Annotated in this window: 41 protein-coding genes and 1 pseudogene (1 of these 42 only partly in view); 33 read left to right on the top strand and 9 right to left on the bottom strand. The window is 44.3% G+C overall.

The features are described from left to right. From MHH52_RS17375 to MHH52_RS17335, 9 genes are all read left to right on the top strand, one after another. Positions 1-554, top strand: partial view of a carbohydrate-binding family 9-like protein gene (locus tag MHH52_RS17375; RefSeq protein WP_340009712.1) — the 3' portion only. The gene continues 472 nt to the left of window position 1, outside the view; the window shows 554 of its 1026 coding nt (coding positions 473-1026); its start codon lies off the left edge, out of view; it ends in the stop codon at positions 552-554. Positions 555-560: 6 nt separating this feature from the next. Continuing rightward, positions 561-3176: a transglutaminase domain-containing protein gene (locus tag MHH52_RS17370; protein ID WP_340003792.1), complete on the top strand. Its 2616-nt coding sequence runs from the start codon at positions 561-563 to the stop codon at positions 3174-3176. Positions 3177-3180: 4 nt separating this feature from the next. Then, entirely contained in the window at positions 3181-4218 is a 1038-nt protein-coding gene (locus MHH52_RS17365; RefSeq protein ID WP_340003791.1) for a glycoside hydrolase family 18 protein, read from the top strand. Between the two features lie 179 nt (positions 4219-4397). Further along, positions 4398-5384 carry a glycoside hydrolase family 130 protein gene (locus MHH52_RS17360; RefSeq protein WP_340003790.1) on the top strand — a complete coding sequence of 329 codons (987 nt, stop codon included), beginning with the start codon at positions 4398-4400 and terminating at the stop codon, positions 5382-5384. 50 nt (positions 5385-5434) lie between these two features. Beyond that, positions 5435-6754, top strand: coding sequence for a glycoside hydrolase family 125 protein (locus tag MHH52_RS17355; RefSeq protein WP_340003789.1), 1320 nt, complete (start codon positions 5435-5437; stop codon positions 6752-6754). Positions 6755-6773: 19 nt separating this feature from the next. Further along, the gene (locus MHH52_RS17350; protein ID WP_340003788.1) at positions 6774-9512 is read left to right on the top strand and encodes an alpha-mannosidase; all 2739 of its coding nucleotides are present in this window, start codon (positions 6774-6776) and stop codon (positions 9510-9512) included. A gap of 24 nt (positions 9513-9536) precedes the next feature. Next, positions 9537-11981: a glycoside hydrolase gene (locus tag MHH52_RS17345; protein WP_340003787.1), complete on the top strand. Its 2445-nt coding sequence runs from the start codon at positions 9537-9539 to the stop codon at positions 11979-11981. Positions 11982-12008: 27 nt separating this feature from the next. Continuing rightward, on the top strand, positions 12009-14303 hold the full coding sequence (locus tag MHH52_RS17340) for a glycoside hydrolase family 3 N-terminal domain-containing protein (RefSeq protein ID WP_340003786.1): 2295 nt from the start codon (positions 12009-12011) through the stop codon (positions 14301-14303). Between the two features lie 37 nt (positions 14304-14340). Then, positions 14341-17490 (top strand): alpha-mannosidase, encoded by a 3150-nt coding sequence (locus MHH52_RS17335; RefSeq protein ID WP_340003785.1) that lies wholly within the window; start codon positions 14341-14343, stop codon positions 17488-17490. A 49-nt stretch (positions 17491-17539) separates the two neighbouring features. Here the strand turns inward: MHH52_RS17335 and MHH52_RS17330 are convergent, their stop codons facing one another. From MHH52_RS17330 to MHH52_RS17320, 3 genes are all read right to left on the bottom strand, one after another. Continuing rightward, positions 17540-17725: a hypothetical protein gene (locus MHH52_RS17330; RefSeq protein ID WP_340003784.1), complete on the bottom strand. Its 186-nt coding sequence runs from the start codon at positions 17723-17725 to the stop codon at positions 17540-17542. Further along, on the bottom strand, positions 17726-18040 hold the full coding sequence (locus MHH52_RS17325; protein WP_340003783.1) for a hypothetical protein: 315 nt from the start codon (positions 18038-18040) through the stop codon (positions 17726-17728). It lies immediately after the preceding gene. 94 nt (positions 18041-18134) lie between these two features. Further along, complete coding sequence (locus MHH52_RS17320) at positions 18135-19004, bottom strand: LysR family transcriptional regulator (protein WP_340003782.1); 870 nt, start codon at positions 19002-19004, stop codon at positions 18135-18137. Positions 19005-19154: 150 nt separating this feature from the next. Between MHH52_RS17320 and MHH52_RS17315 the strand changes: the two genes are divergently transcribed. The 7 genes from MHH52_RS17315 (at position 19155) to MHH52_RS17285 (ending at position 29567) form a co-directional block, all read left to right on the top strand. Beyond that, positions 19155-20891, top strand: coding sequence for an ABC transporter ATP-binding protein (locus MHH52_RS17315; protein WP_340009711.1), 1737 nt, complete (start codon positions 19155-19157; stop codon positions 20889-20891). Next, positions 20888-22627, top strand: coding sequence for an ABC transporter ATP-binding protein (locus MHH52_RS17310; protein WP_340003781.1), 1740 nt, complete (start codon positions 20888-20890; stop codon positions 22625-22627). The genes MHH52_RS17315 and MHH52_RS17310 overlap by 4 nt, the downstream gene beginning before the upstream one ends. A 257-nt stretch (positions 22628-22884) precedes the next feature. Further along, entirely contained in the window at positions 22885-23664 is a 780-nt protein-coding gene (locus tag MHH52_RS17305; protein ID WP_340003780.1) for a sporulation protein, read from the top strand. Positions 23665-23822: 158 nt separating this feature from the next. Further along, positions 23823-25183 (top strand): IS1182 family transposase gene (locus MHH52_RS17300; RefSeq protein ID WP_340003511.1). Its coding sequence is split into 2 segments (ribosomal slippage): positions 23823-24393 and positions 24393-25183, totalling 1362 coding nucleotides; the frame shifts between segments, so codons are not numbered across the junction. Between the two features lie 259 nt (positions 25184-25442). Next, positions 25443-26156, top strand: coding sequence for an ABC transporter ATP-binding protein (locus MHH52_RS17295; protein ID WP_340003779.1), 714 nt, complete (start codon positions 25443-25445; stop codon positions 26154-26156). Beyond that, positions 26149-27750, top strand: coding sequence for a hypothetical protein (locus MHH52_RS17290; RefSeq protein WP_340003778.1), 1602 nt, complete (start codon positions 26149-26151; stop codon positions 27748-27750). The genes MHH52_RS17295 and MHH52_RS17290 overlap by 8 nt, the downstream gene beginning before the upstream one ends. 209 nt (positions 27751-27959) lie before the next feature. Then, positions 27960-29567 carry an S-layer homology domain-containing protein gene (locus MHH52_RS17285; protein ID WP_340003777.1) on the top strand — a complete coding sequence of 536 codons (1608 nt, stop codon included), beginning with the start codon at positions 27960-27962 and terminating at the stop codon, positions 29565-29567. Positions 29568-29654: 87 nt separating this feature from the next. Here the strand turns inward: MHH52_RS17285 and MHH52_RS17280 are convergent, their stop codons facing one another. Both MHH52_RS17280 and MHH52_RS17275 read right to left on the bottom strand, forming a co-directional pair. Next, the gene (locus MHH52_RS17280) at positions 29655-30371 is read right to left on the bottom strand and encodes a glycosyltransferase family A protein (protein ID WP_340003776.1); all 717 of its coding nucleotides are present in this window, start codon (positions 30369-30371) and stop codon (positions 29655-29657) included. Next, positions 30368-31075 carry a glycosyltransferase gene (locus MHH52_RS17275; RefSeq protein ID WP_340003775.1) on the bottom strand — a complete coding sequence of 236 codons (708 nt, stop codon included), beginning with the start codon at positions 31073-31075 and terminating at the stop codon, positions 30368-30370. The genes MHH52_RS17280 and MHH52_RS17275 overlap by 4 nt, the downstream gene beginning before the upstream one ends. 562 nt (positions 31076-31637) lie before the next feature. On the opposite strand from MHH52_RS17275, the gene MHH52_RS17270 reads away from it, so the two are divergent. The 3 genes from MHH52_RS17270 (at position 31638) to MHH52_RS17260 (ending at position 33790) form a co-directional block, all read left to right on the top strand. Further along, on the top strand, positions 31638-32027 hold the full coding sequence (locus MHH52_RS17270; RefSeq protein ID WP_340003774.1) for a collagen-like protein: 390 nt from the start codon (positions 31638-31640) through the stop codon (positions 32025-32027). A 430-nt stretch (positions 32028-32457) separates the two neighbouring features. Next, a complete protein-coding gene (locus MHH52_RS17265; protein WP_340003773.1) occupies positions 32458-33030 on the top strand; it encodes a hypothetical protein in 573 nt (190 codons plus the stop codon). 199 nt (positions 33031-33229) lie between these two features. After that, a complete protein-coding gene (locus tag MHH52_RS17260; protein ID WP_340003772.1) occupies positions 33230-33790 on the top strand; it encodes a DUF4303 domain-containing protein in 561 nt (186 codons plus the stop codon). A 65-nt stretch (positions 33791-33855) separates the two neighbouring features. Here the strand turns inward: MHH52_RS17260 and MHH52_RS17255 are convergent, their stop codons facing one another. From MHH52_RS17255 to MHH52_RS17245, 3 genes are all read right to left on the bottom strand, one after another. Then, a complete protein-coding gene (locus tag MHH52_RS17255; protein ID WP_340003771.1) occupies positions 33856-34686 on the bottom strand; it encodes a carbohydrate ABC transporter permease in 831 nt (276 codons plus the stop codon). 2 nt (positions 34687-34688) lie between these two features. Next, positions 34689-35576 (bottom strand): sugar ABC transporter permease, encoded by an 888-nt coding sequence (locus tag MHH52_RS17250; RefSeq protein ID WP_340003770.1) that lies wholly within the window; start codon positions 35574-35576, stop codon positions 34689-34691. A 68-nt stretch (positions 35577-35644) separates the two neighbouring features. Beyond that, positions 35645-36964 (bottom strand): extracellular solute-binding protein, encoded by a 1320-nt coding sequence (locus tag MHH52_RS17245; protein WP_340003769.1) that lies wholly within the window; start codon positions 36962-36964, stop codon positions 35645-35647. Positions 36965-37210: 246 nt separating this feature from the next. Here MHH52_RS17245 and MHH52_RS17240 point away from each other — a divergent pair, with 246 nt between their 5' ends. The 9 genes from MHH52_RS17240 (at position 37211) to MHH52_RS17200 (ending at position 52171) form a co-directional block, all read left to right on the top strand. Next, positions 37211-38782 carry a response regulator gene (locus tag MHH52_RS17240; protein ID WP_340003768.1) on the top strand — a complete coding sequence of 524 codons (1572 nt, stop codon included), beginning with the start codon at positions 37211-37213 and terminating at the stop codon, positions 38780-38782. Next, positions 38779-40494, top strand: a complete 1716-nt coding sequence (locus tag MHH52_RS17235; protein ID WP_340003767.1) for a histidine kinase — start codon at positions 38779-38781, stop codon at positions 40492-40494. Before MHH52_RS17240 ends, MHH52_RS17235 begins: the two co-directional genes overlap by 4 nt. A gap of 286 nt (positions 40495-40780) precedes the next feature. Beyond that, on the top strand, positions 40781-46468 hold the full coding sequence (locus MHH52_RS17230) for a glycoside hydrolase domain-containing protein (RefSeq protein WP_340003766.1): 5688 nt from the start codon (positions 40781-40783) through the stop codon (positions 46466-46468). A gap of 87 nt (positions 46469-46555) precedes the next feature. Beyond that, a complete protein-coding gene (locus tag MHH52_RS17225; RefSeq protein WP_340003765.1) occupies positions 46556-47971 on the top strand; it encodes an alpha-L-fucosidase in 1416 nt (471 codons plus the stop codon). Between the two features lie 542 nt (positions 47972-48513). Then, the gene (pnuC, locus tag MHH52_RS17220; protein ID WP_340003764.1) at positions 48514-49191 is read left to right on the top strand and encodes a nicotinamide riboside transporter PnuC; all 678 of its coding nucleotides are present in this window, start codon (positions 48514-48516) and stop codon (positions 49189-49191) included. Further along, entirely contained in the window at positions 49188-50198 is a 1011-nt protein-coding gene (locus MHH52_RS17215; RefSeq protein ID WP_340003763.1) for an AAA family ATPase, read from the top strand. Before pnuC ends, MHH52_RS17215 begins: the two co-directional genes overlap by 4 nt. A gap of 27 nt (positions 50199-50225) precedes the next feature. Next, on the top strand, positions 50226-51119 hold the full coding sequence (locus MHH52_RS17210) for an NUDIX domain-containing protein (RefSeq protein ID WP_340003762.1): 894 nt from the start codon (positions 50226-50228) through the stop codon (positions 51117-51119). Then, positions 51116-51667 carry an NADAR family protein gene (locus MHH52_RS17205; protein WP_313641948.1) on the top strand — a complete coding sequence of 184 codons (552 nt, stop codon included), beginning with the start codon at positions 51116-51118 and terminating at the stop codon, positions 51665-51667. Before MHH52_RS17210 ends, MHH52_RS17205 begins: the two co-directional genes overlap by 4 nt. A gap of 45 nt (positions 51668-51712) precedes the next feature. Further along, positions 51713-52171 carry an NUDIX hydrolase gene (locus MHH52_RS17200; protein ID WP_340003761.1) on the top strand — a complete coding sequence of 153 codons (459 nt, stop codon included), beginning with the start codon at positions 51713-51715 and terminating at the stop codon, positions 52169-52171. Positions 52172-52548: 377 nt separating this feature from the next. On the opposite strand, the pseudogene MHH52_RS17195 reads toward MHH52_RS17200, so the two are convergent. After that, positions 52549-53811 (bottom strand): annotated as a pseudogene (locus MHH52_RS17195) (IS110 family transposase). Between the two features lie 204 nt (positions 53812-54015). Between MHH52_RS17195 and MHH52_RS17190 the strand changes: the two are divergent. The 5 genes from MHH52_RS17190 to MHH52_RS17170 all read left to right on the top strand — a co-directional run bounded on the left by MHH52_RS17190 (position 54016) and on the right by MHH52_RS17170 (position 57319). Beyond that, positions 54016-54735, top strand: a complete 720-nt coding sequence (locus tag MHH52_RS17190) for a nucleotidyltransferase domain-containing protein (protein ID WP_340003760.1) — start codon at positions 54016-54018, stop codon at positions 54733-54735. A 415-nt stretch (positions 54736-55150) separates the two neighbouring features. Next, positions 55151-55345 carry a hypothetical protein gene (locus MHH52_RS17185; protein ID WP_340003759.1) on the top strand — a complete coding sequence of 65 codons (195 nt, stop codon included), beginning with the start codon at positions 55151-55153 and terminating at the stop codon, positions 55343-55345. Positions 55346-55490: 145 nt separating this feature from the next. After that, complete coding sequence (locus MHH52_RS17180; protein ID WP_340003758.1) at positions 55491-55745, top strand: hypothetical protein; 255 nt, start codon at positions 55491-55493, stop codon at positions 55743-55745. Between the two features lie 144 nt (positions 55746-55889). Continuing rightward, on the top strand, positions 55890-56372 hold the full coding sequence (locus MHH52_RS17175; RefSeq protein WP_340003757.1) for an NUDIX domain-containing protein: 483 nt from the start codon (positions 55890-55892) through the stop codon (positions 56370-56372). A 104-nt stretch (positions 56373-56476) separates the two neighbouring features. Further along, complete coding sequence (locus MHH52_RS17170; protein WP_340003756.1) at positions 56477-57319, top strand: tyrosine-type recombinase/integrase; 843 nt, start codon at positions 56477-56479, stop codon at positions 57317-57319. The last annotated feature ends 352 nt before the right edge of the window (positions 57320-57671 follow it).

The following is a 57671-nucleotide window of genomic DNA, read 5'->3' as shown; positions in this document are numbered from 1 at the left end:
GGGAGTTAAATAACCCGCATGCTGATAATCGGAAATGGACGATTGAAGTTGCCATGCCATGGCGTAGCTTGAAAGAATGTGCTGCGAATGGACAACCACCTGTTGCAGGTGAATTCTGGCGTGTTAATTTCTCTCGTGTTGAATGGCGGACTGAGGTTGTGGACGATCAGTACCGCAAGGTTATGAACCCGGATACCGCAAAGCCTTATCCGGAAGACAACTGGGTATGGTCACCTCAGGGAATTATCAATATGCATTATCCAGAGCTATGGGGTTATGTGATGTTCGTAGATGTTGATGGCCCGCAGTCATTCGACATGCCTGCGGATGAACTGGTGAAATGGCAGCTCCGTAAGCTGTATTATCGTGAACGTAATTATTTTGAAGCACATGGACACTATGCAGCAACATTCGAATTGCTGCGGGGTGAAGATGATTGGAGCATTGAGCCTCACATGGAGATAACGAGTAAATCATTCCATATCTCAGCCTTAACAACCGATGGAACCGCTCGCCTATATATTCGCGAAGACGGCTTACTGTGGAAGGAGTAATGATTCATGACCATGTCGACCCCTACCTCTGTATTTTCATTGTCGCAGGAAACCTTAGCGTTCATTGAGCAGAAGTTTCAGGCTAAGAAGCAGCTCGCCAGATCACGTGAACAGCAGCTATTCCATGTATTCGAGCTCGAGCTAACGGTAGAAGAGGCTTGGGCATTAAAGCTTCTCTTCGCGTATATGCCAGCCAATGACTTGGCGGATTATAACGGGGAGCTTTTCTTCAATCATGTAAGAACGATGCTGCAGATTCGCCGCGATATGCCATGGCAAGTACCTGATCATTTATTTTTACATTTCGTGCTACCGTATCGTGTGAATACCGAGAACATTGAAGAGCATCGCCATATTATTCATGAACAGATAGCGGAACGAACACGTAATCTTCCCATGAAAGAAGCGATTCTGGAGGCGAATTACTGGTGCCACGAAGCGGCAACGTACATTGGGAGCGATCTGCGGACGATTTCTCCATTAACGATGATGCGAAATGCACGTGGGCGTTGTGGGGAAGAATCTACGCTAGCCGTGGCAGCGCTTCGCAGTATTGGGATCCCTGCACGTCAAGTGTATACGCCGCGTTGGGCGCATTGTGACGATAACCACGCATGGGTGGAGGCGTGGGCCGACGGAGAATGGTATTTTATTGGGGCTTGTGAGCCGGAAGCGCGTCATAATCAAGGATGGTTTGGTCCACCAGCGCGCCGAGCTATGCTCATTAACACACGTATTTTCGCAAATTATGAAGGACCCGAAGATATTACACTCGCCGATGAATGGTTCACTGAAATTAATGTACTAGAAAATTATGCGCCTACGAAGACAATTACGGTACATGTCCAAGATGCATGTGGACAGCCTGTGCACGATGTTGAGGTGCAGTTCCAGTTATATAACATGGCGGAATTTTTCCCGATTGCCGTCATTCCGACAAATATCCAGGGGGAAGCTTCGTTCAAGACAGGTCTTGGTGACCTTATCATTCGTGCAGCGAAGGACGGCATGTGGGGAGAAATGAAAATATCAGTGACTGATTGTGAATGCATTGAGCTTGTGTTGAATCAAGATCATCAGCCACAGGTGGGAACGATTGTTGACTATGATATGGTTCCTCCACCAGCGCGTGACGGCGAGGTTATGGAGGACTTGTCTGAGGTACGGATAGAGCAACACAATGAGCGTTTGGAGGAAGGAATCGCAATTCGTGCACAGTATGAAGCGACGTTCGTGAATGAAGAAGCTGCGAGGAAGCTCGGAGAATCTCTTGGTCTACCAGCGGATCGAGTATGGAACGTACTTCAGACAGCGCGTGGCAATAGTGCTGAGATCGCAGCTTTTCTAAGCGAAGCAGCACCTGAGTATGGAGAATGGGCATTATGGTTATTGGAGTGTGTTCATGATAAGGATCTAATCGATACATTCCTTCCAACCCTTATAGATCATGTGGCTGGTGCGCTTGCTGTACGTGGTGACTTCACGGAGGACGTGTTCGTTCCTTACCTTTTGTGTCCTCGTGTTCATTACGAGCTGATTACACCGTATCGGACATATTTCCAACAAGCTTTCACTTCAGAAGAGGTGGTATTGTTCCGTCAAGATCCAACGATGCTTGTTCAATTCATCGATGAAGCGTGGGATATATGGAATGATCTACCGAATTTGCAAGGGAAGGGTACGGCTGTTGGAACTTTCGAACTGCGCGTAGGAGATCGTAGCTCTCTCGATATTATGTTCGTATCTATATGTCGTAGCCTAGGTATTCCTGCGCGACTGCATCCCATTGAAGCTAAGCCGCAATTTATGGTGGATGGCCACTTCGTGGATGCCCCGTTTACGAAAGGTATCGTTGGAGGCGGGGCAGCAGTAGCGAGCGGAACGCTGATTCTTCTTCGTGAGCAGGATGCAGCGACAGAGCAACCAGCGGCGTCATACTATGAGAATTTTACGATCGCTCGTCTGGAGAACGGTTTTTATAAAACGTTAAGCTACCCGCACGGCGCAAATAATCTGTATGATACGCCCCTTGAGATGGAGCAGGGAGCATATCGTCTGACGACGGGGATTCGCTTGAAGGATGGAACCGTGCTGACCAAGCTCACCTATTTTGAAATGACAGAAGTCGAAGAGACGAAGCTGATTATGAAGTATCGTCAAGCTACGCAGGACATTCCCGTGTATGGCAAGGTAGATCGATTCGAGAAGCTAGCTACATGGGATGGTTCGGAGCAGATCTTCGCTGAGTTTCTAGGCAGTCAAGGCGCCTATGTCGCATGGCTGGAACCGGAACGGGAGCCTTCGAAGCATCTGCTGCGCGAGCTGTCGGAGTTGAAGCATGAGTTCGATACGCTAGATGCTCCTATCATTCTTGTGGTGGGTGACAAGCAATGGACGACTTCGTTTCAACCAGCGGATTATCAGGATCTTCCAACGAGGACAGTGTTCGTACGTGATTCAACGTATCGTCTATTACCTGATTTGTTTACAGCGGCCCAAGCGAGTGAAGCGGGCTTCCCGCATCTGATGATTCTAGATCGTGATGATCAGATTCGGTATATGTCTTCGGGATATAAGATTGCAGCCAGTAAGGAAGCGATGCAAATTTTATCGAGGGTGTGAAAGGATGGATCAACAAATGATTATAGCTGGCTACGTGAGTGATTCCAAATTACCTGAGCTAACACGCGATAACGTGATGAAGCTGACGCATATGAACGTAGCCTTCGGTTATGTGTTGGATGATCAGATTACAACGGCACATTTGCAATATACGAACCAGTTGCAAGAGATTAAAGCGATGAATCCGAACATACAGCTGCTGCTCTCGGTTGGCGGATGGGGAAATGGGGGCTTCTCCGAGGCGGCATCTACCGAAGAAGGACGTCAGAAATTCGCAGCTTCGGCTGTACGAGTAGTAACAGAATATCCATTCGATGGTGTCGATCTGGACTGGGAATATCCCTGCTACAGTGAAGCCAATATTGCATCGTCACCGGATGATAAACGTCATTTTACGTTGCTGTTGAAGACCATTCGAGAAGCGTTAGATGTGAAAGGTGCAGCAGAGGGCAGACATTACTTGCTTACGATCGCTGCAGGAGCAGATCAATATTACATCGATGGTACAGAGATGGATCAAGTACAGCAATATTTAGATTTCATTCAACTGATGACCTACGATATGCGTGGCGGATTCCAGATTCTAACGGGACATCACACGAATCTGTACAATTCAACGGGAGATTTGTTCCGAATTAGTACAGAAGCATCCGTCAATATGTTCATGCAGGCCGGTGTACCTCGGGAGAAGATCGTCATTGGTGTGGCATTCTATTCCCGGATGTGGAAGCAGGTGCCGAACAAGAATGATGGCTTTCTACAAATGGCGGGTACAACAGGAGGTTATGGTCCGGAATATACAGAGCTTCTAGCCCATTATATCGACAAGAATGGGTTCACACGTCATTGGGATGATGAGGCCAAAGCGCCATATTTATTTAATGGAGATACGTTTATTTCCTATGATGACGTGGAATCGATCACACATAAATGTGCATATGTCCAACGTGAACAGCTTGCGGGTGTGATGTTCTGGGAGTACAGCTGCGACAAGACACATACACTGCTCGAAGTTATGTATACCGGCCTATCGAGAGACTGAATGGATGCGACCTATTCAATTAGTTAACAAACATGATTTCCTAGTCAACAAACGTTAGATTACGGATAAATTGACTTTTAATGCGCTTTATTATCATTTACAGTATGGGGGAAAGGTTGGACTCGATAGTTGAGGACAGGCCGTAGACTACATTCAAAGACGTGGGAGGAGTTTAGGAAATGAGCAAAATTATTGGTGAGGCACTATCAAATATGCCGTGGCAGGATAAGCCGAGTGGCTATAATGCCCCAGTGTGGCGGTATACTCAAAATCCGATTATTCAGCGTAATGCACAGGTGAACTCGAACAGTATTTTTAATTCTGCGGTGATTCCGTTCGAAGGTGGATTTGCAGGGGTATTTCGCTGTGACTCTAGATCCGTAAGTATGGATATATTCGCTGGCTTCAGTCAGGACGGGCTACATTGGGAAATTAATGAGCAACCGCTCCAATTCGAAGGTGACGAATATGTAACGAAGCGGGAATATCGCTACGATCCGCGCGTGTGCAAAATCGAGGATAAATATTATATTTCATGGTGTAACGGGTATCATGGACCAACGATCGGTCTTGCTTATACGTATGATTTCAAAACATTTCACCAATTAGAAAACGCTTTCTTGCCGTATAACCGCAATGGCGTTCTCTTCCCACGCAAAATTAATGGTAAGTACGCCATGATAAGCCGTCCAAGTGATACAGGGCATACGCCATTTGGGGATATCTTCTTTAGTGAGAGTCCAGATTTAACGTATTGGGGTAAACATCGTTATGTAATGGGGACGATTAATTCAGATGCATCCGCATGGCAATCGAAGAAAATTGGTCCAGGGCCGGTTCCGATTGAAACCGATCGTGGTTGGTTGTTGATTTATCATGGCGTCATTAATACATGTAACGGGTTCGTATATCGTATGGGCGCGGCGTTATTAGATCTACATGAGCCATGGAAGGTGCTCGCACGATCACGGAATTACATTCTTGGACCAGAAACATTGTATGAGTGTGTAGGAGATGTACCGAATGTTACCTTCCCTTGTGCAGCATTGTCAGATAGTGAGACAGGTCGCATCGCCATTTACTATGGCTGTGCCGATACCGTAACGGGTGTGGCTTTCACAACGGTGGATGAGCTGTTGGACTATATGGATAAGTATCCGCTGTAACGACATCATCAGATGCAATGACAGAATTTCAATTGTAGAGGAGCTTACCAATGGAACAGTTTAGATTACCCAAAATTACGATGCCATCCTTAACATTGCCACAATCGATTCAAGAAGTTCTACAAGAAGCAGAGCACAAGCTTGCGCATCGACCGAAGCTTCTTCAGCTATTTAAGAACTGCTTCCCGAACACTTTGGAAACGACGACGAAATTAAAAGAGGATGGAACGACTTTTGTCATTACAGGAGACATTCCAGCTTGTTGGTTACGGGATTCGGTAGAACAGGTCATTCATTATGTACCGTTTGCCAAAGAAGACGAAGATCTTCAACGCATTCTTAAAGGTTTAGTAAAGCGTCATATTCAGTACATTCATATTGATCCTTACGCGAATGCATTTAATGAATCTGCGAATGATTGGCATTGGAATACGACGGATATAACAGACATGTCCCCTTGGGTATGGGAGCGTAAATTCGAAATTGACTCCTTATGTTTCTCGATGCGGCTTGCATATGCGCTATGGAAGGAAACGGGTACTACAGATATGTTCGATGCTGGGTTTAAATCGGCTATGCGTATCATGTATAACTTGTTCATCACAGAACAGCGTCATTTTGAAGAATCGCCGTATCGCTTCACTCGAAATAACGGTATTCCAGAGGATTCCTTACGGAATAAAGGCCTTGGAATGCCTGTCAATTATACAGGAATGGTGTGGTCAGGATTCCGCTCAAGCGATGATGTATGCGAATTCCATTACAACATTCCAGGGAATATGTTCGCAGTTGTTGCACTTCGCCAGATGCAGGAATTTGCGGAGTGGGTATTCCGTGATATGGAGTTTTTGCAAGAGCTGAAGGATTTAGAAGCAGATATCGATCATGGGATCAAAACATACGGTATTTATCGTCATCCGGAATTCGGACCGATTTATGCCTTCGAGACGGATGGCTATGGTAACCACTGTCTCATGGATGATGCGGGAACACCGGGATTGATTTCGATTCCTTACTTGGGCTATTGCACAACGGAGGATGAAATCTATCAGAACACGAGAAGATTTGTGTTATCCAAGGAAAACCCTTATTACTTTGAAGGTAAAGTAGCAAAAGGCATTGGTAGTCCACATACACCGGCAGGATATGTCTGGCATTTGTCATTATCTATGCAAGGGCTCACAGCAACGACAGCGGATGAGAAGCTAGCGATGATCGAGTTACTGGAGAAGACCGATGCGGATACAGGCTTTATGCATGAAGGATTCCATTCCGACGATCCAACGATTTTTACTAGAAAATGGTTTGCTTGGTCGAACAGCCTGTTCTCTCAGCTCGTGTACAAGGCGATGAAGGAAGGCATCTTGTAGTGAAAGGGGGAGCAATGGCATGACGAAGAAAAGAACAGCACATATCGTTTCCCATACGCACTGGGATCGTGAATGGTATTTACCCTATGAGAAGCATCATGTTCGTCTCGTTCAATTGGTAGATTGTTTGCTAGATCGGTTGGACGAGGAGTCAGAATTTCGTAGTTTTTTCATGGATGGGCAGACGATCATTCTCGAGGATTATCTTCAAGTTAGACCGGATCAGAAGGAGCGACTGTTGCGTCATATTCAAAATGGTCGAATCCTTATTGGTCCATGGTATATTTTGCAGGATGCGTTCCTCACCAGTAGTGAAGCCAATGTAAGAAACATGCAGATCGGTCATCAAGATGCGCTGAAGTATGGGGAAGTATCCAAAATTGGATACTTTCCTGATACCTTCGGGTTGTGTGGACAGACACCACAGCTCATGCAGCAGTCAGGTATTCAGAACGCCTTCTTCGGTCGTGGTGTGAAGCCGACGGGATTCAACAATGAGGTATCGGATGGAGATTATGAATCGTCCTACTCCGAATTGATCTGGGAAGGTCCTGATAGCTCGAAGGTTCTCGGTATTCTATTTGCGAATTGGTACTCGAATGGAAATGAAGTCCCAGTAGATCCCGTAGAAGCTAAGGCATTCTGGGATCGGAAGCTAGCGGATGCGGAGAAATATGCATCGACGAGCGAGCTACTGTATATGAACGGTTGTGATCATCAGCCAGCTCAGCTGGACTTGCCGGAAGCCATTCGGACAGCTAGTGAACTCTATCCAGACACGGAGTTTATTCACTCCAATTTTAATGATTATTTGAATGCACTTCATCGTTCACTTGATTGTGAATTATCAACCGTCCAAGGTGAGCTTCGAAGTCAGCGTACAGATGGATGGGGAACGTTAGTGAATACGGCCTCCTCCCGTGTGTATTTGAAGCAAATGAACCAGCAGGGTCAGACATTGCTCGAGAAGGTTGCTGAGCCGTTATCTGCTTATGCTCATCAGTTGGGACATGCGTATCCACATCACTTATTCACCTATGCATGGAAGACGCTCATGCAGAATCATCCGCATGATAGTATTTGTGGCTGTAGTGTGGATGAGGTACATCGTGAGATGGTAACGCGATTCGACAAGAGCCGTCACGTTACAGAATCTATTGTGCAGAACAGTATGGAGTGGATCGCAAGCCATGTGGATACATCGTGCTTCGCCGAATACGGTGATCACGCATGTCCATTCATTGTGTTTAATACGACAGGACATGACCGCAGTGGGGTAGTTACTGTGGAGCTGGATATTGCTCGTATCTATTTCCGCGAAGGCGTAACGATAGAGAAGATGCGTAATCAGATGACATCGCTCGAGATTCATCATCATCAAGTGATAGATCATGATGGGCGTCAGATGGATTATCAGCTAACCGATCTGGGGCTTCACTTCGATTATGACTTGCCGGATGATAAATTTCGTCAGCCGTATTTCTCACGCCGTGTTCGATTAGAGCTTCATGTCGAAGCAGTTCCTGCAAATGGTCATCAAGTTTATGCCTGGTTGAAGGATGTAGAGGAGAGACCACATTCTGAAATAAAGGAAAGCTCGCTACTCCATGAACGGACGCTAGAGAATGAGTTTATTTCTGCACGGATTGAAGACAATGGATCGATCACATTATCGGATAAGGCAAATGGTAAAGTGTATAGCGGTCTAGGTATCTATGAGAATAGCGGCGATATCGGAAATGAATACATGTATTGTCAGCCGAAGAACACGACGGTATTGACGACAGAAACACTCAAAGCGGACATTTCCATCGTATCTGATCAGCCGTACGCATGTACGGTACAAATCGTTCATGAATGGGAGATTCCAGCAAGTGCTGATGAATTGCTTGCAGCAGAGCAGCAAGGCATCGTGTGGTTCCCGAGTCGTCAGGCTGGACGTTCAGCTGAAACCAAGAAGCTTCATATAATAACGACAGTGACGCTTGAGAAATATAGCAAAGGTCTTCAAGTGAAGAGCTCCTTCGATAATCAAGCGAAGGATCATCGCATAAGAATGCTGTTCCCAACGGATCTCGTCAGCGATATGCATCATGCCGATTCGATGTTTGAGATCGCAACACGAAGCACACAACCTTCGAGTGAGTGGACGAAGCCAGACAATAGTCAACATCAGCAAGCGTTCGTTAGTGTGCAAGACAATGTGACAGGCTTAACCATTGCCAATAAAGGGTTAAATGAATACGAAGTGTTACGTGATGGACGTAATACGATTGCCGTTACCTTGCTACGCTGCACAGGTGAGCTTGGAGATTGGGGCGTTTTCTACACACCAGAAGCGCAATGTCTAGGTCCTGCACAGGCGGAGCTCATGATTATTCCACATGGTTCTGCGGTAGCTGAAGAAGCGTATGCGCTTGCCTATCAATATCAAGTACCATGGATGACTGTATCGACAGATATTCATAACGGTAGTCTTCAGCCGAAGCATCAATGGTTGCAGGCGCGTGGCAATGACATGCAGCTCTCTTCCGTGAAGGTAGCTGAAGCAACGGGTGATCTTGCTATTCGTTGGTTCAACATGACCACTTCACCAACGACATTAGCCTTCGAACCTCGTATGACCTATAGTCAGGCGTATAAAAGTAATATTCTCGAATCACGTGAGGAAGCGCTTACGGTGGATTCAAGCGCTGTCATCCAGCTTGAAGTAAAGGCGGCCGAGATCGTAACTGTCGTTCTTAACAAATCGATATGAGCATCAAGTAGAGGAGAATAAAAAATGGCTAACACCAAACCTTGGAAAATTTTTGCGATTCATCATTCCCATACCGATATCGGCTACACAGAGCGTCAGGAGAAGATCCAACAATATCATGTAGACTTTATCCGTCAGGTGCTTCACATCTTACGTGAAATTCAATCCGGTCGTCGACCCGAATGGAAGGGATTTAAATGGGTATGTGAAACGTTCTGGCCTATCGAAACCTTCCTGAGCCGGGCAACGGAGCAGGAAAAAGAAGAGTTCGTAGCAGGAGTCAAGCGTGGTGAGATCGGCTTATCCGGTACGTACTTAAATATGACGGAATTAATCGGCAAAGATTTGTTCACGTCGATGATTGCCCGTGTGCGTGATTTTGGACATTCCATTCAAGCTCCAATCACATCAGCGATGACTGCAGATATTAACGGCTTTAGCTGGGGGTATGGTCAAGCATTGTTAGATGCCGGTATTCATAATTTATCTACCTGCATTCATACCCATCACGGAATGTTTCCTTGCTGGAAGAAGCAGCAGCCTTTCTGGTGGGAAATGCCTTCCGGTGATCGATTGCTGACCTGGAGCGGGGAGCATTATGTATTCGGTAATGATCTGGGGCTTGTACCTGGTATGGGTGGAAAATATACGATCAAAGATGAATTTGATATGAGTCAAGGCGCCACATTCGAGATTGCTGAACAGCGTATACTTCGCTACATCGAGCGGTTGAAAGAAGATGGATATGCCTTTAACTTCTTCCCGGCTATGTTCTCGGGGCTACCAACAGATAACAATCCACCGAATGCGGAGACGATGGCGTTTATTCGTCAATGGAATGCGAAGCACGGCGAACAGATTGAGATTCAGATGGCAACTTTAGATGATTTCTTCGGTGAAGTTCGTGTTCATGCGGAACAGCATGCGGAAGATATTCCTGTGTATCGTGGAGATTGGCCAGACTGGTGGACGGATGGCGTAGGTTCAACACCGAAGCATGTACAAGTATTCCGTGAAGCACAACGTGTATATCAAAAGGTAAGAAGGCTAGATCCGAATTGTGAAATCGTTACATCGGAGACGATGAAGGAGATGGAATATCAGTTAACGATGTTTGCTGAGCATACATGGGGATATCATTCATCCATTTCCGAGCCTTGGAATCCGTTCGTTCAGGAATTAGGCTTGCGGAAGGAAGCCTTTGCCGCCAATGCAAGTACGATTGCGCATCGTGCGTTGTACGACATCCTTGAAGCGAAGGGTGATGCATTACTTGCTCCTGGGCGTCCTATGAAATTCAAAATTCATAATCCATATCATTATGTGCAAGAAGATTATGCGCATCTCATCCTCGAAGGATGGTATCACGATGAGATCAAGGACGGCTTCGAGGTGCGTGATATTACGACGAATGAGGTCATACCATCACAGCTTCGTCTGGCATCTCGAGGTGTGATCGTAACGATTCCGGTAACATTGCAGCCTAGTGAAGAGAGAGTACTTCAGATCGTCGCCGTGAAACCAGGTATCGGGACCGCTTTTATGAACGATTATTTGGCATCCGATCGCGTTATGGATCTGGATGTTACGCATGATGTGAAGAGTTTCCGCATGACATCTTCCTATGTAGAAACTCCATTTGTACACATCACGTGGAAAAAGGGAGAAGGGATCACCTCGTGGGTAGATAAAACGACGGGACAAGAACTACTTCGTGCCGATCGCCAGCACGCAGCTTTTACGCCAGTCTATGATGTTACACCTGCAACGAAGGTCGTAGAAATGACCGAGGTGCGTCGTCTGATGGGCCGTAATCGGAAGGGACCGGATGCGATCGTTTCAACAGGCGAGTTAATTAGTGCAGAGATCATTACGCAGGGTCCGGTGTATGGCATTATTCAATTAACTTACAAGGTGGATGGTTGTGAGCATTACTCCTTGTTCTTGACGGTATACGCAGATCGCCCACGTGTGGATGTGGCCGTACGCATGCATAAAGAGAGCGTTTGGAAGCCTGAGAACTTATATGTTTCACTTCCTTTTGGTGGATCATTATCAACGGATACGTATGAGCTATGGGTGGATAAGATGGATGCGTTGACTCGGATGCGGAAGGATCAATTACCAGGTAGCTTAGCGGATTATACAGCGGTTGGAGAAGGAGCTGTATATGTTGCCGGATCGCAAGGCGTTGTGATCGCGATGCCAGATACGCCATTAATTCAGCTTGGATCGCTAGAGCATGGGTATCGATTGCTTAACGGTGATGAGAAGCTGGAGCAGGACCCGGCTCATTTGTACGCTTGGGTGATGAATAACTATTGGGAAACCAATTTCTCAGCGACATTGGGCGGTTTCTATGAATTTAGATATTTCATTACTTGGGGCGAGACATATAGCAAGCCAGATGTCTCCATGGATGCATGCCGTGGAATGAATGCTGGTATTCTAGCGTGGCGCCAACACTAGCTCAACAAGACTGGAGGTTTATATCGAATGAAATATAAAAACCCTTCGTTATCAATTGCTGAGCGCGTTGCTGATTTGTTGGCCGAAATGACGCTGGAGGAGAAGATTGGACAACTCCTCCAGCCTTTTGGCTGGAAGACATATACAAAAGTCAACGGAGAAGTACAGCTCACGGATGCATTTAAAGACGCTATTGCGAATGGTGGAGTCGGTTCACTATATGGTGTGCTTCGAGCGGATCCATGGACAGAGGTAACACTCGAAACAGGCTTGTCCCCGCGTGAAGGGGCAGAAGTTACCAATCTTATTCAGCGTTATGCTATGGAACATACACGACTTGGCATTCCCATTCTACTCGGAGAGGAATGCTCCCATGGACATATGGCCATAGGGAACACGGTGTTCCCAGTGCCTCTGACCATCGGAAGTAGCTGGAATACAGAGTTGTTCCAACAGGTATGTCAGGCTGTAGCGGCAGAGACTCGTGCACAAGGGGGAGCAGCTACCTATTCTCCTGTATTGGACGTGACACGTGATCCGCGTTGGGGGCGGACAGAGGAATGCTTTGGCGAAGATCCTCATTTGATTAGTGAAATGGCAATAGCTGCGGTGAAGGGGTTGCAAGGGGATTCGTTAAATACGGATCATACCATTCTTGCAACCTTGAAGCACTTTGTTGCTTATGGTAGTCCAGATGGTGGACGTAATGCGGATACCGTACGTATGGGCATGCGCGAACTGATGGAGAAGGATTTACTTCCTTTCCAGCGTGCGGTTGCAGCAGGTGCCAAATCCATAATGACGGCTTACAACGAAATTGATGGTGTACCTTGTACGTCTAGTAAAGAGCTGTTGACGCATATTTTACGTGACACGTGGGGCTTTGACGGCTTCGTCATCACGGATTGTGGAGCGATGAGCCAGCTCAGACACGGTCATCAAATCTGTGAGACGGAAGAGGAAGCGGCCAGCCTATCGCTGAAAGCGGGCGTAGATATGGAGATGTCCGGTGAAACCTTCGGGCAATATTTACAATCTGCACTGGATCAGCAATTGATCGCGGTGTCAGATCTAGATCTTGCGGTGGAGCGAATCTTGCGATTGAAATTTGAATTAGGATTGTTCGAACGCCCGTATGTGAATCCAGCGTTGGCAGAGCAAGTTATTGGTCAATCGTCTCATCGAGAGTTGGCTCGGCAAGCTGCACGCGAAGGCATTGTGCTACTGAAGAATAAGGAACAGTCATTGCCGTTATCTCCATTCCGTGGCAAGATCGCCGTTATTGGACCGAACGCGAACAATGTGTATAACCAGTTAGGCGATTATACGTCACCGCAGGAGCGGGAGCAGATTGTTACCGTATTGGATGGAGTTCGCGCGAAGTGTTCAGGCTTGAGTGAGGTTGTGTATGCACCAGGCTGTCGAGTGAAGGACCCGTCTCGGGAAGGGTTCGAGGCGGCGATCGCAGCTGCCGCTACAGCGGATACAATTATTGCTGTTGTAGGCGGATCGAGTGCACGTGATTTTGGAGAAGGTACGATTGATTTGAAGACTGGGGCTGCGGTCATTACAGATACGTTTATGCTTAGTGATATGGATTGTGGAGAAGGCTTTGATCGTGCACAGCTGAATTTATGTGGAGTACAGCTCGAGCTGTTGCAGGAGCTTCACAGTTTAGGCAAGAAACTGATTGTTGTGTATATCAATGGTCGCCCAATTGTTGAGCCATGGATTGATGAGCATGCTGATGCGATTGTGGAGGCATGGTATCCAGGGCAAGAGGGAGGTCATGCGATTGCGGATATCCTGTTCGGTGACTACAACCCATCAGGTCGATTAACATTATCCATTCCGAAGCATCTGGGACAATTGCCTGTGTACTATAATAAGAAGCGTTCGCGTGGGCATCGATATTTAGAGACGGATTTCCATCCGCAATATGTATTTGGGTATGGGCTGAGCTACACGAGCTTTCACTACGATAGTATCCAATTGGATCAGTCGAGTATTTCCGTTGGTGGTACTTGTACGGTTTCGGTGGATGTGACGAATACGGGGGATGTGGCTGGACAAGAGGTCGTTCAGCTGTACATCAAGGACTGTGTCAGCACGATATCACGCCCAGAGAAGGAGCTGAAGGGCTTCTGTAAAATAGTTTTGGAGCCTGGGGAGAAGCGTACGGTTCACTTTACAATTAAGTCCCAGGAGCTGCAATTTGTCTCAGCAGATTTAACATGGATCGTCGAGCCTGGTCGATTCGAAATTCACACGGGTTCAAATGTAGAGCAAACATTGTCCATCGATTTACAGGTTGTACAATGAGTGTGATGAAGCCTACGAACGATCAGGAGGATTACTAATGATTAGAATACAACGGTTCATTCGAGAGTTATCTGAACGACAGTGGCTCGAATCGATTCCCATTAAGGACTGGGACGTACAAGCAACGGAATATATATTACCTGGTAAATATACCGAGGAACGTATCTTTGTAGGAAGCGATACCTTTGATTTATTCCCAAGCAAACAAGGTACAACGTATATGCTGCGTACGACGTTATCCATTCCGAATGAATGGGCTGATGACGCTGTAGGCTTATATTTCACCTCCGGATCAGGTGGGGAAGGACTGCTTCGTATCAACGGGCAGTCCTTTCAGGGGTTGGATCGAAATCATCCATTTGTGAAGCTACCAGCACAGGTTGGCAAACAAATCGAAGTGGAGATTGAACTGTTTGATGCTGTACCGGAGCCTGTAGATCCGTTAAACCAGCAAGCGACCATTCATGCTCCCATTCGAATGATTCATAGCACGCTAGTCTATGTGAACACAACAGTGCAGTCGTTGATGTATTCTGTGAGCGTCATTATGAATGCTGCGGAATTGCTACCAGCGTCAGATTTTCGTCATACTCGCGTGATGGAAGCTTTATATACAGCTATGGATGCATTTACTTTGCTATCACAAGAGAAGATTGCAAGCGGTGCCGCAGCGTCTATTGAACAACAGCTTGTTGAGCAAATAAGACAAATCGGTGGCAACAGCGAAGGTGTCATCCATATGGTAGGACAATCTCATATTGATATTGCGTGGTTGTGGCCATGTCGTGAGACGGTGCGTAAGACGAGTCGGACGTTCTCAACTGTAAATGCGTTAATGGATGAATTTCCTGAATATCAGTATGCACAGAGTCAGCCGTTGCTCTTCGAGTATTTGAAGATGAATGATCCAGCGTTATATGAGCGTGTAAAAGAACGAATTCGCGAAGGCCGCTGGGAACTTGTCGGTGGCATGTGGGTGGAGCCGGATCTCAATATACCAAGTGGAGAATCGTTGATACGGCAAATGCTCTACGGTCAAAGATTTTATCAACAGGAATTTGGCAAGAGATCCTTTATAGAATGGTTACCGGATACCTTTGGTTACTGTGCATCATTACCTCAAATTTTGAAGCATGGTGGAATGCGTTACTTCATGACGACGAAGCTGAATTGGAATGATACGAACCAATTTCCGTATGACTTGTTTTATTGGGTGGGCATTGATGGAACGCCAATGCTATCGTATTGCAACCATGGGGTGAACGAGGATACGCAGCCGAAGGATGTTCATGAACATTGGCAATCTTATCGAGAGAAAGCTAAGCATCCGGAACAAATGTTATTGTACGGGCATGGGGATGGCGGTGGCGGTGTCACGCGTGAAATGCTCGAATACATTCATCGCTCGGATCTCATGATCGGTCAGCCCTCATCTCAATTTAGTAGCGCGGAGGCATTCTTCACGGGTATTTCAGAAGCGAATCCAAATTTACCGAGCTGGCACGGTGACCTGTATCTTGAATTACATCGAGGTACTTATACGACACATGGGCGTAACAAACGTAATAATCGGAAGGCTGAGGTTCTGTATCGTGAAGCAGAGCTATGGTCTACGTTGGCTCGATCTTCGCTGAGCTCAGAACAAGCAACGACATTACAGCAGGATTTACATGAAGGATGGAAATTAATTTTATTAAATCAGTTCCATGATATTATTCCTGGTTCTGCCATTACAGAAACGTATGAGACATCGATGAAAGAGTATGAGGAAGTATTCGAGCGCGGGACTTCAAGCTTACAGAGCGGGATGGCAGCCATAGCATCCCATGTTCAGATCGAAGCGACGATGGAAGGAACACCGTTCCTTGTATTTAATAGTTTGGGTTGGAGCCGTGATTGTGTATTAGAGCTGACTACGCAGGATCTTATCGATCAAGGTATTACGAATATCGAATGGAATCGCTTATCGATCGTGACAACAGCGGGAGAATCATTGGATTCTGAAGTTAGTAGCAATGGAACGACCAAGATCCTTCGAATTCGCGTACCGAATGTTCCGGCAATGGGCTACAATACGATCCTAGTACGTGAAAATGGAGCAGCTGAAGCACTAGACAAGCCGAAAGTATTACCAGAGCTTCTTGATGCGTGGGAGACAGCATACTATCGTATACGATTCAATGAACAAGGAGAAATAGTAAGTTTATACGATAAACAAGCGAACCGTGAAATCGTGAAGGCAGGGGAGCGGGCGAATCAGTTTCATTTCTTCCATGATCGTCCGACGCTGTGGGATGCTTGGGACATTGATCCACGCTACGAGCAACAGCCTGCTGGAGAGGCAGTTCTGTTAGAGAAGAAGCTCATCAGCTCAGGAGCTATTGCCGATATCATAGGCTTCCGTTGGCGCTTAGGGCAATCCACGATTGAGCAGGAGATGGTTCTATATCATCAGCATGCTCGCATTGAGTTTAGAACAAAGGTGGATTGGCAGGAAACCCATAAGCTCCTGAAGGTGGGCTTCCCACTCGATGTTGTAACAAGTCGAGCCACCTATGAAATACCGTTCGGTGCATTAGAGCGGAATACACATCGCAATACAAGCTGGGATCAAGCACAATATGAAGTTTGTGGTCATCGCTTCGCTGATGTGTCTGAGCATAGCTATGGTGTCAGTGTGCTGAATGATTGTAAGTATGGTTATGATACCCAAGGGAGCACGATTCGTCTTTCCTTGCTACGTGCGCCAAGATGGCCGGATATAACGGCAGATCAGGGATATCATGAGTTCGCCTATGCACTGTATCCACATGCCGGTGATTGGCGCCAAGGATACGCACTTCGAGCAGCAGCAGAGCTGAATCATCCACCTGCTTATATCGCAGCATCCACAGTAGTTCATACAGCTCCGCCGAGCGCGAACATATGGGATCGTTGTTGTTCGTTGCTTCCATTTACAAGTGAGCATGTTGTCTTGGAGACGGTCAAATGGGCTGAGGATGACGATGGCATCATTCTTCGTATGTATGAATCCGCTGGAGGTCGTGAGACGATCGAGCTGAAGTGGCCGTATCCACATCAAGCGGTGTATGTATCGAATGCCTTGGAAGAAGAAGTTACGTTAATGGACAGCTGGCAACTGACCTTTACGCCTTATGAAATAAAAACGATCAAGATTAAGAAATAGCCCATGAAAAAGGAGGCCTCCCACCATAGGAGCCTCCTTTTCTCATGTTTCAAGCGAATAATTGATCAATACCTTTGAACGTATTCTCTATAACATGTTCAGATGTATAAATAGATAGATGATGTGGTAGTAGCCTCTTTTCGAGCGCAGGCCCAAATACATCAAAACTTTTCGCGATTTGTCCGCCAAGCACGAGTCGTTGTGATCCAAAGCCCATGATATAGGGATCTAGCATCTAAGCTAGACACGAACCGAATTCTTCGAATACTTGTTGATAGGCGAGATTTCCCTGTCTAGCCAGATCAGCAAGCTCCTTCACATCCATGCCTTCTATCAATAATTCACGTTCCTGTGCGGCATGTAGAATACCACGACGTGAGAACACTTCATCGATCATTTTATGGCGATAAGGCTTATCATAGAGCTCTCCATTACGAGGAACTCCCTCACCCTCAATTCGGATTACTCTACGATAGGCTTGGTATTCATAGGTTTCTCCTCCGCAAAAACTGCATGAATATCCCCAGTGAAATTCTTTAGTCGTGCCCAATAGATTACAGATGCATCACATTCATATACTATACCAAAGGTATTGTCATAAGATTTGATCATTCAATGAATATATATAGTAACACGCCTGTTGATTAACCATTCTTGAAGCTCTCAATAAACTTGGAAGCCAATGAAGACAAGTATTTATTCTTGATCCAGACGGCGGCGACCCGCGTGCGTAGCGATTCACTACTGATTTCTTTATAGATCAAATTACTGTTACTCGTTAATTCAAAAGCGGATTTGGGAATGATTCCGATCCCGAGTCCGGCATTAGCCCAGAGTAGTGTTGTTCGAGCATCATCATTCATGCAGAAGATTAGCGGATCAAAACCATTCTCAAGACATGTCTCTCGAATGAGCTGTTCGAAGCGGCGGTAAATAATAAGTGGTTTATCTTTTAACTCGCTGATCTCAAAAGAGATTTCAGCCGTTTTCCAGTCATACTCTGGTGTCATTACGGCAATCATAGGCTCAGCCTGTGTGTAAAGACATTCTAAATTTGTAGCATTAAAGGGTGTCCGGACAATACCGACTTCGACAATGCCCTTGTTTAAGAGGTCGATTATTCTGAAGGTGTTTCCTTCATGGATCTCAAATTTAACGCCTTGATATGTTTTGTGAAACTTGCATAGCCGATCTTGGAGCAAGGTAGCTCCGGAAGAAGAAACTGTGCCGATGGCGAGAGTGCCTTTTAAGCCTTTGACAAAATCATTGAGCTCACGCGCAGTAGAATCTGTCAGCTCCAGAATTTGCTGAGCCCGGTCTCGCAGAATGGCTCCAGCTTCGGTGAGTTGAACGCTGCGAGGACCGCGATCCACTAGCTTTACGCCGAGCTCTTCCTCTAGTAGTTTCAGTTGTTGGCTGAGTGGAGGCTGGGCCATTTGCAGCTTTCGGGCTGCAGAAGTAATCTGTCCTTCCTCAGCAATAGCCATAAAATATTTAAGTTGTCTAATATCCATAAAACAATCCTCCGAACTTGAGATATGTTAATCGTATGGGAGAGATATGAATCCAATATTATTAATATGAGAGTAGATATGCCATAATCATAACTGTTCTTATACATATTTCAAGTGCTTAAATACTTCTTATGTTGGGTGTGGATGATGTTGTTCAAAATTGCAGTATATTTAAAACCGTACAAGAAAGAAGTAATAATTGGACCAATCTTTAAACTGATGGAAGCGATTCTGGAGTTGATTTTGCCTACCATAGTCGCGTTGATCATCAACAACGGGGTTGGAAATCATGATAGTGCCTATATATACCGCATGGGTGGCCTAATGGTGATGATGTCTCTGCTAGGCTTTGGCTGCTCCATGGTATGCCAATACTATGCAGCCCGGGCATCTCAGGGATTCGGTACTACGCTTCGAAATAAGATGTTTAAACATATAACATCTTTATCTTATGCCGAGCTGGATACCTTCGGTACGCCTACGCTGATTAATCGGATTACTAATGACGTAAACCAGCTGCAAATTGCTGTTGCCATGCTGATTCGTCTGGTCATTCGCGCGCCGTTTATCTGCATCGGGGCTATCTTAATGTCCATGATCTTGGATTTTAGGTTATCGCTGATCCTAATAGCGGCAACGCCGGTTTTTGGAATTATTTTATATTTCATTATTACACGAAGTGCTCCTTTGTACCGATTGTATCAACAGAAGCTGGATGCACTTGCGCTCGTTCTTAGTGAGAATTTGTCGGGGATTCGAGTGATTCGTGCTTTTGCCAAAAGACGTACAGAAAAAGAACGTTTTGATGCCTCTTCTGATGATTTGACGTCTACAGCGATCCGGGTCTCTCGGATTTCCGCTTTGCTTGGGCCTATGACGACACTTGTAGTAAACGCTGCGATCATAGCTATTTTGTGGGTAGGTGGAATTCATATTGATAGTGGTCGGTTGTCTCAGGGTGAGATCATTGCCTTCATCAATTACATCACTCAAATCTTGCTGGCGCTTATAGTGGTCTCTAACTTGGTCATTATTTTTACAAAAGCCTCATCCTCTGCTAATCGTGTGAATGAAGTGCTAGGGGTTAAGGTATCCGTGTCCGAGGAAGGAAATACTATGATTGCTGATCCTGATCATACAGTTCCTGCCATATCATTCGATCATGTATCGTTTGGTTATAATACGACAGGTGAATCGGCATTAGAGGATATATCAGTGGTGATTAACCGCGGAGAGACGGTGGGACTGATTGGCAGTACGGGTTCTGGTAAATCTACTTTTGTGAACTTGATCCCACGTTTTTATGATGCGGTGCAAGGTGAAGTTAAGGTGGATGGAGTGAATGTCAGAGATTATAAGCTACATCAGCTACGTGAGAAAATAGGGATCGTACCTCAGAAGGCAGTGCTATTTACAGGAACAATCGCTGAGAATATTCGTTGGGGCAAGGCAGACGCAACCGAGGAAGAAATCATGCAGGCAGCCTCAGTTGCTCAGGCGGAGGAGTTTATACGTAAATTACCAGAGGGCTTGAATACGCAGGTATCTCGTGGAGGACTAAATTTATCCGGTGGACAAAAGCAGCGCTTGACCATAGCTCGTGCAGTAGTTGGTAAGCCATCGATTCTTATTCTGGATGACTCCTCAAGTGCGCTGGATTTCGCCACCGATGCGGCACTGCGCGAGGCACTCAAAGAGAGCAGTCAGGAAATGACCGTACTTGTTGTCTCGCAGAGGGTAAGCACGGTCAGACAAGCGGATAAAATTTTGGTATTTGAGGAAGGGCGGATCGCCGGTGTCGGAACCCATGAGGAGCTGATGCGTGGTTGTGAAGAGTATAAAGAAATCTGCCTGTCCCAGCTATCGAGTGAGGAGTCGGGCCAATGAAGCAAAACAATATTTGGAAGAGACTAATTGTATACACAGGGCATTATAGAAAAATAGCAATAGGCGCGGTAATATGCGCATTACTCAGTGTGATCGCCAGTCTGATCGGACCGCTGCTCATCGGTAAGGCCATCGATTTTATGATCGGACCGGGAGAGGTTGATTTTGACGCCGTACTTAGACTGCTTTTGATTCTGGCAGTGGTATATGTTGTCGGCAGCTTCTTCGGATGGCTCCTTACTTATTTAACTAATCGAATTGCATACCGGACGGTATATGACTTACGGCGGGAGCTTTTTGATAAATTAAATGTTCTGCCGTTAAAATTTCACGATAACCATCCGCAAGGGGACAGCATCAGCCGGTTTGTTAACGATATGGATGCGGTCTCTGATGGACTGCTGCAAGGTTTCTCCACACTGCTCACTGGGATCATCACCATAGTTGGGGCAATTGTACTTATGCTGTACATTAGTCCCCTGATGACCTTAGTAGTTCTTCTGTCAGCGCCAGCTACATTTTTTGTGGCAAGATTTATTACGATACGTTCCCAAAAGATGTTTAAAGAGCAGGCCAAAATTCTGGGCGGTCTCAACGGGTACGTGGAGGAAATGATTGGCGGACAAAAAGTGGTCACAGCTTATCATTATGAAGAACGCGCACTATCTCAGTTTGAAGAACGTAACGAGACCTTGTACCAGACTGGAGTGAAGTCACAATTTTATGGCTCCTTGTCCAATCCGACAACACGGCTGGTAAATAATATTACGTTCTCTGTCATTGCGATGATCGGTAGTGTCATGGTTATTCGAGGTCATTTCACGGTGGGGGACCTGTCCAGTTTCTTAATCTTTTCCAACTTGTTCGCTAAGCCTTTTAATGAAATTACGGGTGTGATTACCCAACTTCAATCGGCGATAGCCTCTGCGCAGCGGATCTTTGCCATTCTCAATCTAACGCCAGAACAACCCGATACTACGGATGCAAAGGTTATGCAAACGAGCCAAGGTACCATCACCTTCGAAAAGATTTCCTTTGCTTATAATCCAGAACGTCCTCTGATTAACGACTTCAGTCTAGAAGTGAAGCCAGGGACACGGGTTGCGATTGTAGGGCAGACCGGTGCCGGTAAGACGACACTGGTAAATCTGCTCATGCGTTTCTATGATGTAGACCGTGGATCCATCAAGATTGATGGTGTGGATATCAAGACGATTACACGTGACAGTCTGCGACGTAATTTTGGGATGGTGCTGCAGGATACTTGGCTTTATGGAGGCACGATTAAGGAAAATATTGCCTACGGTAAACCTGAGGCTACGAAGGAAGAAGTCATCGCTGCCGCTAAGGCTGCTAATGCACATGGGTTTATTAAACGACTGCCTGAGGGGTATGATACGAAAATCAGCGGCTCAGGAGATAATCTGTCTCAAGGCCAGAAGCAGCTACTTACCATAGCACGAGTAATGCTCGTAGATCCACCAATGCTAATTTTAGATGAAGCTACCAGTAGTATTGATACGTTAACTGAAGTACGGATTCAGAAAGCGTTTCTGACTATGATCGCTGGTCGGACCAGCTTTGTGATTGCTCACCGATTGTCAACAATTCGAGAGTCGGATCTCATTCTTTTTATGAAAGATGGAGACATTGTCGAGAGCGGTACGCATGATCAACTCCTGGCCAGCGGTGGTTTTTACGCCAGATTATATAACAGTCAGTTCGCATCAGCGTAGGCTTTGTGATTATAAAAAGAAGCATCGACCCCATTTTGGGTGTGGATGCTTTTTTTAAAATATAAGAAAGTATAAGTTATGCACCTATACTTTATGTCTTATATTTCTCGCTTATACACTTACCGTCCTTATAAGGACGCCGAAGGCGTTTATGTTTGGTTGTCAGTAACATGGCATTTACTGTCCAAAAAATGAAACCTCAGGTGGTTCACTTCGTATCCTTAATTATGCAAATATTAGGGAGGGAATTCAATACAATGTCAATGTTTAAACGGATGCTCGCGAGTGCCGGAATTGGCGCGGCTAAGGTAGATCTCATGCTCCATCAAGATGTTGTGAACGCTGGTGATACGATCAGTGGTGTTGTCCGAATTCAAGGTGGTCGTGTGGATCAGCAGGTCGATGACGTCTATGCATTCGTTAAGACGCGTTACTTGAAAGAGCTAAACGATAAGAAGATGGAAGTGGAAGCAACGGTGTCCAAGATCCTGTTAGCTAGTAAATTTACAGTAGAGGCGGAGCAGGTCTATGAGTTCCCCGTCTCATTCCAGCTTCCGCTAATAACGCCAGTGACGATAGGAAGAACGCCGGTTTGGATTCAAACCGGACTTGATATTAAAGAGGCAATTGATCCAAAGGATCAGGATCATCTTCAAGTAGGCCCTCACCCGAATTCCGCAATTATTCTGGATGCAATGAATCAGCTGGGGTTCCGTATTCGCGAAGTGACTTGTGAATACGCGCCACGTTATGGCAAGATTAATGGCTTAGATTTTGTTCAAGAATTTGAATTCATACCTCCCTCACAGTTCCGGAATCAACTAGATGAATTAGAAATCGTTTTCTTTCCAGATGAGTACGGTATTGAATTGCTACTGCAGATCGATCGTAGGGCACGTGGGTTAGCTGGTTTGTTCGCTGATGCGCTTGACTCGGATGAGAGTTTTGTAAAAATGCGCTTCGACCACAATCAACTTGCTTACGGAGTTAACTATGTTGCTGATCAACTGCTCGAAACGATTCATAAGTACGTATAAACGAATGGAGTAAGAGGACTATATAAGAGAGGGGGGAACCCCTCTTCAGGCTGTCGAGAAAGTCTCGACAGCCTTCTTTATGTCTTAATAATTTTACACGGCACCGCGTTAATGTTGTATAATATAGGTAACTATTTATAGAACGGATGGTGATTTGTATGTTGCGTTCCAACCGAGAAAAACAACAAGCGTACGAGTTTGTCTCTATCGAAGATTTAGTTCCTCAAGATCATTTGCTACGAAAAGTAGATAAGTATATTGATTTTTCCTTTATCGATGAAAAAGTTAGGCCGTTGTACTGCGCAGATAACGGACGTCCTGCTGTTGATCCAGTTATCTTATTTAAGATGATTTTTCTTGGATACTTTTACGGCATTCGTTCCGAACGTCAATTGGAGCGAGAGATCCAAACCAATTTGGCGTACCGCTGGTTTTTAGGACTGGGATTAACCGACAAGGTTCCAGACCATACGACTATTAGTTGGAACCGGCGAACCCGATTTAAAGATACGAACATTTTTCAGGACATTTTCGATGAGATTGTTCTTCAGGCTATTTCGCACCGGATGGTCGGTGGACGGGTTCTCGTGACCGACTCAACCCATGTAAAAGCAAATGCGAATAAACACCAGTACACCAAACAACAAGTACTGCAGAACACCAAAGATTACGTGAATGAACTCAACGCTGCTGTGGCCGAAGACCGGAAAGAGCATGGAAAAAAGCCCTGAAACCAAGAGAGGAAGTGAACGAGGAGAAAGAGATTAAAGTGAGCAAGACCGACCCAGATAGTGGATATATGATCCGGGATGGCAAACCGGAGGGCTTCTTTTATCTAGATCACCGTACCGTAGATACCAAATACAATCTCATTACCGATGTACATGTAACGCCCGGCAATGTTCATGATTCCGTGCCATATTTGTCGCGTTTAGACCGTCAGCAAGAACGTTTTGGATTTAAGATTGAAGCCGTTGCGCTCGATTCAGGTTACTTAACCACACCGATTTGTCGAGGATTACAAAGCCGAAAGATTTTTGCGGTGATTGCACACCGGAGATTTCATCCCAAGCAAGGATTGTTTCCGAAATGGAAGTTCACCTTTGATGCCGAGCGAAATTTGTATGTTTGTCCAGCCAGTCATGAACTGAATTACCGGACCACAGACCGAAAGGGTTACCGGCAGTATGCTTCTGATCCGGACCATTGTAAGAGTTGCCCATTGCTGGACCAATGCACTCAGTCCCGAAATCACCGAAAGGTGGTGACCCGGCACGTCTGGGAGGACAGCAAGGAATGGGTGCGGAATAACCGACTCAGTAAGTCGGGCAAGCAACTGTACCGCAAACGAAAAGAGACGATTGAGCGAAGCTTCGCGGATGCTAAAGAGCTCCATGGGTTTCGCTATTGCCGGTTGCGCGGACTTCCGAATGTCAGAGAACAGGCACTGATGACGGCAGCCGTGCAGAACATGAAGAAGATGGCGATCCACCTGGATCGCCTGGAACAGAGGGGGTAACCCCCTCCCTTTTCCGATTCTACTTATGCCAGAACCTAAAAAGAAACCCGCGGTCGTAAAATGACCTGGGTTTCTCGACACTCTGGAGAGGGGGGAACCCCTCTTTTTTCGTTTTTTTATATAGAGAAATTTATTTAAATGAGGTAATGAACATTATGGACAAGATAAACGTACTATAGTAAAACTATCCTAACAACGTATGAATCGGTATGTTTGTCATGATGAAAGTTTCTAATACGAACGGAAAGGGAGTGGGGAAATGTTGACAATAAAGCATTTTACCAAGAGCTATAAGGGCGGTAAGAAGGCAGTGAATGACTTGAATTTAATAGTCGAGAAAGGCGATATTTATGGCTTTATCGGTCATAACGGCGCGGGGAAAACAACGACAATTCGGGCAGTAGTAGGTGTTCTTGATTTTGAGGAGGGGGACATCGAGATTGGTGGTCATTCCATCAAAAAAGATCCTTTAGCCTGCAAATCGATCACTGCGTATATTCCGGATAATCCAGATCTATACGACCATCTGACTGGCATTCAGTACTTGAATTTTATTGGTGATCTTTTTAGCGTATCGAAAGCGGATCGGGAGTTATTGATTAAGAAATATGGCGAAGAATTTGAGATTACATCTCATTTGGGGGATTTAATCTCCTCGTATTCTCATGGTATGAAACAGAAACTCGCGATCATCTCAGCGCTCATACATAAACCGAAGCTGTTAGTTCTGGATGAGCCTTTTGTGGGACTTGATCCAAAAGCGGCACACACCCTTAAAAGAATCATGACGGAGATTTGCAGTCAGGGCAGTGCGATCTTTTTTTCGACGCATGTACTGGATGTGGCCGAGAAGCTCTGCAATAAGATTGCCATTATCAAAGCGGGAGAATTGATTACTCATGGGAAAACAGAAGAGGTGAAGGGTGACAGTAGCCTTGAAGATGTATTTTTGGAGTTGATTAAGCATGATTAATATCTGGAGATTGACGAAGATTCAGTTGATCTCTTCCTTTGGGTTAAATAAAGCTTTACACACACGAGATGTGAAAGAAAGACGAAAAATGCTTTGGCTGAGCATCGGTATCCTAATTGGAATTGTTATGATGGCTGTGGTTTCATTTGGTTATAGCTTCATGATAGCAGATACCCTTGAACAAATAGGCCGGCCAGAGCTGCTGCTTGCGATAATGATGGCTGTTACTTGCTTAATCGGATTTTTTACAACGATCTATAAGGCAAGTGGTGTATTATTTGGCTCCAAAGACTACGATCTCGTAATGTCACTGCCAATCAAAACGAGTCATATTGTAGCAAGTCGAGTGGCTCAGCTTTATGTGTTAAACCTGTTCTTCTCTTTGATGGTGATGATACCTGCAGGTATTGTTTATGCTATAAAGGTGAATCCTGGCGTATTATATTATTTGTATTTTTTGATTACACTGTTATTTATTCCATTAGTGCCGATCATAGCTGCAACAATTATAGGTGCCCTGATCAGCTGGATTTCCTCAAGATTTAAAGGAAGCCGTATACTGACCCTCATTCTAACTTTTGTTGTAATTATCGCTATCATTGTTGGTTCAGGTCAATTAAATGGAAACAACCCACAGTTACTAGCGGATATGAGCACACAAATCGCTGATCAAATATACAAATTGTATCCTTTGACGCTTATGTATGTAAATGCGGTTTGCTCATTTCAGATGGATGCCTTAATATTGTTTATTGCGATTTCGCTGATTTCTTTTATGCTGTTTACCACGGTGCTTGGTAACAAATATAAAGCGATACACACAGGCCTAACGACCTCTTTTTCAAGTAATAAGTATCAAATGAAGTCGCTTGAAGTATCATCACCCTTGTACACATTGTACAAAAAAGAGCTGCGCCGCTATTTCAGTTCTTCTATATACGTGCTCAATACGAGTATTGGTATGGTGATGTTACTTGTGATGGCTGTCGCCTTAATGTTCGTTAGTACAGAGCAACTAGGACAAACTCTTGAGATCCCAGAACTTTCAAATTATCTAAATCGACTGGCTCCACTGTTTGTTTCCGTTTTTGTAACTTTAAGCTGTACGACTTCCAGTTCTATTTCGCTTGAAGGCAACAATATTTGGATTTTAAAAAGCTCACCTGTGCCGACGTTAACGATATTGCTAAGTAAAATCGCAGTGAATCTTACGATTACCGTACCGATTGTGGTTGTTAGCAGTGTGCTCCTCATGATATCCCTAGGTACTGGATGGATGGAAAGCTTGCTATTACTGGTTATTCCAGTTTTATATGCTTGTCTTACCGCAATGATAGGTGTGATCGTGAACTTGAAGCTACCTAAACTGGAGTGGACAAATGAAGTATCGGTAATCAAACAAAGCGCATCCGTCTTAGTGGTGATGTTGATAGGGTTTATAAGCTTACTGATTCCATTTGGGTTGAGTCTTTTACTATCTGATCTGAATGGTAATCTTGTATTGTTAGGTATTGGATTACTAATATTAGTGGTGTGTGGTGCTATGTATCGATATATTCAGTCCAAAGGGGAGCTTTTATTTCGGGCTCTTTAAATCATAGGGGTATCCGGCGCAGTCAGGAAATGGCTGCTGGGTACCCTATTTTTTGTGGGATTCGCTTTGGCAGGATTCCATGATACGTTTCTAGTTTCATTCGCTTTGGCATTTTGTGGTATGGTATCGCACTCTACCAATATTTTAGCAATGTTTATAGCTTCTATCCTTGGTATAATTCGAAGATTATCTCCGAGGAGGATCATCTCGTGAACAATAGATTTGGTAGATTTGCAGTCATAACAATCGTTATAGTGCTTGCAGCCGGAATATTTATTCAACATATATCGGCTGATGATGAGGCGCCTTTTAAGGAAATAGATACTAGTTATGCTAAAAATGAAATCATAGATTTATATCACCGCAACATATTAACTGGCACAACGGCGACATGCTTTTCACCTACTCAATCGATCACTAGAGCGGAATTCATTACGGTTCTTGACCGTCTGCTAAAGCTTGATCCGGCAGTTAGTCCAGTATCTCCTTATACAGATGTAGCCAAAAAAGCTTGGTATTACGGCTGGATACATGCAGCTGTTCAGCTTGAGCTGGCTAACGGCACGTCGGCAACTACTTTTGCGCCAGCAAAAGCAGTTACTAGGCAGGAAGCGGCTGTATGGATGGCCAAAACTTTAAAGCAAACAAACCATACTTCTGCTCTAACTTCGTTCAATGATCGAAATGAAATTGCTAGCTGGGCAAGATCAGCTGTTGCTACTGTAAATGATCTAGGATTAATGAAGGGGGATAATAGCAAGAATTTCCGACCCTTTGATCCTATAACTAGACAGGAAACAGCCGTCCTCATAGACCGGGTGCTGCAAAATGAGAGTTGGGCAGCTGAGCTTGAAGATGAGCCGGAGGATCATATCATTATTGGCTGGCAATATGGTCAAACGACGGCACAATACGAGAATACTGTTATGAAGTCGAACGTCAATACCATATCACCACGGTGGTACTATGTTGGAAAATCAGGTGCATTAACGGATTCAACGGATGCTTCGCTGATCACATGGGCAAAGAAGAATAATAAGAAAATATGGGCGATGGTAGGTAATCGATCGGATCAAGAAGCGACTCATCAAATGTTGTCGAGTACAACCACAAGGAATAAGGCAGTAGATCAATTAGCAGCTTTAGTGAGCAAATATGGATTAGATGGACTAAATATTGATTTTGAAAATGTAGCGCCTGACGATCGTGAGTATTTGACCTCGTTCATTACACTATTAGCTGAGAAGATGCATGCACTTAACGCTACGCTGTCGATAGACGTATCTCCCGATCTTGGAACAGATTGGACGGAAGCTTTTGACTACGCTGCACTAGGTAAGCAAGTGAATTATATGGTGATGATGGGTTATGATGAGCATTACGATGGGAGTAAGCTTCCAGGGCCAAATGCTTCAATTCCTTTTGATCAACATGCAGTGGATACAGTACTAAAGGTCGTTCCTAGCCATAAGGTTATATTGGCACTGCCTTTATATAATCGTGACTGGACGTTGAACCAGAATGGCACGGTTTCATCTTCAAAGTATATCTCGCTTCCGGAGCAAAATCAGATTATTAGTAACTATGGAATGAAGCCCGTATGGAATGAGTCTTTAGGACAATATGTTGCCAACTATTCGAAGCAGTCCATAAAGCACACGATCTGGATTGAGGATGGTCGTTCATTAATAGCCAAATACGATTTAAGCGTTAAGAACAATCTAGCCGGGATCGCTTATTGGTATATAGGTGGGGAAAGTTCAGATATATGGCCTAGCCTAAGTAATGCAGAGAAATTTTACGATTATACCTTTTAAAAAAAGAAAGACTAGATTCTCATAGCCACCTAGCTATGTTGCTATCTAGTCTTTTTTATTTGGTTATTACCGCGCAAATGGTAGGTATCAGATTCGAGTGACGTATTTTTTGAAATTTTTCACTTTAATAACTTTAACACTTTTGGATAAAAGCTTCTTGTCGCTAACGATCCAGGTATGATCTTTTGAGTTTTTCCTACGAATTGCTGCGAAGTTATACTTATTTCCTGCGTAAATCTTAAAGCCATGTGCAGCACAATCAGAACAGAACTTGACGCATTCCCCCCGGTTCCGATCTGGAAAAGAAATCTGCTGGAACACATTACGTTTAACGAGCAGGGTCGCACCTTGAAGATTGGTTACATGTTTATTTTCCATACGGAGGTAACGAAGCAAAAGTAACTTCTTATCATTCAAATACATATAGTGAGCCCGTTTTCCAACGATATCCGCCTTACTCTTATGAAGTGTTTGCATACTATCGGCTAAATAGTTGGTAGCGTAGTAGTCGTCATCATCAAATTTAGCGATATAACTATATTTCGCTAATTGCACACCAAAATTTAAACAAAATCCGAGGGATCGATGTTCCGGTATTTTAAAAACCCGTACATTCATATGTTTTTTTGCAGCAGCTGTATAGTCATCTATTTTCAAACTATCATTATTTATGATTACGATAAGTTCTTTAGGATTGAAATTTTGTCGTCGATAGTTATCAAACAGTGTATTTATACAGTCAGCTCGTTTCGTACAGGTCAGAATAGATACAGCAGATATAGTGGAATCAGTAGCCCTTTTCATACCTTGATCTTTGGACTGCGTCCAACAAATGCCTTGTAATTTTTAATATTACGGATGATCTTATGGTTTGCTATTAGAGTGCTGTCGCTGATGATCCATGTGTGCTTAGAAGAGTTCTTTCTTCGTATGGCTACGAAGTTATTCTTACTCGCAGAATACACCTTATAACCTTTCTTTCTACTTCTGCTGCAAAAAAGATCATCCTCACCCACGTTTTTATCAGGGAATTTCACTTGATCGAATACTTTACGTTTGAAGACGAGTGTAGCGCCTGGGAGATGGGTAACTGTTCGATGTTCATCATGTGCGAAACGAAGGATCAAAGTCTTTGAACCACTTAAATACATATAATGAGCTCGTTTTCCAAGAATATCAGCATTTGTTCTATTTAATGTCTGAATACTTTCTGTCAAATAATGAGGGGCATAATAATCGTCGTCATCGAATTTGGCGATGGTATGATATTTACATTTCGTTACGGCATAGTTTAAGCATGAACCCAGAGTTTGATGTTCTGGTTTACGAAATATCTTTATGTTTTTGTGTTTTTTAGCTAATCGTTGGTAGGGGGATAGTGGAATTGCATTGTTATTGATAATAATGATGAGTTCTTTTTGGGCATATCGTTGTCTGTTGTAATTTTGAAGTAGGTTGTTTAAATAATTTGGACGATTTGTACAGGTAATAATGGAAACACCATTCATTTAACCAACCCCTCAGATGCTTTTTATTTGGGAAAAGTCTCATAATACGATATGTCCAAGTTAGGATAGAGTAACGGCATATCAACCTCATGTATGCAAAAATGGATTTGTATGAAGAACACAAAACCACAGTCATGGCTGTGCTCGTATTACCTTAGAAGCCATCTGCTGATTTTCCTAATGTATTCAAAGTAGGGTCGAAATTAAATGTTAAATATACAAAGGTTGATCACACACTTAGTATTTTAAGTGTTGATATTGAAGCGGAATAGGGGGGCTAGCGTCACCTCCCCGAACAGTCTAATCATCACGTGGCTAGGGATTGTGGCTCTGCACGTCCATCCCTCGTCGTATTGAACCTCCGTCCTAATTGTTGAAGGCACCCATATTTTTTTCGCCCTACTTATGATACGGGGAATCGTATCATAAGTAGGGGCAAGTTTTTTGATAACACCTATGTTTAATCTTATTGTTGATTTTCAGTAAAAATATAACCGCCCAAGCGCCCTTTCCGCGAATGCATATGATGATTATGCCTAATCATTGAAAGGAGTGATCACATATGGGATTTTTTCCAACGCCGGGAGGCGGCCAAGGATTTCCAGGGTTTCCGGGAGGACCTGGTGTGCCGGGAGGACCGGGGGGACCGGGGTTTCCAGGTGGAAGTCCCGAAGGAATTCCGGGAGGTGCACCGGGAGGCGTTCAAGCGCCGACGGCTCCTCCACCGCAATTCGTACCGCAAATGTCGGCCACCACATTTGCCGTCGACCCCGGCGGGATCAGACGCTGCCTGTTCCGCAACACATACATTTGGCTGAACAACGGCGAGCAATTCTGGTTCTTCCCGGTATTCGTCGGGCGTAATTCTATTGCAGGGTTCAGATGGTTCGGTTTCTTCTGGGCGTACTTCGGCATTGATTTGAATCGGATTCGTTCGTTCACCTGCTTCTAAGGCAGACACCGAAAGAGAACAGCCCGCGGGCTGTTCTCTTTGTTGTGCGACTTTTCGTGTTTGCCGCTATCATCCACAGTGCAGCGAACTGTATCATAAGTAGGGGCAAGGCATCATTTTCATAATGTTTATTTCAGGCCGGTCATTGACATAATGATGAATTCACGCACAAAATCTAAAGGTTTGATCGTATTATCCAAAGTGCTAGTAATGAGGGAGCGGAGCGCGCAGGGAAGGAACTGGAGATTGTGCTGAACGGACAAGGCAATATCTCTTCCCTTGAAAAGATCATTTCCAAAATTCAGGTGAAAAGTAGGAAGACTCAGGACAAATGATCACTATAATGGAAATAAGATACATATACAGAACCAATCTATAGGATATAAACAAGAATCAGGCTGAGAAGAAAGCGATTAAAGGAGGCCATCTCGTGGGAAGATCATTCGCGAATTTGCATATCAAGTCGAACAACCTTGAGAAGACTGTCGAAGCATTAAGAGACCTATGCGAAGGGCATGCTTCAGTATTAGGCAAGTCATATCATGAGGCTCTAGAGAGCAAAGTTGTCATGTATGTAAGCAAAAGCAACGAGAACTGGATCAGCGTGCTCCACGATTATTTTATATGGGGTACGGTGAAGGAGAGCGGCAAAACGCTGTCCCGGCTTATCGGGGAGCCAGTGATGACCGCCGGATATATGAATGAGGAAATAATCGAGTTTTCGTTGTTCGAGAATGGAGATATTGAGGCCGAAAGAATCTTTTGTGAACAGTGGACGAGGGATGAATATGAACAACTCCAAGAAGAGCGTCTTAATGATGACTACTTTCAGAAAGCGTTGGATATCCGTAATGAGGATTTTGACGACTTGATTAGCATTACGAGTCCGGAACAAGCCGTAGATAAGCTGTCAGAACTCATAGGAATGTCTTTATGGTGTGATTCGGAGTGGATACCGCACGAAGAAAGTCTCAGAAAACGATTTGGAAAATATGAATTTTGAAAATATATGAGCTGTATAGGCACGCTTCCTTGCTTTAGATAGAGATAATGAAGAGTGGGTTCCGATCATGTGTTATGATCTCATGAATGATTTGATCGACAAGTATGCTTCAACGTTTGCGGAGTTTCTAGAACGGCTGATTGACGAGCGTTCTTAAATAAACTGTGTCGATCGACTAACGGAAAGGAGGGCCATTGTCATGAAGCCGATGCAAGATATCGAGACGCTGGCGATAGAGATCGCCGATGCTGCCAGAACGTCTTTTCGCGCTCTTTTTGTAAATGGCGAACGTTACTATTATTGTACGCTATATACTACTGGCGAGGGACATGCGCCAAGTATCTCCGCCTGGTCATGGGAAGCTTTGGAGATGGAATCGACCAGGCAAGGAGACGAAAGTGACACACCGGGATTGACGATTGCGGAACTCATCAAATGGTCCTATGCCGATTCTCCCTATTGTTGTTTCGGGGATGAGAACTTCGATCATGTTAAACAACGATTTATCGAGTGTCCTTTCATTGCGGATCTTGAGAATGACGAAGGGAATCGCGAGTTTGATTTGAGGCTGAAGGCCATGGAGCTGGCAATGAAAATGCTCGATGATGAAGGCGTGTTTGCCTTGAATCAACTGCGAGAGTCAGTATGCATCCTTGTCGAAGTCATGCCGCCGGATGAGATCAATACCGAAATCGCCCTACGTTTGAATCGGGCGGAATCTCCGGCTATGCAAGTATGGTTGGCGGAAGCGGCGGAGTAGAAGCATCCGCTATCGTTGACATATCATGGACCAATTTACGCTGCCAATGGTTTGTCTTTAAGCTCCTATCCCTTTAACGATCCAGACGTAATACCATTAATGATATATTTTTGCATGAAAATATAGAAAAGAATGAGTGGTGCAACCGCTAGGAGCATCATCGGGAAGAAATTCGTCCAGTCGGTTGAGAATTGCCCAATATTGCGGAACACTTCTAAAAGTAATACACCCTTTGAACGGGATTGCAAGAACAACAACGGCGTCATGAAATCATTCCACACACCAAGCGTATTCACAATCGCTACAGTGGCAATCACCGGCATAAGCAGCGGGAACACAATCTGCAAGAATGTTCTCCAAACCCCACAGCCGTCTACTTTTGCTGCTTCTTCCAGTTCCAATGGAACGGTAGAGCCGATAAAGCTTTTAATTAAAAAGATAGAGAGCGGGAGGTTGTAACAAATTTCTATAAGAATAACGCCCATATGGGAATTCATAAGCCCAAGCTGGGATACCTGTTTATAAAGTGCCAAGATCCCCATTTGGTACGGTACCATCATTCCAACCATGAATAAAAGGAACACGAGGCGATTGAAGTGGTTCGTGCGTCGTACCAAGCTGTAAGCAGCCATCGCAGAAAACATAACAATACCCGCAACGGAGGAAATCGTAATGAGAAGGTTGTTTCCCAACACATGAAAGTAGTTCATTGCCTTGAAAGCGCGAACGTAGTTGTCAAACGTGATGTTAACTGGAAAGCCCATCGGATGAGAGACTGCATCAGCTGGGGTCTTAAAAGTCGTGATGATCAAATAGTAAATAGGGATCAAAAAAATCGCAGCTAAGACGAGCAAGAGAATTTCCGTAACGGCAGACCCTTTTGTATATCTATTCATGATTACCGCCGCTCCCACATTTTAATTAGTGAAAAGTGAAGAAAGGTGATGAAGCCAACGAGGATCACGAAGACGATACCGAATGCGGCTCCGTAGCTATAGAAACCTTCACTGAGCCCTTTTTTGATCATGAGTGATACGATCGTTTCCGTAGAATACCCCGGGCCACCTCCAGTCAAGGCATAAACAATATCAAATACCTTCATACCGTTTATCATCCCCATAACCGTATTGAAAGTGATCGCTGGAAGCAGTAGAGGAAGCGTGATATAGCGGAACAATTGCCACCCGTTCGCTCTGTCGATCTTCGCCGCTTCATAATAATCTGTTGAGATGCTCTGCAAGTTGGCCAAATAAATAACCATTGTGTAACCAACCCACTGCCATACGGAGGCGATGATGACTGAGTAGAGCGCAAGACGCGGATCTCCGAGAAAATTGATGCGTTCAAAGCCAAGAGCAACTACAAGTTGATTAATTAAGCCGAAGTCGGAAGGTGAGTACATAAAATTCCAGAGAAAACCGATAACCAATACGCTGAACACCGCAGGAAGGAAGAACGCAGCCCGCAGCAGATTTTTTGTTTTTAATTTTTTATTGAGAAATACCGCTAATGGAATGGCTAGCAAATTCTGTCCGAGCATCGCGAGTACTGCATAGATTAAAGTGTTGCTAATACCTGTTAAATAGAGTGAATCTTTAAATAGAGCGATATAATTGTTTAAACCAACAAACTTGACAACAACGGGATGCACGTCCGACCAATTTGTAAAGCTGTATAAAGCGGTCTTTATCGTCGGAAATATGAAAAAGGTACAATAAATAAGTAAGGCAGGAAGCAGAAGCAGAACATAATTGATTTCTCGTTTGAAAATGTTTGGTTTGTTCATGTGCAACAACCTTTAGCTTATAGGATGTACAAGGGACAAATCGCTTTGCCCCTTGTAATTTATACGACCTATTTAGATTTCTCCAGCAGTTCAACTGCTTTCTTGTCTACCGCTTCTAGCACTTGACGAGGCGTTTTAGTACCTGCTATGATTTCTTGAATACCTTTTCCTAGATCTGAAAAAGCAGGACCAGCAACGCCCCAATTATTAACAGGGTACATGACATTACCCGCCTTGAAAGCTTCTTGAGCACCGTTGTACTCTGCTGGCATTTCAAAAGTAACCCCTTTCAAAAAAGAGGAACCTCCTTTATTATCGATCCAGTAAGCATTCTGACCTTCTGGTGTGGACAACAGGTCAAGCACCTTGTACGCTGCATCCTTGACTTTGGACTTCGCATTCAAACCAAACGATACCCCTGGACCACCGACCATCCAACCCGGGCCGCCTTTTGTACCCAGGTTCGGGAACATATCAATCTTCATGTTAGGCGCCTTTTGCTTAAAGGTTTCCATATACCAAGGTCCTGCTTGGAACATAGCTGCCTTGCCGCTTGTAAATTCGTCAATTGCTTGTTCTTCTTCAAGCCCAAGCATATCCTTAGTGAAGACACCGTGTTTCAAGTATTCGGTCCATGTCGTCAAAGCAGGCTCGAGCGCATCGACCATTTTTGAGTTTCCTTTGCCAAAATCATCGTTCCATTGTTTTCCTTCTGTTGTGCCGATAAAATCATTGAGTGCCAAACCAAGGAAGGACTGGCCTGCTACGTTAGGATTCTTTAGACCGATCGCTTGGGGTTTAATTCCATTTTTCTTCAGCACGTCCGCTACTTGGAAGTACTCATCAAGCGTTGTTGGTATTTTCAGGTCATATTTGGCAAATAGATCAACATTATAGTAAACCCCGTTAAACCAACTAGCTTGCGGCAACCCGTACAGTTTATTATCAAATGTTGCGGTGGACGTGCCGGTTTCATAATACTTGCTAGCATAACGTTCTGTTAAATCTTCGAAATACCCTGTCTTGACGGTATTTGCGTCGATTACTCCACCGATAATGTCAGGACCTTCGCCTGCTGCAAGCTGCGTCTTGATGACATCTACGTAAGTCTTGTTATCGATGAACTGATACTCCACATCTATATCGGGAAGTTTATCTTTGAATAATTGCAGAAGTGTCTTTACACTGTCTTCTTTGTTCCAATACGATAATCTGACCTTCACTTTCTTTACCGGTTCTGGATTCTTTGATTCTTTCGGTGCCTTTGTATCATTCGGTGTTGCACTTTCCTTTGCGCTGCTGTTGTTTGTACTGTTCGAACTGCAGCCTGTAAATAAGATTGACAAGGTGAGTAAAGCGGTAGTGGGAATTAACCACGTTCTCTTCATACAAAGACCTCCCAAATTTAGAAAATTTTTTTTACGGTATAGTTATCATTGTAATGTAAATGTGATTTCCATCGAAATAACAGATTTTTGCGAAATCTAACAGAATCCATCTGACAATAGAAACCAAATCATGTGGTTAATGTAACATGGTAGGAATAGGAATGCCTAGTGTGCTATGCTTTGGTTTGTAGTGAGTATCCTCTGGAAGCGAGTAAATACCGCCCGATGAACGGATAGGAGGAAAATATGTATCATATTCTAGTAGTCGATGATCAACAAGCCGAAATCGATGCTATTGAATGGCTTATTCATAAGCATGCGCTACCCTTTTCTGTTGCTCAGGCCAACGATGGGGAAGTAGCGCTGGAATATATAAGGGGCCATCAAGTAGATCTGTTATTCACGGATATTCGCATGCCATTCATGGACGGTCTAGAGTTAATCAAGCAGGCAAAGCTAGTCATTCCGGACCTTAAGGTGCTTATTTACAGTGCTTATGGGGAATTTGAATATGCACAAAAAGCGATTCAACTTGGTACCGTTAGTTATATGTTGAAGCCGCTCGATGTGAAGGAATTCCTCAAAACCTTCCAATCTATCATCGGTATACTAGAGGACGAACGACTTCAGAAAGAGAAAGACGAGCTACTGATCAAAGGCTTTCATAAAGGAGTGGCGTATGAGAAAGAGAAGCTCCTGTTTGATCTCCTTCAAGGTCGTGAAAGTGATGCCGATTATGAGGAAAGGGCAGCTTTTGCGGGCCTAAATGATCTGGCAAATAAGCGGTTGTATATGATTATGATGGGATTGCAAAATCACTTTTTCGATCAACATCATACAGAAGCGACTGAATTCCTTCAAACCACTTGTAAACATGAGATGCTTCTACTAAATATGAATGAGTACCAAAGCGTCATGCTCGTCGTTATTGATCCCGCTTCAAAGAACAACGATAACCAGTATGAGCTTATGAGTTATGGGGAAAAGGTTAAAGAATGGCTGGAGACCCGCTTCGACCGGCGAAGCTTCATTATTGTGGGTAGTCCAGTAGATAAGCTAGAGGGGCTTCATGACGAGTTCACCCAAATGGAAGAGTTAATGAATTTTCGATTTTTTATGGATAGAAGTGTCGTTTGTTCCAAAGATGACGAAAGCATTCATGACCATATAGATGTCGAATCATTAGATCTTATGCTTAAGGAAATTTATACTACTATAACACGAAAAGAATATCATACACTCGAGTATCAAATAGAGTTTCTCATTGGGAGTATGCGCAATAGTAAGCGTTTTAGTTCTATGTATGCCAAACTATTATTTACAGAAATATTTAAAAAAATAGTAGAGCCTCAAGGCAAAAAAAACAGCAGTTTACTAAAGGACGGTTTGGAGCGAATCGCACTTTGCAATTCAATTGCTGAGCTCAGGCAAGTCATTTTATCCGTTTTTCAGGAGTATTTGCTGCGAATTGAAACTGCGCCAGATGATCAAAGCCGCAAAGTGATTGAAGATGTACAGACTATCATCCAGATGGAGTACGGAAGTGATATTGGAGTTGACTATTTAGCGAATCGCGTCTTTTTATCGCCAAGTTACTTAAGTTTTCTGTTTAAAAAAAGTACAGGCCAAAGCCTAATCAAATATATTACCGCTGTACGTATGGAGCGAGCGAAGGAGCTGCTGCGAGAGTCAACGATTAAAGTTGTTGATATTGCTAGTACAGTTGGATTTGCGAATACTTCCTATTTTAATTTAATGTTTAAGCAACATAACGGCCTGACTCCTATTCAATATCGGGAGGGTGGCGGCAGGAGATGAGTCTGCTCAAATTTATTCGTAATATCCGCCTGCGTCAGAAATTATTGCTTTCTTATGTGATTGTCATCTTCTTGCCAACGATTGTACTGGGTTTGTATGCCTACCAAAGTTCCAAAACTTCATTGAAAAACCAGGTTCAACAAAGTGCGGATAACGAGGCGAGGAGGCTTGCACTAGAGATCAGTTACCGTCTTCAGAGACAGGATGTATCTATGAAATCAATTGTATTCCATCCTGCGCTTCTTGATTTAATGAGTAATCCAGATCAGGATTTGTATGCTCAATTTAAGACGTTGAATGATAAGATTGAACCTATTTTTTTTAACTTGATGTATATGGTTGGGGATATGACTGAGATTATGTTGTACTCCGAGAATCGGCAATCTGAATTAGGAAACTTCATTACGCCTTCTTCAGCAGTTAAGGATAAGGATTGGTATGTAGCGACAAAGGGTAGCGAGACAACCAAATGGTGGTTCGAAGATGGAGAATTGTTTGCCACACGAGTTATTCGCAATATCGATCTACAAATCGTGAGCGCTGAACTTTATGTCCGGTTTGATTACAATAAAATCTTCGGTGATTTCATTGGCAAGATGAATGAAGGGAAGGGCATCATTATTACCGATCAAAAGAATCAGCCCGTGTTAACAGAGCATGTGGAGCAAATGAATGATGTTCAGCTTCAATCCCTTTCAAGGAGTGGCACTTCAAAAGCAAGCTTAGGCGGCGAATCCTACCTAGTTATAAACAAAGATATTCCTCAAACCGATTGGGTCTTGCATTATTTAGTTTCCGATGATCAATACAATACAGGAATTCGTAATATATTAAGCGCCACGGGTATCATTGTGCTCATCTGTATGGTTTTCCTCAGTATCATTATCTTCTTGTTCTCAGAAACACTATTAAGAGGAATCGAGAAACTAAACACCAAAATGAAGATGGTGGAAAATGGTGATCTTACGGTTGTAGTATCCACGAATTCCAAAGATGAAATCGGTCAGCTTACCGATCGTTTCGGTTCTATGCTTAAACAAATTAATCAACTCATTTCGGAAGTATATCAAACAAAAGTCACGCAAAAGTCGGCCGAACTCAAAGCGCTGCAAGCTCAGATCAATCCCCACTTTCTATATAATTCTTTATCTTTAATTAATTCCAAAGCGCTGCGAATCGATGCTCAAGAAATTAGTGACTTGGTAAATAACCTTTCTAGTTATTACAGAACGACTTTAAATAAAGGGAAGCAGATTATAGCGATTCAAGATGAATGGACTAACGTTCAAGCATACATACATATTCAATTAGCTATGCACAATTCAAGATTTGACGTAGAATTCGATGCCGACGACAAGGTATTTCAATTTGAAATGATTCATTTGATTTTGCAGCCGATTGTTGAAAATGCGATTATGCATGGCATCGATCTGAAGCGGGAGGGGCGAGGTAAACTCATCCTGCGGGCAAGTCTCGACGGTGAGGATATTGTTTTTGTCGTGGAGGATAATGGCGTCGGTATGGAACCGTATATGATTGCACGTATTCTTGAACATGAAAGCTCCGGCTATGGCATTAAAAATGTGCAAGAAAGATTACAGCTCTTATTTGGATCCCAGTACGGGATTAATATTCATAGTCAACCTGGGATTGGCACTTCTGTTATCGTACGCATACCGCAGTATCGTCACATAAGAGAAGAAGATTCATGATCACATAAACGCCTTTGGCATCCTAATAAGGACGCCAAAGGCGTTTATGCTTGAAATATAAGGATAAAGTATAAGTTTCACGTTATACTTTATCCTTATATTTTTCGAAGAAACGCTTATCGTCTTTAGAAGACGACAACGTCGTTTCTTCTTATTTACAATCGAAATCTGTTAGATTTCAAATAATACTCTTATTTAGCAGGATTTCAATCGAGATTATAATGCAGAATGAGAGCGCTTTAATTGTGTTCTGGTATTCAATAAAGAATGAGAGGATGGCTGATCTATGTTCAAACGAGCAATGTATACAAGTATCTGTTTCATGATTCTAGTAAGTACATTTTTCCAAGGTAATGCGCCTAGTGTCCATGCTGACAGTAACAACCTGGACGTGTGGGTGGAAAATGCATTAAAAGCCGTATATAGGACCAGCACGATTCCAGCAAATGCTGGAACCAGCATTGATCTTGTTTCAGCCAAAAACGAATACGAAAGTGAGCAAATTGCTGTAAGAGGAGCAAGTGATTTTGAGATTACGGGAATTGAATTTTCCGATCTAGAATCACCTGGAAATACGATCTCAAACAGTAACTTAAGCTATCATTTTGAAGAATACGTGCTTGAGGATACCGTGCAGCCCAATCAATACCGACCGGATTTGGTAGGCACGGAAATCTACCCCTTATCCGAAATTCCCGACCCGCTTTCGAACGATACCTCTATAAATGTCGCGGCAAATTCAACTCAGCCCATCTTAATAACGAATTATGTCCCTGACGATGCTGTACCTGGTCTCTATTCCGGTATGGTTACGGTGAAATCGACTTTGGGAGATTATCAAGTACCTATTAACGTTGAAGTAGCTAACGCTGAAATCCCTCAAACCTCTGAGGCTAATTTCGTTAATTATCAATGGTCGATGACAAATGGTTTTATGATTGGAGGAAATCCACCTGAGAATGTTGATGATCCTTTAACTCAGTCGAGTTATGATGTTGGCGAGAACTATTATGGAGTGGAGACGTATAGCGATGAGTGGTTTGAGCTTATGGATAATTTCGCCAAGACCATGACCGACTATCGCCAGAACATGATTTGGATTCGTACAGACTTATTATTAAACGAAAAGGGTACCAAAATGGTGTTTTTTAAAGACGGGATACCGGAGAATATCGACTGGTCTTTGTTCGATCGATATGTTCAAACCTTTATGGATAGAGGAATTACTCATTTTGCGAACATTCACCTAATCCATGCCTTAGAACAAATGCCACAAAGTGAGAGACCAAACAATAATAATCCACAAGATCCGTGGAAAACGACCGTACCTGAATTCGATACACTACCTGTTACAGACGCTTATCTTACGAACTACTTGACGGCATTGCACGATCATTTAGAGGAAAAAGGTTGGCTAAATGGTTTCACTTGGTATCAACATACTAAGGACGAACCTAACGGTTCGAGCATTACAAACTATATGACCTATATCGCTAGAAAAATCAAAGAGGTCGTTCCAGATTTCAAAACTTTGGACGCTGATGCGGCAGGAACGCTAATGAACGATACTATCAAACCTTATGTGGATGTGTGGGTCCCGTTAACACCGGTTTTCCAGGACAAGAAAAATCTTTATAAAGCAGAGCAGGCCGCAGGCAAAGATTTGTGGGTGTATACTTGCGATGCGAATCCGGCTCCGTGGTTGAACAGATTCTGGACGCAGCCCATATTGACTGGCAGACTGTTATTCTGGAATCTTAGTCAAGAAGGTGTACAAGGACACTTACATTGGGGATGGAACGTATGGTACGTCCCACATTATGGCGATTCCACGATCGTATATCCGGATAAGGAACATATGACAGTTAAGAGCTCACTTCGTTACGAGGCCCAAAGAGACGGACTTGAGGAATACGAATTGATGCACCAGCTCAAGCAAACCAATCCCGGACTTGCTAAACGTATAGCCGACAGCGCGGTTAACCCGTCAGATCCGAGAAAATATACCCTTGATCCTGAATATATCAGCAAGCTTCATAATTATCTGGTTAAAGCAGCAGCTGGAGAAACTGTGGGCGAAATTCCTGTGCCAAATAGTCCCTACGATGGGCAGGATGTACCGATGACTTACATGACTGATAATGCAACCGGCGAGATTATCTTTGACGGTGAATGGTTTGCAAAAAGCCGGAAGTATGCTTATATGGGCGGTGTTCAAGGCACGTTAAAAGCAGATGATGAATTGACCTATACCTTTACAGGATCCGGTATCGATCTTATTGCGGAGAAAAATGAAGGCTCCGGTAAAATCGCTGTATCCATCGACGATTCTGCTCCGGTGATTATAGACCTATATGAGAAAGTTCAACTCGATTCGATATCGGTATACAGCAATCATAATCTGTCAGCAGGCAAGCACACGATCAAGGTAGTGAACCTGGAGAACAAAAACCTATACGTTGATGGCTTTCGAGTAAGCATGTATGAAGGACAAAAGATCTATGACGGATCGCTACAAAGTTTGGAACTGACTAACGTGCCTTCGGTTGTTTTTAATAAAAACAATATCAATTACCAGGCCATTATTCCGAGCGATGTAGATGTGATCACGATTACGCCAACGCTTGCGGATGCAAATGGCACCCTAGATATCAACGGGCAACGTTACGGCAGCGGTGAGAGGCTTACATTCAACATCCCTACAGGCAAAAGTAAGATCCTTATTCGCTCTACCGCAAGTGATGGAGAAACCACGAGACTCTATACTTTGAACTTTCTCAAAGGCAATGTAAATCAACCGACCACCAATATTGCGAGAAGCTATTCAGCTATTACAGCAACAGCTGCCAGGGAAGACAGTACCGGCTATGGTGTTTCAAATATGGTTGACGGCAGTTACGGTTCCATGTTTGCTAGTATTAGCGGGTATACGAGCACGGTGCCGTTCCCACATGAGATCAATCTTACTTGGAATCAACAGATGACCTTTAATACGATTGTCATGGCCACGCCATCAGGGTTATTACAGGGAATAACGGATATTGATGTTGAGGCTACTTCAGATGGAACGAATTGGACCACAATTGCAAAGAGGGTACCGATTCAATGGTTTAGCAGCACAGACGACAACAAGATGGAATACACGTATGCTAATATCCCTACAGTTAATGACGCGCTGAAGCTGAGGATACGGGTCAATGACGCTAACAATACGTATTGGGGCATATACGCTTTATATGAACTTGAGCTTTATAACCTTCCAGACAACGGAGAGATTAAACCTACAGCAGACGGAACGCTGAGTAATTTAACAATCCCTAATGTTCCTTCTTTTACGTTCGACAATAGCACGACGACCTACCCAGTAATGATTCCTAATGATGTAAACACCATCACGATTACGCCAACGCTTTCGGACGAAGCGGGTACCTTGCAGATCAACGGAAAGACTGTCGCCAATAACACAGCGCAGACTTTTGACATTCCAGTTGGGAAAAGTGTGGTTCATATCAGGTCCACCGCAAGCGACGGGACGACTACAAAGCTCTACACGTTGAACTTTCTCAAAGGAAATGAGAATGAGCTAGGCACCAATATTGCCAGAAGCTATTCTGATATTACAGCAACGGCAGAACGCGAAGGCGAAGACTATAGTGCCAAGAAAATGGTTGACGGTATTATTTATACCATGTTCGCGAGTTCGCGAGGCTACAATACCGAACATCCGTTTCCGCATGAAATTAATCTTACTTGGGACCAAAAGCAAACCTTTAACACCATCGTCATGGCTACGACATCTGGATTAATCCAGGGTATTTCCAATATCGATGTTCAGGCTTCTACAGACGGAATAAACTTTGAAACCATAGCGCAGGGGGTACCGATCCAATGGAAAAGCAGCAAAGATGACGGCGTTATGGAGCACACCTTTGCTAATATTCCTGAAGTACGAGATGCACTAAAGCTGAGAATACAGATCAATGATGCGAACTATACGACATGGGGCATGTACGCTATGTATGAGCTTGAGCTCTATAATCTCGCGGAGAACGGAGAAATTGGCGAGAACAGTAATACGATCACGGCGAGCGCGGGGGAAAACGGAACGATCAGTCCGAACGGCGCCGTTATAGTCAATGAGGGTGATGATCAAACCTTTACATTCAATCCGAACAATGGATACGAAGTCGACGAGGTGTTGTTAGACGGTACCGCCGTGTCGGTGACCGGAAGCGTGTATACGGTTGCTAACATAACCGCCGACCATACGATCAATGTTACGTTTAAGCAAAAGGTGACAGGTGGCGAGAACAGTAATACGATCACGGCGAGCGCGGGGGAAAACGGAACGATCAGTCCGAACGGCGCCGTTGTAGTCAATGAAGGTGATGATCAAACCTTTACATTCAATCCGAACAATGGATACGAAATCGACAAGGTGTTGTTAGACGGTACCGCCGTGTCGGTGACCGGAAACGTGTATACGGTTGCTAACATAACTGCCGATCATATGATCAATGTTACGTTTAAGCAAAAGGTGACAGGTGGCGAGAACAGTAACACGATCACGGCGAGCGCGGGGGAAAACGGAACGATCAGTCCGAACGGCGCCGTTGTAGTCAATGAAGGTGATGATCAAACCTTTACATTTTATCCGAACAATGGATACGAAATCGACAAGGTGTTGTTAGACGGTACCGCTGTGTCGGTGACCGGAAACGTGTATACGGTTGCTAACATAACTGCCGACCATACGATCAATGTTACGTTTAAGCGAAAAGACACGGGTGGCGGGAACAGTAACCCTCCGACGAGTGGTGGGAACAGTAGTATCCCATCTACTGGTGGTACAGTCAATGGAAATACCGATGCTCATATACTTGTAGTGAAAACGGAAGATCTTACTTCTCCAGCCTCCAACGGAGTCGTGACGATCGCAGCCAAGGATAAAGAGAAAATTGTACTTCCTGCCAATGCAGCCGAACTGCTCGGACATCATCAATTAGTCATTCAAACGGGTCCATTCACGTTGGAAGTACCCGCTGAATTACTTAAACAGTTGACGGATAAATTGTCCGCAGAAGATAAACGAAACAGTACGATAGAGTTAATCATGACTCTCTTATCCGAATCCGATGCTAACAACCTTCTAGCGATAAGGCAGTCTTCCGCGCATGCAAAAATTAAAATTTCCGGCAATGTGATCAATTTTAGCTTATCGATTGTCGGAAAAGATGGTAAAGTGACAAGCTTGAACAGCTTCGATAAACCGATGACGATTCGATTCAAAGCGGATCCTTCCTTAAATCCGAAACTGACTGGCATTTACTATTTGGCAGACAACGGTACGCTGGAATATGTGCGAGGCACGTTTATTAACGGAGAATGGGTGGCCGATATTCACCATTTCAGTAAATATGCGGTGCTCGAATTCAAGAAATTATTTACCGATGTTAAGTCCACTCACTGGGCGGCCGATGCGATCGAACAGCTAGCGGCGAAGCAATTTATTGAAGGCACTAGTGCGGCAATGTTCGAGCCAGAGCGTTCTATAACACGGGCCGAATTTACGGCGATGCTTGTCAAAGTGTTGAACCTGACATCAGTGGGCGAATCGAAATTTACGGATGTATCGAAGGGTGCCTGGTACGAGGGAGCTGTTTCCATGGCGGTCAAAGCAGGCATTATTAAAGGAATTAGCACAACATCTTTCAATCCCGATGCTAGAATCAAACGCGAAGAAATGGTCACTATGATGATGCGGGCGTATGTTATCTTGAAAGACGTCAAGTTGAACGGAAAAACGGCTTCTTCCTTTACCGACGAATCCGCTGTGGCAGCCTGGGCGCTTGAGTCAGTAAGAGCGGCGGCGGCACTTCATTTAATTAACGGTCGAGAAGCAAACAAATTCGTTCCGAGCGGGATTACTTCCCGTGCAGAAGCAGCAGCTTTGCTCAATAGAGTTATACAGTAGCCGGGTAAACCCCCAATTTCTATATTGGGGGTTTACAAGTAATAATTTTACTTTGATGTGACGCGGAGAACCGAAGGAGGCAACCCGATGAACGATATGGAAATCAAGGAACTTCAGCAAGCAGATGCGCCGGAACTGAAAGAAGGCGTCCACGGTTACAGCAGCGAGACGAATTGGGTGAAGCCGGAAAATCCAATTACGCTGGAAAGTTTGGAATGGTTCAAGGATCAGAAATTGGCCCTAATGATGCATTGGGGACCTTATTCGCAGATCGAGGTCGAGTCCTGGATTCTCAGCGACGAAGACGGTGATTGGGCGCGTAAAGATGTCGACTGGACGAGCGACTACGAAGAGATGAAGCGCGAATATTTCGGACTCAACCGCACGTTCAATCCGTTCCGCTTCCAGCCGGAGCTATGGGCGGAAATCGCTGCCGAAGGCGGGTTCAAATATTTGATTTTTACGACAAAGCATCACGACGGATATTGCATGTGGGACACACATACGACGAATTACCGAATTACTGGCTCCGAAACGCCGTTTCATGCACATCGCTATGCCGACGTTTGCAAGCATGTGTTTGACGCTTTCCGCAGCAAGGGGCTTGCGATCGCCGCATATTTCTCGAAGGCGGATTGGCAATCGCCGTATTACTGGGCGCCAGGAATGGAGCGGGGCAGCAATACGTGGAGAGGGCCTTCGTACTCCCCCGAGGAATATCCGTGGCTGTGGGAGCAATTCGTCGATTTCACCCATGAGCAAATCATGGAGCTGATGAGCCGTTACGGCCGGATCGATATTTTGTGGCTGGATTCGGGCTGGGTAAAAGATAGTGACCAGGTAAAGCAGGACATTCGGTTGGGCGAGGTCGTCGAGCGCGCCCGTCAAACGCAGCCGTGGCTGCTATCCGCGGATCGTACAGTCGGAGGGCCTTACGAAAATTACGTGACGCCGGAGCAAACGATTCCGGAGCGTCCGCTGAACGTGCCGTGGGAAAGCTGCATTACGATCGGCACACAGTGGGCTTTCAAATACGATGACCAGTATAAATCAGGGAGAGAGCTCGTTCGCATTCTGATGGAAGTCGTATCAAAAGGCGGCAATTTGGCGCTTAACGTAGGTCCTCAGCCCGACGGACGATTGCCGGCTGGGGCGGTTAAGAGTATCAATGAGTTGGGCGCATGGATGAAGGTTTATGGTGAAGCGGTATACGGCACACGCGTGTGCGGGCCGTATTTTGCCGGTTCCTGCGCGTTCACCTCGAAAGGGAATACCGTATACTGTACGTACTTGTATGAAAGCGCAGATGAAGCCGTAGCCAAGATCGTTCATATTCCTTATCAGGAGCCCGTTTCAGGCATCGAGCTTGTCGGAAGCGACGCTTTACTGAAGGTTGAGCGTACGCCGGAAGGAATCTCGATCACGCTTCCGGATTGCGAATTGAACGGGCAGGCTCCGATCGCCCATGTTTTCCGCATGCAGAAGGGCGAGAAGGCAAAGTGAACGATAAGATTCTTAGCTTTAAGCTAAAAATAGGCCAGTTGCTTCAGCGTTGGGGCTAGGGAATTTCTAATTGTTCAAAATCATGTGTCATTATACAATGGGGTCTGTGGGCAATAATACGAGCGCAGCAGCAGAGAAGAAGAAGTAGCCGGATGACAAATACATGTTCGAACGCCTACCCGCGTAAATCGCGGGTTTTTTCCTTTGTCAGCGTATATTCTTGTCAGAAATCATTATCAAGAACATGTACCGATTGCCGATTCTCGAAATAGGATTATGCTAAGGAAGGGGATACCGACAATGGACATTCCTGCTTCTTAGGCCGACGAAGACGATAAGGGGTGCTTTTTGCTATGTTAAACACCAACATGAGCCAATGGGCTAGGGCCAGATTATAAGTGGAAATTATCTTCACTTTTATGATTGCATCTTCCTTGCCTTTTTGTTATATTTGATATTAACAAAATGTTAATATCAAAAAGTTACTAACAGTAAACTGAATGGTGAAGGTTCGGAAATTTAATGAAAGGGAGGGGATGAAAGTGGATAAAACATGGGGTGGCTGGAATCTGTTTGAAATCGTCTGGCTAGTTTTGTTTACCTCTATTGCTGTTGCGTTTACGGCTATTTCTAAAGATTCCTTATTCGGTTTTACGGTCTTTATCACCGGGGTGCTGTGTGTGGTGCTCGCGGCGAAAGGAAACCTGATGAGTTATGTTTTCGGAATGTACAATACCGTCGGTTACGCGTACTTGGCTTACATAAACGGTTTGTTTGGAGAGGTCATGCTGAATTTGTTATTCTTTGTTCCTATGAATGTCGTTGGCTTCTATATGTGGAAAAACAACCGCCAAGACGGCAAACTATCCATGCGACAGATGGATCTTAAGTGGCTGTTCCTTGTCGGAGTGGTCTGCGTAATAGGCTGCCTGCTACTGGGAATCGGGCTATCGTTCATCCCAGGACAGAACTCGCCTTATATCGATGCTATTACGACGGTATTATCCATCGTGGCTACCTTTTTAATGGTCAGAAGATTCAAGGAACAATGGCTGGTCTATATTGTTTTGAATATGTTTACGGTGCTGTTGTGGGTGATTCGGATGCTGGAAGGCAGTGGCGAGGGGTTGCTGATGATCGTCATGTGGAGTGCGTATCTGGTTAACGCGGCATACGGCTATTACAATTGGAATAAAGGAGCTAAGGAGGTGTCGGCATGAAGACGCTTGGATTAACGCTGGGGAAGTTTGCCCCGTTGCATAAAGGACATCAATTCATGATCGAGACGGCGTTGCAAGAGGTCGACGAATTGATTGTGGTAATCTACGAAACGACGGTGACCCCGATTCCGCTTCATATCCGAGCGAACTGGATCCGCAAGCTCTATCCGACGGTCCGGGTAATCGAAGCTTGGGACGGTCCAGACGGGTATTCGAACGATCGGGAGCATGAGATTCGAGAGGAGCAGTATATTCTGGGGCTGCTGAAGGGCGAGCAAGTGACGCATTTTTACTCCAGTGAGTTTTACGGCGAGCATATGAGTGTCGCTTTAGGCGCGGCGGATCGGCGGGTGGATGAAGCCCGTGAGCGGGTGCCGATTTCGGCCACGATGGTACGTGCCGACCCTTATAAATACCGCGGATTTGTAAGTGATGTCGTGTATAGGGGTTTAATCACGAAAGTGGTTTTTGTGGGAGCGATGTCGACTGGCAAATCTACAATCACCGAAGCGCTGGCGCGGCGGTATCGCACAACCTTTGCGAGCGAATATGGGCGTGATTACTGGACCGAGCATCAAGTAGATCGCAGAATCAGCCTAGAAGCGTTCGATGAGATCGCTTTGGGCCATATTGAACGTGAGGAGCAGGCGCTGCTGGAAGCTAACCGATATCTCTTTGTCGATACCAATGCAATTACCACATATATGTTTGCCTTGGATTACCACGGACGGGCTCCTGAGTGCTTAGCCCGGATCGCAATAGAAAACGCGCAGCGCTACGATCTATTTTTCCTGTGTGACGATGATATTTCTTACGAGGATACATGGGACCGTAGCGGGGATCAGAAGCGGCATATTTTTCATAAGCAAATCATTGCGGATTTGAAAGAGCGGCGGATTCCCTATATCACGTTGCGAGGAAACCTAGAGGAACGAATGCACAAAGTAAGCGAGGTCTTGGCAAAGTTCGAGCCCTACCGGAACTATTTCGGAGAGTTGTATGGCTAGAATAAAGAACAAAGGAGGCAAGGACACATGAATTTGTTGGATCGCGATGGACTTACGGAACGTCAATTTTTTGAGCAGTACCGTGCCGGGGATTTCGAGCGGCCTTCGGTGGCGGCGGACATGGTCATTTTCACCGTCACGAACACGGAGGCGGACAGCTACCGCAAGCTTCCGGAAAAAGAGCTGCGAATTCTGCTCATTCGGCGAGGAGGTCACCCGTTCCTGGGCAATTGGGCGCTTCCAGGCGGCTTCGTCCGGCCGGACGAGACGACGGAGCAGGCGGCGGTGAGGGAGCTGCATGAGGAAACCGGTGTAGATGACGTATATTTGGAGCAGTTGTACACCTTCAGCGATGTTGGAAGGGACCCTCGTACCTGGGTGATGAGCTGCAGCTACATGGCCTTAATCAACAGTGATCAGGTACAGCTGAAAGCAGGAGATGACGCTGACCTAGCTGCCTGGTTCAAGGTAACCTATCGGCTTCTGCGCGAGCGGAAAGAGCTTATTGAGGATGGGTATGTGAAAACGAAGGAATATGAGCTCAAGCTAAGCAGCGAAGAAGAAGAGTTTACGGCAGTTGTGGGTCGGACGATGACGTCAAAGTCGGCCTCTTCGTCAACCGCATACTCCATCGTATCAAATGACGGATTGGCTTTTGATCATGCGAAGATTATCGCTTGCGCTATTGAGAGACTGCGGGGAAAAGTGAATTACACCGATATTGTGCTACACTTGATGCCGCATCTCTTCACTTTGACGGATCTGCAGCAGGTTTACGAGGTGATCTTGGACAAAGAGCTGCTGAAAGCCGCATTCCGGCGTAAAGTAGCGGATCTCGTAGCGGAGACCGATCATTATACTGAAAATGCGGGACATCGTCCTTCCCGCTTGTATCGGAGAAGTATGGAGGAATATCGATGATATACAATATCGAACAGTTAAGAAAAGCTTATATCGCGGGCAAAACGTTCAAGTTTGTGTTCTTCTGGGGCCATACACCGCCAAAGCACGACGGCGTCGACAAAAGCTGCTTCAGCCAATGGTGGATGAGTCCTTTCGTGGTAGAGGGGATCGAGTATTCCTGTGTCGAGCAGTTTATGATGTCCGAGAAAGCAAGACTGTTTGGGGATGACGAAATGTTGGACGCGATCCTTAAAGCTAAGCATCCCAAGGAGATGAAAGCCTACGGGCGTGCAGTAAGAAACTTCGAAAATGACACTTGGGATAAAGAATGCTATGACATTGTCAAAAGAGGAAATATAGCCAAATTTTCGCAGAATCCGAAGCTTGGTGAATATCTCAAGTCAACGAAAAACCGTATTCTCGTCGAAGCTAGCCCACAGGATCGCATTTGGGGAATAGGCATGAGCCAGTCCAATCCGGATGCGGAGAATCCCGTGAAATGGCGGGGTAGGAACCTACTTGGATTCGTGCTGACCGAAGCGAGGGACGAATTGCTGCGGGATTAACTTCTACCGGAATTGTTATTGATGAAAGAAGGGGGGGTTCCTGACATGACTCAAAACGGAATTGTATTGGTTGTAAGTGTTTCGATTATACGTGAAGAAACGGTACTGATGATCAAAGAAAACAAAGCATCTGTTAAGAATAAGTGGAACTTCCCGTCCGGCAGAATCGAGTGTGGTGAAGATATTCTAGATGCAGCACGTAGAGAAGCAAAAGAAGAAACCGGTTATGATGTGAGACTTACAGGCACAACAGGCATTTATAATTTCATAAGCAGTTCAAATCATCAGGTTATTTTATTTCATTTTATTGGTGAAATTATTGGGGGCTCCCTTCTTCTGGATACAAGAGAGATAATTGATTCTAAGTGGTCATCACTTCGGGATTTGCTGATTCCAGAATTAATTGAGTTACGTGATAAAGAAGTTATTAAACAAATAGTCGAAAATCTTATCTCTGAAAAAGAGTTCCCATTAACATTATTCAATAATAAATTTAGAGATTAGGTCTTAAACTCCCTCAATATGATTTGGTTTTCTCATTCAAGCTCATGAATTCGCAGGATTTCACCTTTAGCTAAGTGTTAAATAAGAAGGAAACAGAGGAGGCGGTGGCTTGGAACACCTGTAAGGGCATGCAAGAATAAAGGTGAGAGTACATCACCCAATTTGTTCCATATCCTGCACGTCTCCATGTCGCCCCTAGCGATTTTCACTCCCATGTCTCAACGGGTCTATGCCCTTTCATTCCTTCATCATATCTAACTAATGGGTGGAGTTCGGTTTTTCTAACGGAACGGGTCCGAGCCCTTTTGTTTAATGCCTCCCGATACTCCGTGCTTCTTGTCCATCCTGCGAATGCATCAACCGGTGAAATAACGCGCCTAAGCGGCTTGCGGAAATACTTTAACTGAACTATAAGCTTCGCTGCTCTTGGCCAGGCTAACAAGCATTCGGGCCACTTTACCACATAATTTCATAATAGATTTCATTTTCTTGAGCTTTTTCACGTCTACATTGTAGTGGTGCAGGGCTCTAACATCCGGATTGGTCATGACCATACACATCGTCATGAGATAGAGAAAACGTCGGAGACGCGGGCGGCCGCGCTTGCTAAGCACCATTTTCCCGCCATTTCCCTGAACTGGCCTCAGCCAGGTTTAGTCCCGCATGACGAAGCAAGGCATTTCCGTGTGAGACCCACTAAGATCACCAGCCTCTCCTAACACACCGGCTAGACTGGTTACATTTACACCTCGAATGGCAAGCAGCTTTTTGGCATAAGGGACGCGCTCAAGAACGAGCTGGAGTTCACCTTCAATTTGCTCAAGCTGGCGCTGGGCCAAGTCGTATTCTTCGAGCAATTGACCTAAGTGCAGCTTATAGGCGTGCAAAGCCTGCGTAGCACCAACGCTGCGTTTAGCGAGCGAGATAAGCAGCTCAGCACGCTGTAAACCCGCATGGCGCTTCACATATTGCTTCCAGCCGGCAATGACTTGCTCGGTTGTTAACCGGCTAATTTCTTTCGGGAGAGGAAACAGTCTGAGCGTGGCAATGGCACTTGTGCAGGTAAGGATTTTAAAGACATGCCGAAGTTCCGGAAACACAATATCTACCCAGCGATGAATCTGGTTAACAGCGCTGTTTAGTCGCTTGGCAATCGTGTCCCGGTGGGCCATGAGAATCCGCAGTTCCTCGTAGGCTTCTGGGTTGAACCGTACAGGAGAATAGTAGCTGTTTTTAACCATATCTGCGATGACGAGTGCGTCCTTACGGTCGCTTTTCGACGGGGTGTTGTCGCGGTTTTCTTTATTCTTTTTGACAAGGTGAGGATTTACGAGAACAGCCTCAATTCCCTGACCTGCAAGCCAACGAGCCAAGCTTAGCCAGTAATGGCCGGTAGGTTCCATGCCAACGATGACTTTGTTAAGCTTGTAAGAATTTAGCAGATCCTTAATCCACCGGCTAAACTGTTGAAAGCCCTCGTCGTGGCTGCCGAACTCAAGTGGCAATCCCAGTGCAATTCCCCGATAGCTGACCGCGCGAGAAACATGAGCTTCCTGAGCGATATCTACGCCGACTACAAGATGAGATGAGGAAATGTTTTCAATGAGTTGATTTTGCTTGTCCTGAGCTTTAAACTTCATAGTAGAGCGACCTCCTGGATGGGCTTTTTGAGGCAATGACCTCGTGTGCAACCCCATCGTACCGAGGCGCTCGTTTTTGTGCAAAGACCAAATTATTCATTCTACAGGAATTCTAACGGGACACTATAGTTCAACTAACTGGCAGGTTAGTGCAAATAAAGGTCTTTTGAAACCATCGTCGAAATTACATTGTATGCCTTATGGATGAGGGTGGATCTGATAAAAGATCTGAGTTTTATTAAAAGCCAAGTTCATCACAATTTGCTTGCAGATATTTTACAAAAAGCTATAAGTGACGAGGAAATATCTGGAGTTATGCTTTGTGGCTCATTCGCCCGAGGAGACGCAAACGAAGGTTCAGATCTAGATATTTATATAGTTTTAAAGAACGATTACAATCGGAGTTTCTATGCAGAAACTAAACACGGAATTCTTATTGAAATAAAGTATGCCAATGTTGAAAAGGCAAGGGAGAAACTTCGACTAAACAGTATGGAAGTTTACAATTACATTGACGGAAACATTTTGTATGATTCGGAAGGATTGTTAGAAGGTTTATCCAACTATGCTATGGAGTGTTTTCATGATTATAAAAGTAAGCCTAAGGATAAAAGGGAAACCTCCCATTGGTTAAAAAGTTCAAAAATAAAAATTCAAGCAGCTTTCCAGGCTGGAGATGTGCTTAAAGCATCTTTTGTAGTAAGTACTTCTTCTTACAAAATATTAGAAGCTTTCTGGTTAATAAATAATATGCCAATGCCACCGAATGGCGGAGTTCTCACGCATCTAAAGGATTTAAAAGTAGGTTCATCATATCTAGAAAAATGGAAGGAAGATTTATTCTTAGGCTCTAATGAAGTGCGGATAAGCACTGCACTTGAAATGATCGACTTCGTTACACCATTCTTAGAGCAGGAAGACTAAGCTCCCATGAAAATAGAATCAGATCAAAACCTGAAAAAGAGCATAATAAAGAAAACCCAGAAGAACACTTTTTAAAAAAGGCTGAGCCTTATGTGTTCTTTAATAAAGTTAGATAGAGCGAAAATAACAAACTTCCTTCCACAACCAAAAAAGGCTAGGCTGGTGCAAAAACCAGAGTAGGATTAATCTCCCATGAGTGCTTCCCAAAAGGGAGCGACAATCTGTGATGCACCGGGGTCGTTGGAGTCAGACTAACGGATGGGCTCTAAGGCACCATAGCTTATCGACCTTCTTCGCCAGCCATAGTAGCAGTATAGACTGATTTTCCCGTTTTCATCATCTGTGGTGCAGCGCTTGCGCTGCATGTGTGGCTAACGGGACACGATAGTTCAAAAAGGAAAATTAGGAGGCAGTCATGGAAGGACTTATTGGATACTCTGCTTTGTTTTTCATGCCTTTATTTGCATTTATTTTTATTGTGACTCTGATTGCCTCATTGAAAAGGCTAAAAAATAACCAGGAGTTAGAGGGAATTGAATACATATGCGGAATAGCTTTTGCTCTGATGATGTGGACTCTCAGTAGTTCGATTATGCTTAGTGCAAACTAATTACTAAGAATTATTACGGGGAGCTTGCTTTCGTGGCTACTCTCGCAGTTACTTTTACGCAAAATAAACAGTAGTACGAATACTTTTAATTAAGTGTTACGGTTAGTCGATCAGGATTATAATTACAAGCGAGGTGAAACAACAAATGTGGAAGAGCAGTTTTATATCTGGTTTGGGACTGATTGCATTAAGTGGCATTTTGTACACAGTGGAAAGATTTATTGCTGTTTTTGAATATATTGGGGATGCTGCTCCAGTAAAAATTAAAGGGTCTGGATCGTATCCATCTGAACCAACTATGCCTGGTGTTTTTGATAATTTATTCGTAGGGATTTTCTTAATACTTGGGCTAATTTTATTAATAATTGGATTAAGTAAAGGAATTAAGAAATCAAGTTGAAGTTATTCCGCTAACGGGACACGATAGTTCAACGATGACAAGGCTGCCAGCACGATTGGCAGCCTTGCTGCGCGAACGGGCAGGATAACGCAATGCTTATATGGAATATATTTGAAAAATCAAATACTATGAGGAGTGAAAAATTTGCGGTATAGAGCTTGTTCTCTTTGCATTATTAAAAGAAGAGAATCAATATTACTTGAACAATTCCCGGAAGAAGATGGTATCATTACATTTCGCCCAGTTGGTGGCACGATTGAGTATGGGGAAGATAGCAAATCAGCTGTAATACGAGAAGTAAAAGAGGAAATTAATATTGATATTATTGAACCAAAATTGATAGGGATTATCGAGCACATCTTCCCTTGGTACGGAGAAATTGGGCATGAATATGATTTTATTTATGAAGCGAGCTTTAGTCGAATGGATGACTATAACAAGAATGAATTTGAAGGGATTGAGGGGGACAAAAAGTTTATAGCTGTTTGGAAGAACTTAGATGATTTTGAAGAAAACCTTCAGTATAAACTTGTTCCTGACGGTCTTTATGAGATGCTTACAAGTGGGCAAATTTCTGATATTAAACATATTAACACAAAAGATTTATTGGCTTTTAAAGGGTCTTGATTAACCTAACGGGACACTTTACGTTAGTGCAATAAAGTGATTAAACCCTTCCATTTCAAGAGAACCTAGATCTAATAGGTTTATATAATTGGGAGGGTTTCTCTATGTATCTGAGTGAATTATGGAAGCTGTATGAAGTTGATAAACGGATTCAGGGATTCAGTCCGTACACATTAAAAGCCTACACATTGCAATTAAAAATGCTGGTTGGCGAATTAGGTGATCTTGAGATTGAGGAAATCACTTTGCTAGAGCTTAAGGAATATTTAGCTAGACAATCTGGTCGATTAAAGCCAAGCAGCTTAGGACATCGTATCAGATTTGTGCGCTCCCTTTTTCGCTTTGCGTATGAAGAAGGTTACCTTACGAAAAATCCCTCTCTTAAATTGAGGGAACCAAAGATGGATAAACGCATTCCGAAGTTTCTTATAGAAGAGGATGTGATTCATCTTAAGATTTCCTGTCTATCACATCGAGAACGAGCTTTGTTGGAATTCCTATATAGTTCTGGCTGCCGTGTTGGAGAGGTACAGAAAATAAACATTGAAGATCTTAACTGGGAAAATTGTTCAGCGATTGTAAATGGCAAGGGATCCAAACAAAGAGAAGTTTACTTTACCACTGAATGCAAGGTGTGGTTAAAAAAATACTTAAAGTGTCGCGAAGATTCCTGTAAAGCACTGTTTGTAACGGAAACACATCCTACCCGCCGAATGACGATACCGACGATCAGATGGGCGCTAAAGCGGATAGCAAATCGGGGAGAGATTGAAGCTAATGTGTACCCGCACCGTATTCGTCATACCTATGCATGTCAGCTATTGGATAATGGAGCACCTTTAGAATTCATTCAAGGGATGTTAGGGCATGAAAAAGCATCGACCACTCAGATATATGCTCAGCTCCGTGGAGAGCGAAGACGCGAGCTGTATCGACGTTACTTCTAATGTATCCAAGTCTAGGTAGCCAATTTGGATGGCTATCTTGACTAAACTCCCATGAAAATTAAACTAGCTCAATACTAGTAAAAGAACAAGAACATAAGAAAAAAGACCCAGAAAAACACTTTTTAAAAAAAGGCTGAGCCTTATGTGTACTTATATAAAGTTAGGCAGACCGAAAAACAACAAACTTCCTTCTACAACCAATAAAGGCTAGGCTGGTGCAAAAACCAGAGTAGAATTAATCTCCCATGAGTGCTTCCCAAAAGGGAGCGACAATCTGTGATGCACCGTGGTCGTTGGAGTCAGACTAACGGATGGGCTCTAAGGCACCATAGTTCATCGACCTTCTTCGCCA

The organism is Paenibacillus sp. FSL K6-0276 (assembly GCF_037977235.1).
Taxonomy (GTDB): Bacteria; Bacillota; Bacilli; order Paenibacillales; family Paenibacillaceae; genus Paenibacillus_AQ.
The sequence above is the reverse complement of the archived record's forward strand: the minus strand, read 5'-3'. Positions and strand labels throughout refer to the sequence as shown.

Coding starts and splice junctions, on each gene's coding strand:
- MHH52_RS17330 (WP_340003784.1), bottom strand. CDS start 17,725: ATGCTAGATCCCTATATCATGGGCTTTGGATCACAACGACTCGTGCTT.
- MHH52_RS17255 (WP_340003771.1), bottom strand. CDS start 34,686: ATGAATAGATATACAAAAGGGTCTGCCGTTACGGAAATTCTCTTGCTC.
- MHH52_RS17180 (WP_340003758.1), top strand. CDS start 55,491: ATGTGGAAGAGCAGTTTTATATCTGGTTTGGGACTGATTGCATTAAGT.
- MHH52_RS17275 (WP_340003775.1), bottom strand. CDS start 31,075: ATGAATGGTGTTTCCATTATTACCTGTACAAATCGTCCAAATTATTTA.
- MHH52_RS17170 (WP_340003756.1), top strand. CDS start 56,477: ATGTATCTGAGTGAATTATGGAAGCTGTATGAAGTTGATAAACGGATT.
- MHH52_RS17360 (WP_340003790.1), top strand. CDS start 4,398: ATGAGCAAAATTATTGGTGAGGCACTATCAAATATGCCGTGGCAGGAT.
- MHH52_RS17215 (WP_340003763.1), top strand. CDS start 49,188: ATGAAGACGCTTGGATTAACGCTGGGGAAGTTTGCCCCGTTGCATAAA.
- MHH52_RS17310 (WP_340003781.1), top strand. CDS start 20,888: ATGAAGCAAAACAATATTTGGAAGAGACTAATTGTATACACAGGGCAT.
- MHH52_RS17245 (WP_340003769.1), bottom strand. CDS start 36,964: ATGAAGAGAACGTGGTTAATTCCCACTACCGCTTTACTCACCTTGTCA.
- MHH52_RS17185 (WP_340003759.1), top strand. CDS start 55,151: ATGGAAGGACTTATTGGATACTCTGCTTTGTTTTTCATGCCTTTATTT.
- MHH52_RS17320 (WP_340003782.1), bottom strand. CDS start 19,004: ATGGATATTAGACAACTTAAATATTTTATGGCTATTGCTGAGGAAGGA.
- MHH52_RS17345 (WP_340003787.1), top strand. CDS start 9,537: ATGGCTAACACCAAACCTTGGAAAATTTTTGCGATTCATCATTCCCAT.
- MHH52_RS17250 (WP_340003770.1), bottom strand. CDS start 35,576: ATGAACAAACCAAACATTTTCAAACGAGAAATCAATTATGTTCTGCTT.
- MHH52_RS17335 (WP_340003785.1), top strand. CDS start 14,341: ATGATTAGAATACAACGGTTCATTCGAGAGTTATCTGAACGACAGTGG.
- MHH52_RS17270 (WP_340003774.1), top strand. CDS start 31,638: ATGGGATTTTTTCCAACGCCGGGAGGCGGCCAAGGATTTCCAGGGTTT.
- MHH52_RS17240 (WP_340003768.1), top strand. CDS start 37,211: ATGTATCATATTCTAGTAGTCGATGATCAACAAGCCGAAATCGATGCT.
- MHH52_RS17225 (WP_340003765.1), top strand. CDS start 46,556: ATGAACGATATGGAAATCAAGGAACTTCAGCAAGCAGATGCGCCGGAA.
- MHH52_RS17280 (WP_340003776.1), bottom strand. CDS start 30,371: ATGAAAAGGGCTACTGATTCCACTATATCTGCTGTATCTATTCTGACC.
- MHH52_RS17190 (WP_340003760.1), top strand. CDS start 54,016: ATGAGGGTGGATCTGATAAAAGATCTGAGTTTTATTAAAAGCCAAGTT.
- MHH52_RS17340 (WP_340003786.1), top strand. CDS start 12,009: ATGAAATATAAAAACCCTTCGTTATCAATTGCTGAGCGCGTTGCTGAT.
- MHH52_RS17205 (WP_313641948.1), top strand. CDS start 51,116: ATGATATACAATATCGAACAGTTAAGAAAAGCTTATATCGCGGGCAAA.
- MHH52_RS17200 (WP_340003761.1), top strand. CDS start 51,713: ATGACTCAAAACGGAATTGTATTGGTTGTAAGTGTTTCGATTATACGT.
- MHH52_RS17305 (WP_340003780.1), top strand. CDS start 22,885: ATGTCAATGTTTAAACGGATGCTCGCGAGTGCCGGAATTGGCGCGGCT.
- MHH52_RS17235 (WP_340003767.1), top strand. CDS start 38,779: ATGAGTCTGCTCAAATTTATTCGTAATATCCGCCTGCGTCAGAAATTA.
- MHH52_RS17350 (WP_340003788.1), top strand. CDS start 6,774: ATGACGAAGAAAAGAACAGCACATATCGTTTCCCATACGCACTGGGAT.
- MHH52_RS17295 (WP_340003779.1), top strand. CDS start 25,443: ATGTTGACAATAAAGCATTTTACCAAGAGCTATAAGGGCGGTAAGAAG.
- MHH52_RS17370 (WP_340003792.1), top strand. CDS start 561: ATGACCATGTCGACCCCTACCTCTGTATTTTCATTGTCGCAGGAAACC.
- MHH52_RS17230 (WP_340003766.1), top strand. CDS start 40,781: ATGTTCAAACGAGCAATGTATACAAGTATCTGTTTCATGATTCTAGTA.
- MHH52_RS17290 (WP_340003778.1), top strand. CDS start 26,149: ATGATTAATATCTGGAGATTGACGAAGATTCAGTTGATCTCTTCCTTT.
- MHH52_RS17210 (WP_340003762.1), top strand. CDS start 50,226: ATGAATTTGTTGGATCGCGATGGACTTACGGAACGTCAATTTTTTGAG.
- MHH52_RS17365 (WP_340003791.1), top strand. CDS start 3,181: ATGGATCAACAAATGATTATAGCTGGCTACGTGAGTGATTCCAAATTA.
- MHH52_RS17260 (WP_340003772.1), top strand. CDS start 33,230: ATGAAGCCGATGCAAGATATCGAGACGCTGGCGATAGAGATCGCCGAT.
- MHH52_RS17355 (WP_340003789.1), top strand. CDS start 5,435: ATGGAACAGTTTAGATTACCCAAAATTACGATGCCATCCTTAACATTG.